This window comes from Pseudomonas paraeruginosa (assembly GCF_003025345.2).
In the GTDB taxonomy this organism is placed as follows: domain Bacteria; phylum Pseudomonadota; class Gammaproteobacteria; order Pseudomonadales; family Pseudomonadaceae; genus Pseudomonas; species Pseudomonas paraeruginosa.
The window spans coordinates 4,266,093-4,321,123 of record NZ_CP020560.1 but is presented as its reverse complement, the minus strand read 5'-3'; the positions used below and the strand labels follow the sequence as shown (position 1 = coordinate 4,321,123).

The window sequence follows — 55,031 nt, the reverse complement described above, 5'->3', positions numbered from 1 at the left end:
AGGCGGGTTTCAGCCGCCAGGGCAACATCTACGCCGGCGATACCCAGAACAACAACGGCAACGCGAACACCCAGGGACTCGCCGACGATGGCGCCGAGACCAACCGCATGTATCGCGAGAACTACGCCATCACCCACAACGGTACCTGGGAGTTCGGCACCTCCAAGTTCGTCGCCCAGTACGACTCCACCCGCAACAACCGGCTGGAGGAAGGCCTGGCCGGCTCCGTCGAAGGACAGATCGGCGCCGATCGGTCGTTCAGCACCAGCAAGCTGGAGAACTACCGGCTCAACGGCGAACTGAACCTGCCGCTGCACGCACTGTTCGAGCAGGTCCTGACCGTAGGCGCGGAGTGGAACAAGGAAACCCTCAACGATCCGTCCTCGCTCAAGCAGGGCTTCGTAGGTGGCGACAGCCTGCCGGGGACCCCGGCGGCGGGCTCGCGAAGCCCGAAAAGCAAGGCTGAAATCCGCGCGCTGTATGTCGAGGACAACATCGAACTACGTCCCGGCACCATGCTCACCCCCGGCCTGCGCCTGGACGACCACAGCGACTTCGGCCTGAACTGGAGCCCGAGCCTGAACGCCTCGCAGGCGCTCGGCGAATACTTCACGGTCAAGGCCGGCATCGCTCGCGCCTTCAAGGCACCCAACCTGTACCAGAGCAATCCCAACTATCTGCTCTATACCCGTGGCAACGGCTGCCCGATCCAGACCAGCAGCGGCGGCTGCTACCTGGTCGGCAACGAGAACCTGGATGCCGAGACCAGCGTCAACAAGGAGCTTGGCCTGGAGTTCCGGCGCGACGGCTGGGTCGCCGGGATCACCTACTTCCGCAACGACTACAAGAACAAGATCGTCGCGCCGCTGGATGTCATGGGACAGACCGGCAGCGGCAACAACATCCTGCAATGGAGCAATGCGAAGAAGGCGGTGGTCGAGGGGCTGGAGGGCAACCTGCTGGTACCGTTGCAGGCTGACCTGAGCTGGAGCACCAACCTGACCTACATGCTGCAATCCAAGGACAAGGACACCGGCAACCCACTCTCGGTGATCCCCGAGTACACCCTGAATTCGACTCTCGACTGGCAGGCCAGCGAACGCCTTTCCACGCAACTGACCAGTACCGTATACGGACGCCAGGAGCCGCCGAAGCACGCCACCAGCCGCGGCAGCCGGGCCATCTCGCGCAAGGAAGTGGGAACCTACGGCATCTGGGGAGTCAGTGCCGGCTATACCTTCAGCGAAAACCTGAGCGTACGCGGCGGGGTCAGCAACCTCTTCGACAAGCGCCTGTACCGCCAGGGCAATTCGTTCGACGCCGGTGCCGCGACCTACAACGAGCCGGGGCGCGCCTACTACGTGTCGGTGACCACCTCGTTCTGAACGGGGGCGCCATTCGAGCCTTCGCCGACAGGCGCGATGCCTGTCGGACCATTCCCGACCGTTGGTCAGTCATCGACCAGCCAACGGTCGGACGCTCCTTCGGTTACCTCCTCCCCCGCGTCGCATGCGGTTTCGGGCGCTTCTTCGGCGCAAATGACATGCATGAGCGGATATTGCGGTGCTAGGGTCAGGCAACAGTTTCCCGGTATCATGCTCAGCCTTTACCGTCAGTGCCGAACGAGTGCCTCCATGACCGTGCAGTACCCGACTATCGCCGACTGCGTCGGCAATACCCCTCTGGTGCGCCTGCAGCGCCTGCCCGGGGAAACCTCCAATACCCTGCTGGTGAAGCTCGAGGGCAACAACCCGGCGGGGTCGGTGAAGGACCGCCCGGCACTGTCGATGATCACCCGTGCCGAGCTGCGTGGCGATATCCGCCCCGGCGACACGCTGATCGAGGCCACTTCCGGCAACACCGGCATCGCCCTGGCGATGGCGGCGGCGATCAAGGGCTACAAGATGATCCTGATCATGCCGGACAACTCCACCGCCGAACGCAAGGCGGCGATGACCGCTTATGGCGCCGAGCTGATCCTGGTCAGCAAGGAAGAGGGCATGGAAGGTGCCCGCGACCTGGCCGACGCGTTGCAGCGCGAAGGCCGCGGCAAGGTCCTCGACCAGTTCGGCAACGGCGACAACCCGCAAGCCCATTACCACAGCACCGGTCCGGAAATCTGGCAGCAGACCGGCGGCAGCATCACCCATTTCGTCAGTTCCATGGGCACCACTGGCACCATCATGGGCGTGTCGCGCTATCTCAAGGAGCAGAACCCGGCGGTGCAGATCGTCGGCCTGCAGCCGATGGAGGGCTCGGCGATCCCGGGCATCCGCCGCTGGCCGCAGGAATACCTGCCGAAGATCTACGATGCCAGCCGCGTCGACCGGGTCGTCGACATGCACCAGGACGAGGCCGAGGACGTGATGCGCCGGCTGGCCCGCGAGGAAGGCATCTTCTGCGGCGTGTCGTCCGGCGGGGCGGTGGCGGCGATGCTGCGCCTGTCCCGCGAACTGGAAAACGCGGTGCTCGTCGCGATCATCTGCGACCGTGGCGACCGTTACCTGTCTTCCGGTGTCTATGCCCCGCGCTGAGCATGTCCATGGCGAGAAATAAAGGCGGCTTGCGCTTCCAGCCCAGTGGCGGCGCGCGTGGTCCCGCGATTCCAGTCGGCAAGAAGCAGCGTCTGCGGATCGAACGCCTGGCCCATGACGGGCGTGGCATAGCCCATGAGGCCGGGATGACCTGGTTCGTCAGCGGCGGCTTGCCCGGCGAAGAGCTGGAGGCCCGGGTACTCGGCGCGCGCAGCAAGGTGGTGGAGGCGCGCAGCGAACGTCTGTTCGGCAGCAGCGAACTGCGCCGCCGGGAGCCGTGCTCCGTTGCCGGGCGTTGTGGCGGTTGCACCCTGCAGCACCTTGGTCACGCGGAACAGTTGGCGCTGAAGCAGCGCACCCTGCAGGAACAGTTGCAGCGTTTCGCCGGCATCGAGCCGGAGGAGTGGGCGCCGCCGCTGGTCGGGCCCGAGTTCGGCTATCGCCGCCGCGCGCGTATCGCCGTGCGCTGGGAGCCGAAGTCGCGGCGCCTGGAGGTCGGCTTCCGGGCATCCTCCAGCCAGGAGATCGTCGCCTTCGATGAATGCCTGGTGCTGGTGCCTGCACTGCAAACGATTGCCCAGGCTCTGCCGGTGCTGCTGCGGGGCTTTCGCAAGCCGGAAGCCATCGGCCACGTCGAACTCTTCCATGGCACGGCCAGTGCACTGCTGCTGCGTCATACGGTGGCCCTCGCCGTCGAGGACCGCCGGCGCCTGGAGGATTTCTGCGCCGAGCACCAGGCCCAGCTCTGGCTGCAGGGGACGGACGAACCCAGGCCGGTGGAGCCTGCGGCCGAACTGGGCTATGCCCTGGATGACTGGAAACTGACGCTGGCCTATCGGCCGGGCGATTTCGTCCAGGTCAACGCGCCGGTCAACCGGCTGATGGTCCGCCAGGCGCTGGAATGGCTGGCGCCGGGTGCCGAGGAACGAGTTCTCGACCTGTTCTGCGGGCTGGGCAACTTCTCCCTGCCGCTGGCGCGCCAGGTGGCGCAGGTGGTCGGGGTGGAGGGCGTGGCGGCGATGGTCGGGCGGGCAAGCGCCAACGCGCTGGCCAATGGCCTGGCCAACGCGCATTTTTTCCAGGCCGATCTGTCCAAAGCGCTTGCCGAAGCGCCCTGGGCGGCGCAAGGTTTTACCGCCGTACTGCTCGATCCGCCACGCGATGGCGCGTTGGAGGCGGTACGGGGAATGAGTTCCCTGGGTGCCCGCCGGGTAGTCTATGTATCCTGCAATCCGGCGACCCTGGCGCGCGACGCTGGCGAAATGGCCAGGCAGGGCTATCGTCTGAAGCGCGCCGGAATCCTCGACATGTTCCCGCAGACGGCGCATGTCGAGGCCATGGCTTTGTTCGAGGCAGGCTAGGATGCCTGCGTAATCCGACCAGCCCGAACGAGAAGGCTGGCGCAGTCATCGGTGGGCTACGCGCACCGTGGTAAAGGGTAGGCAAGATGGTACAGGTGAGAGCGCACCAGCCGGTCAACACCGACGGCAGTATCAACCTCGAGGCCTGGCTGGACCACGTCCAGAACCTCGTCCCCGGGCTCGATCGTCAGGGCTTGCTGGAGGCTTGCGAGTTCGCTCGCGAATCCGAACAGCGAGCCATCGCCGCACAGAACTCCTGGGCGGAAGGCACCTCCAGTTTCCAGACGGGCCTGGAGATCGCCGAGATTCTCGCGGACCTCAAGCTGGACCAGGAGTCCCTGGTCGCCGCGGTCATCTACCGTGGCGTACGCGAAGGCAAGATCACCCTCGAGGCGGTCAACAAGCGCTTCGGGCCGGTGGTGGCCAAGCTGATCGAGGGCGTCCTGCGCATGGCGGCGATCAGCGCCAGCCTCAATCCGCGCCATTCCATGGTGCTGGGCACCCAGGCACAGGTGGAGAACCTGCGCAAGATGCTGGTGGCGATGGTCGACGACGTTCGCGTCGCCCTGATCAAACTGGCCGAGCGCACCTGCGCGATCCGCGCGGTGAAGAACGCCGACGAGGAGAAGCGCCACCGCGTCGCCCGTGAAGTCTTCGACATCTATGCACCGCTGGCCCACCGCCTGGGTATCGGGCATATCAAGTGGGAACTGGAAGACCTGTCCTTCCGCTACCTCGAGCCCGACCAGTACAAGCAGATCGCCAAGCTGCTGCACGAGCGCCGACTGGATCGCGAGCAATACATCGCCAACGTGATGAGCCAGCTCAAGGAGGCCCTGGCCGCCACCGGCGTGCAGGCCGACCTCAGCGGACGGGCGAAGCACATCTACTCCATCTGGCGCAAGATGCAGCGCAAGGGCCTGGATTTCAGCCAGATCTACGACGTTCGCGCCGTCCGCGTGCTGGTTCCGGAGATGCGCGACTGCTATACCGCGCTGGGCATCGTGCATACCTTGTGGCGGCACATTCCCAAGGAATTCGACGACTACATCGCCAACCCCAAGGAAAACGGCTACCGCTCGCTGCATACCGCGGTGATCGGGCCGGAGGGCAAGGTGCTGGAAGTACAGATCCGCACCCATTCCATGCACGAGGAGGCCGAGCTAGGTGTCTGCGCGCACTGGCGCTACAAGGGCACCGACGTCAAGGCCAGTTCCAACCATTACGAGGAGAAGATCTCCTGGCTGCGCCAGGTCCTCGAATGGCACGAGGAACTGGGCGATATCGGCGGGCTGGCGGAGCAACTGCGGGTCGACATCGAGCCGGACCGGGTCTACGTCTTCACCCCCGACGGACACGCCATCGACCTGCCCAAGGGCGCGACGCCTCTGGATTTCGCCTATCGGGTGCATACCGAGGTCGGGCACAACTGCCGTGGGGCGAAAATCAACGGTCGTATCGTGCCGCTGAACTACAGCCTGCAGACCGGCGAGCAGGTCGAGATCATCACCGGCAAGCACAGTGGCCCGAGCCGTGACTGGCTGAACAGCAACCTCGGCTATGTCACCACCTCGCGGGCGCGGGCGAAGATCGTCCACTGGTTCAAGCTGCAGGCCCGCGACCAGAACGTGGCGGCCGGCAAGGCGTTGATCGAGCGCGAGCTGTCGCGCCTGGCGCTGCCGCCGGTGGACTTCGACCGCCTGGCGGAGAAGGCCAATGTACGGACCGCCGAGGACATGTTCGCCGCCCTTGGCGCCGGGGACCTGCGCCTGGCGCACCTGGTCAACTACGCCCAGCAACTGGTCGAGCCGGATCGTGACAGCGAACAGCTCGAGCTGATTCCGCGCAAGCCGAGCAAGATCGGCCACGGCAAGCGTGGTGACGTGCAGATCCAGGGCGTCGGCAACCTGCTGACGCAGATGGCCGGGTGCTGCCAGCCATTGCCGGGCGATCCCATCGTCGGCTACATCACCCTCGGCCGTGGCGTCACCATCCATCGCCAGGATTGCGCCACCGCGCTGCAACTGGCGGGGCGCGAGCCGGAGCGGATGATCCAGGTCAGCTGGGGGCCGGAGCCGGTCCGCACCTATCCGGTGGATATCGCGATCCGTGCCTACGACCGTTCCGGCCTGCTGCGCGACGTCTCCCAGGTCCTGCTCAACGAGCGGATCAACGTGCTGGCGGTGAACACCCGCTCGAACAAGGAAGACAACACCGCGACCATGCAGCTGACCATCGAGATTCCCGGCCTGGACGCCTTGGGGCGCCTGCTGGCGCGTGTCTCGCAACTGCCCAACATCATCGAGGCGCGGCGCAACCGCACGCCCTGAGGCTGGGCAGCCAGGCCACGGGTGGCCGCTGGCCGCGCGTGGCCTTTGGTTTTTCGCAAAGGGCTGAATGCGCCCGTATCCTTCACTGACGATTCGAGATGCCCCATGTACCGACTCGACGACCTGCTCCACCTCATGGCGCGCCTGCGCGATCCTGAATTCGGCTGTCCGTGGGATCTCCAGCAGAGCTACGCGACCATCGTCCCGCATACCCTGGAAGAGGCCTATGAGGTGGCGGATGCCATCGAACAGGAGGATTTCCCACAATTGCGCGAGGAACTGGGCGACCTGCTGTTCCAGGTGGTCTACTACAGCCAGTTGGCGCGCGAGGAAGGTCGTTTCGCCTTCGACGAGGTGGTGGATGGCATCACCCGCAAACTGATCCGCCGGCATCCCCATGTATTCCTGGATGGCGACCTCTACGGCAAGCCCGATGCGGCGAAGCTCGCCGAAGCGGCGGTCAGGCAGCGCTGGGAAGAACTCAAGGCCGAGGAGCGCGCGGAGAAGGCCCGGGAGCCGCAGCAACTGTCGCTGCTGGATGATGTGCCGGCGGCCCTGCCGGCCCTGTCGCGGGCGGCGAAGTTGCAGAAGCGCGCGGCCCAGGTCGGCTTCGACTGGCCGGAGGCGTTGGCGGTGGTGGACAAGGTGCGGGAGGAACTGGACGAGGTGCTCGAAGCGATGGCGAATGGCGACGAGCGCGCCGCGGGCGAGGAAGTCGGGGACCTGCTGTTCGCCGCGGTCAACCTGGCCCGGCACCTGAAGGTCGACCCGGAAGCCACGCTGCGCCAGGCCAATGGCAAGTTCGAGCGGCGCTTTCGTTTCATCGAGCAGAACCTGCGCGAAGCAGGCCGCAAAGCCGAAGAGTGTTCGCTGGAAGAGCTGGACCGCCTCTGGGGCGAGGCGAAGAAAGCAGAGAAGCCGTCGGGTTGCTGAGAGGTAGTTGCCGTGGCGGCGGGGCCGCCACGGCATCGGAATCAACCGAAGATCCAGCGATAGAGCGCTACCAGCAGGATCACCGCCAGCACCGGGCGGAGGATCCTGTAGGCCTTCGGATAGGCGCGCTTGAAGCGCTTCACCTGGGCGCCGATGGCGTTGCCGACGCGAATGGCCACCGAATAGGCCTGGTTGATGCTGCCGACACGCTCGCCCTCGACGTTCTGCGGTGCGGTGGCGCGCCCGAGGATACCGCTGATCCAGCGGTTGAGGCGGGTCAGCAGGCGCGAGCGGAGAGGGCGTTCGATATCGCAGAACAGGATCACCCGGGTCTGCTCGGTTTCATTCTTCACCCAGTGAACGAAGGTCTCGTCGAACATCACGTCTTCGCCATCGCGCCAGGCATAAGGCTGGCCGTCGACGTAGATGCGGCAGTTGTCCGAGTTCGGCGTGGACAGGCCGAGGTGGTAGCGCAGCGAGCCTCCGAACGGATCACGGTGCGGGTTCAGGTGACTGCCGCCGGGAAGTAGGGTGAACATCGCCCCCTTGACGTTGGGAATGCGGCTCACCAGCTCCACGGTCTTCGGGCAGAGCTTCTGGGCGGACGGCAGCGGACCGTCGTACCAGGTCAGGTAGAAGCGCTTCCAGCCCTTCTTGAAGAACGAGCCGAAGCCGGCTTCGTTGTTGTTCAGGGCGGCGCGGATGTAACCCTCGTCGAACAGGTTGAGGGCTTCTTCGCGAATGGTCTGCCAGTTGTTCTTCAGCTCGTCCAGCTCGGGAAAGCGACTGCGATCCAGATAGGGCCTGGAGGGAACGCTGGAGAACAGGTACATCAGCGAGTTGTAGGGGGCGAACCAGGCGGAGTGGTTGACCAGTTGGCGCAGGAAGGGCAAGCGCGCGCGCCCGCGGAAGTGAACGAACAGCACGCTGGCGACGAACAGGCCTACCAGGGTGACTTTTACCAGGAGAGAAACGCTCATGCCTTGCTTTCCATGCCTTCGATGTCAGGGGCCGGGAGGAGTGCCTGCGAGTGCTCGGGACGACAAGGAGGGGAATCCGGGCATGCGTGGCAGTTTGCGAGCCGCCGAGACTTGCGTTGAGGCGGCCGAGGCTGGGAGGATTATACCCCCTGCGAGGGCCGGCTGAACCCCAGTCGGCTGGAAGATTATGCCGCACCCCACCGGGCGTGCCACGCGAGCGAGTCGTTGACGAAATGAGCATGTCATTGCGTGACCAGTTGCTGAAAGCCGGACTGGTCAATGAAAAACAGGCCAAGCAGGCCACCAAGCAGAAACAGAAACAGCAGCGCCTGGAGCACAAGAACCAGGTCGATAAGGATGACTCCCAGCGCCTGGCGGCGGAGCAGGCCAGGGCTGAGAAGCTGGCTCGCGACCAGGAGTTGAACCGCCAGCAGCAGGAGAAGGCCGAGAAGAAGGCCAAGGCCGCGCAGATCAAGCAACTGATCGAGGGCACGCGCCTGCCTCGGCTGGATGGCGACGACTACTACAATTTCGTCGATGCGAAGAAGGTCAAGCGGATCGCCGTCAACGACCTGATCCGCGACAAGCTGAGCCGTGGCAGTCTGGCTATCGTCAGCTACGACGGGCGCTACGAGATCGTGCCGCGCGATGCGGCAGTGCGCATCCAGGAGCGCGATCCACGACGGGTGGTGCTGCTCAATGTGCAGAGTCAGGAGCCGGACGAGGACGATCCGTACAAGGACTACGTGGTGCCCGACGACCTCATGTGGTAGTGGCCTGAAGCAGCGCAGGTCGTACATCAAATCGGCCAAGGCTAACTGTGAAGTGTTACCAAAATGCTATCGATGATTTCTTTTTGATTGCATAATGCCTTTTCTTAAGAAAATTCCTACAGGATTCTGCGTGCTTCTTGTGGGGCGGCATTTTTTTCGAAAAGGACGTTGGCATGCCATCCTCGCAGTTTTCAGGTCCAGAGCGCCCGGAAGTCGATCTGGTTCAGCTATTCCGACAGCTATGGAGCGCGAAGTGGCTTGTCGCGTCGATCACGGGCGCAGGACTGGCTGTCGCGGTTCTTTATTTGCTACTGGTTGTTCCCACTTATGAGGTTAGCGTCCTCCTGCGTCCGATACAGACGAAGGCGCTGGAAGCGGTCAATGCAAGGGATATCTATGCCTTGACGCCCAGGGAAGCGCTCGATCGCGTAGCCAGCGAATTGTCGGCATACTCTGGTCGGTTCGAGTATTTCCAAGCTCATCCGGAACGATTCCAGCAGTTGAACAAGGACAACGGCTTGTCGGCTGAGCAGGCGTTCTGGAAATTCAATCTGTCTGCCTTCTCCATGAAGCAGGCAGACTTGCAGAAGAATCCGCAGGCTACTCCTTTCGTGCAGATATTCATGCAGTATCCAAAGGGAATGGATGGTGCCGGTATCCTGAACGATATGGTCTCCCAGACCATCGACAGCGAGCGCCGTCAGATCCTCGAGGATCTCCAGGCTCGTGTGGATAGCCGCTTGCAGTTCCTCGCGCAGGATATCGAGGGCAAGCGCGCCAGCTACCAGGCAAGCAAACAGGGGCGGATCGCCAGGTTGCTCGAGGCGGACAACATTCGCCGCGCAGGCTTGGAAGATGAGTTGAAAGCCCTGCGCGGGCGGCTCAAGATGGTTCGTGATTCCAGGATTCAGCAGTTGAATGAAGCGATTCAGATTTCCACTCGTTTGGGAATTGTGAAGCCCACGACCCCGGGGGCATTGGGTGAGGTAGGGCTGGATGGTTCGCGTAGCGTATTTCGTACCGAGGTGAACAATCAGCAGATTCCGCTGTATTTCATGGGGGTGGATGCCCTGACTGCCGAGCGCGACACGTTGCTCAAGCGTAAGGGAGATGACTTCACCGAGCCGAGGGTGGCGGCGATCCAGCAAGAACTGAAGCAACTGGAAAACAATCGCGAAGTCCAGTATCTGCAGGCGCGGCAGGGAGAAGAGCGGTTTTTCGACGATATCGAAAAGTTGCGTGGCGAGCAGGCAAGATTGCAAACGCTGAAGGCAGGCGATCTGAAGATCGAGTTGGTGCGCGTTGATCAGAGGGCCGCGATGCCACTCCAGCCAATCAAGCCTCGCAAGGCTGTCGTTCTCGTATTGGGAGGGCTCGGGGGATTGATGCTAGGGGTTCTGGTCGCCTTGGCGCGGGCTATGTTGCGTAGTGCATTCCAGCAACGGCAGGATCATGCATTGCCTCCCGGGGTCGTCAGTCTCGAGCGAACCCTGTCGGGGACCTGATGTATACGCCCCCGGGGTAGCGGGGGGCGTTTTCTCACGCCAGCTTGTCCGACTGGCGTAGCTGTTCTTCCTTTTCCAGTCTGTGCCGGTAAGCCTGGGCGTCTTCTTCATTATGGAAGACCCCTACCAGCAACCCCTGCTGGTGCACGTCCCAGCAGCGGCGGCCAAGTGCACGCAGTTCGCGGGATTTGTGGTCGTCGTCGCGCTCGGTCACTGTCACACTCATTTTTCTACTCCAGGGTTGATCTGCATCAAGGCAGATCCAGCCTATTTCATTAGCTGGCTAATGAAATAGGTCTGGAATTGAAAAAAACCTTTTCAGTTTCCAGCACGGAACATGGCATGCCAGGGCTCTGCGTCAGGCTTCTTACCGCAGTCGTACATGCCTGAACAGCGCCCCCTCGGTGAGAGCGGTGATGGACTGCAGGCGATCGAGGCGCAACAGTCGGGTGGCGCCATCGACCTCCACTTCAAGATATTCCGCCTTGTCCCCGCCTGGCTGGTCCGCCTGGATCAGTGTGGTGCGGGCCTCGGCCTCGAAGCAGAGATCACCGTCGAGCTCCAGGCGCAGCCGGTAGCGATAGAGGCAGGCGATCTCCAGGTAATCGTGGAGATCGCAGGCGATCGGGCGATAGCCGTCCATTCGCTTTCAACAGCCTTCGAGGGGCAGGATGTAATGGCCATGGAGCCTGATGGCTTCGGCAACCTCCGTTGTCGCGATCTCGCTATGGCAATAACTGCAATGCCCCTGGCTGATATCGGCATCGTCGATGCCTTTTCCGGCGAGCCAGCGGCGAGCGAACTCGCCTGCGCGAGCGCCCATTTCCTCCGTAACCAGCACGTCGAAGTGCAGATAGCGGCCGTCGCGGGTTCGCACGTGGGTGTCGAAGACTTTCACCTCCATGGCCGGACTCCTTATTTCAGGTCGCTGAGTGCCGCGCCGAAGTTCAGGTGCAGTACCTGCCCGTCGACGACCAGGGCGGGGACCGACTTCACCCCGGCCTTTTCCGCTTCGGCAACACGCGCCGATTGCTCGGCGAGATGAACCACTTCGACCTCCACCTGCTTGCTGTCGAGCAGTGGCAGCAGGGAGCGTTCGGCTTCGACACAGATAGGGCAGCCGGCGTGATAGTAGATGGCCTTGGACATGATGATTCTCCTGTTAAGTTAGTATCGATTCGATACATGTATAGGCTAATCATCGCTCGCCCGCTTTGTCAAATATGTTTTTAGTCGATACTATGTATGCCAGGAGGTAACCCATGTCCGCTCTCGCCCTTTACGATTACCTGGAAAGACTGACCAGCCTGATGCGCGCCTGGTCGCGCGAACAGCCGTTGGTGGCGGAGCTGCAGCCGGTACAGCTGAGTGCCTTGCACTATCTGGCGCGCTGCAATCGCTATTCGGATACGCCGCTGGTGGTGACCGAGTATCTCGGCCTGACCAAGGGGACCGTGTCGCAGTCGCTCAAGGTGCTCGAAGGCAAGGGGCTGATCAGCAAGGTGCCGGACGCTCGGGATCGGCGCAGCGTGCATCTGCGTCTGACCGAGGCGGGACGCTCGCTGATCGATGCGGTGATTCCGCCGCGATTCCTGGAACAGGCCGTGGCGGCGCTGGGCGAGAAGGGCGAGCGTTTGCAGGGGTTGCTGCATGAACTGCTGGTGGTCATCCAGCGTGAGGAGGACGTGCCGGGGTTCGGCCTCTGTCGCTCCTGTCGCTTCCACGAGCAGCGTGACGGCGCGCCGTTCTGCGGCCTTACCCGGGAATCGTTGAGCCAGGCCGATGGCGAATTGATCTGCCGCGAGCACCAGGCCTGCGCCTGAACTGCGGGCAAGAAAAAGCCGGGCGATGGCCCGGCTTTTCGTAGGAGGAAGATATCAGCCCTTCTCGCCAGTGACGGTCTTGCCGTCGATGGTGCCTTCCTTGAGCATGATCTGGTATTCCTTGCCGTCGGTTTCCATCTGGTACAGGCGGACCAGCAGGTAGTCCCAGTCCTTGGCGAACCAGAGGATGGTCTTGCGATTGCTCTTGCCCGGATCGCGCACGCGCTCGACCTTGATCGCATTGATCAGGCCGGCCTGGGTGCGGACCTTCTCCTCGCCGAGTACACGGAAGTCGTAGGTATCGACATCCTCGCCCTCGATGATCTGGTAGCTCATGCTCTTCTTGCCATCGGCCACGTCATGCTGCAGGACCAACTGATAGGTGGACTTGTCCAACTGGCCGCGGTTCAGCGGTTGCCGGACCGCATCGCCGCGGTCGCTGCCGAGCACCTGCTTCTGCGACCAGTCGAAGTCCAGTTCGACCTGCTTGCCCTTGCCCAGGCCCTGACGGGCGAAGCGGTAGGATTGCGGCAGGAAGGTATCGTTCTCGACCTTGAAGGTGCTGACCTCGTTGAGGCTGGCCAGCAGCATGGAGGCTTCGAAGTCCAGCTGCCAGCGGCCGTCGCCGAGCGCCTTGAGGCTGCGGGAGGCGTTGCCGCTGATGGGCATCTGTTTCCAGTCGGCGGTATAGCTGGCGGTGAACGGCTTCAACTCGAAGGCATAGGCCGGCAAGGTCAGCAGCGTCAGCAGGAACAGCATGGCTTTACGCATTGCGAATCTCCTTGGTGCGAATCTGATGGCCGGTGGCAGGCAGGGCCTGGCCATCCAGCAGGGCGCCCTGTTCGCCCAGGCGCAAGCGGCCTTCGGCGAACCAGCGCATGGCCAGCGGATAGATCCGGTGTTCTTCCTCGTGAACCCGTCTGGCCAGGCGTTCCGGCGTATCTTGCGACTCTACCGGGATTACTGCCTGTACGACCAGTGGTCCCCCGTCGAGTTCCTCCGTCACGAAGTGCACGCTGCAGCCGTGCTCGCGGTCGCCGGCCTCGAGGGCGCGCTGGTGGGTGTGCAGGCCCTTGTGTCGTGGCAGCAGCGAGGGGTGGATGTTCAGCAGGCGGCCCTGATAGTGACGGACGAAGTCCGCGCTGAGGATGCGCATGAACCCGGCGAGGATCACCAGGTGCGGCTCATGGGCGTCGATCAGTTGCGCCAGGGCCCGGTCGAAGCTTTCGCGATCGGCGTAGGCCTTGTGCTCGAGCACCTGGGTGTCGATGCCGGCCTGGCGCGCGCGCTCCAGGCCGTAGGCATCGGCGCGATTGGAAATCACCGCACGGATCCGGGCCGGCGTGGTGCCGTCCCGGAGGCTGTCGATCAGCGCCTGCAGATTGCTGCCGGAGCCGGAGATCAGCACCACGACATTGCAGAGTGTCGACATCAGTGGCTTTTCAGGTTGTTCAGGACCACGCGCTCGGCATCCGCGCCGCAGGTTTCGATACGGCCGATCTGCCACGGCTGCTCGCCGGCGGCGCGCAGGATTTCCAGGGCCTTCCCGGCGTCGGCCTGGGCCACGCAGATGACCATGCCGACCCCGCAGTTCAACACGCGGTGCATCTCGGTCTCGTCGACGTTGCCGTGCTCCTGCAGCCAGTCGAACACCGCCGGGCGCTTCCAGCTGGCGACGTCGATGACAGCCTGGGCGTTGTCGGGCAGGACCCGGGGGATATTGTCCAGCAGGCCGCCGCCGGTGATGTGGGCCATGGCCTTGACCGCGCCGGTCTGCCTGATCAGTTGCAGCAGCGGCTTGACGTAGATGCGGGTCGGCGCCATCAGCAGGTCGGCCAGCGGCTTGCCGTCGAGCCGGACCTGCTCGATGTCGGCGCCGGAAACCTCGATGATCTTGCGGATCAGCGAATAGCCGTTGGAGTGCGGGCCGGAGGAGGGCAGGGCGATCAGTGCATCACCGGCCTGGACACGGGAGCCGTCGATGATTTCGGCCTTCTCCACGACACCGACGCAGAAGCCGGCCAGGTCGTAGTCCTCGCCTTCGTACATGCCGGGCATCTCGGCGGTTTCGCCGCCCACCAGCGAGCACCCGGCCAGTTCGCAGCCGGCCCCGATGCCGGTGACCACGGTAGCCGCGACGTCGACGTTGAGCTTGCCGGTGGCGTAGTAGTCGAGGAAGAACAGCGGCTCGGCGCCGCAGACCACCAGGTCGTTGACGCACATCGCCACCAGGTCCTGGCCGATGCTGTCGTGCTTGTTCAGGTTGAGCGCCAGGCGCAGCTTGGTACCGACCCCGTCGGTGCCGGAGACCAGCACCGGCTGTTTGTAGCCAGCCGGGATTTCGCAGAGGGCGCCGAAGCCACCGAGGCCGCCCATCACTTCCGGGCGTGCGGTGCGCTTGGCCACGCCTTTGATGCGTTCCACCAGGGCTTCGCCGGCGTCGATGTCCACACCAGCGTCCTTGTAGCTCAACGAGGGTTGCTTGCTGCTCATAAATCCAGGCCTATAGGGGTAATTCGGAGATCGGCCGGCCGCCCAGGCGTGCAACGCTGTTTGCCGGTTTTGAAGGCGCGCGATTTTATCAGGCTTGCCACGCAGCGGCCATCTCGGTTGCCGCTGGGCGGGCTGCTGTTTAAGGTATAGGTCCACTTGCGCGGCCTTCACAGCTCGTCGCCGCCGTTCCCATCCGTTCGTCGAGAGCCTTTCATGCGCATAGCCCGACTCTTCCTTCTCTGCCTCTCCCTGCTTGGCTTGCCCGTCTTCGCGGCAACGGTGCCCAATCTGTACCAGGTGCGCGAGCCTGTTTCCTCGCAGCAACCCGGCGAGCGCGACGCCGGCCTGGTGCGGGCGCTGCAGACCCTGCTGGTGCGTCTCACCGGAAATCCGCAGGCGCCGCAGGAGCCGGGGCTCGCGGGCTACCTGAAGGACCCGCAGCAACTGATCAGCCAGTACGCCTTCGAGAACGGCCCGCCGCTGGCGTTGGTGGTCGATTTCGATCCTGCTGCCACCAGCAACGCACTGCGCGCCGCCGGCCTGCCGAGCTGGGGCGCCAACCGGCCGGCGGTGCTGGCCTGGTGGCTGAACGAGAGCAGCGAGGGCAGCAACCTGGTCGGCGACAACCAGGCGTCGGCCGAGCCGCTCAAGCGTGCCGCACAGAATCGCGGCCTGCCGCTGCGCCTGCCGCTGGCGGATCTCGATGAGCAGATCGTCGGTACGCCGGAGAATCTCACCGCTGCCCAGCCCGATGCCCTGCGCGGCGCGTCCGAACGCTATGGCGCCGATGCGCTGCTGGCGGTGGATGCCAAGGAGGTCGACGGCAAGTGGCAGGCGCAATGGCGGCTGTGGATGGGCGATTCGCGGGAACAGGGCCAGGCCGAGGGCGCGACCCCCGACGCGCTGGCCGACAGCGTGATGCTGGCCGCCGCCAACCGTCTGTCCAGCCGTTTCGTCGCCACGCCGGGAGCGGCCACCGGACTGACCCTGCAGGTCCAGGGGGCGACGCTGGCGCGCTATGCCGAACTGCAACGCCTGCTCGATCCGTTCGGCGCGCGCCTGGTCGGGGTCCAGGGGGATCGCCTCGACTACAGCGTGAAGGCCAGTCCGGAGCAATTGCGCGCCCAGTTGGGCCTGGCGCAGTTGCAGGAGGTCCCGGCCGCCAGCGCGCCTGTAGATGCTTCCGCACCGCCCTCGGCGCCCGGCGCGGCGGCGGTGCCCAACCAGTTGATCTTCCGCTGGCGGTGAGTTGCGGCGCCGGCCTGCTCCAGAATGATGCGGCAGGTCGGCGCCAGGTGGCCGCGGCCACCGGCAAACCTTTGATTTTGCTTGCCTAGTTGCTCATTGTGCGGCCCTGCCGAGGCGTATAAACTTTGCAGCCTTTACGGTGACTCCTGCGGCGTTTTCGGACTGTCCGCCCAGCCTGGCATGAAACCTATTCAGCTTCCCCTCAGTGTGCGTCTGCGCGACGACGCCACCTTCGCCAACTACTATCCCGGTGCCAATGCCGCGGCACTGGGATATGTCGAGCGTCTGTGCGAAGCCGAGGCCGGATGGGCGGAAAGCCTGATCTATCTCTGGGGACACGACGGCGTCGGCCGCAGCCACCTGCTGCAGGCGGCCTGCCTGCGTTTCGAGCAGTTCGAGGAGCGTACCATCTACCTGCCGATGGCGGACCTGGTGCAGTACGGGCCGGAGATCTTCGACGATCTCGAGCAGTGCGAGCTGGTGTGCATCGACGACCTGGACGTGCTGGTCGGCAAGCGCAACTGGGAAGAGGGTCTGTTCCACCTGTTCAACCGGCTGCGTGATACCGGGCGACGCCTGCTGCTGGCAGCGTCGAAGTCGCCACGGGAGCTGCAGGTCAAGCTGCCCGACCTGAAGTCGCGCCTGACCATGGCGCTGATCTTCCAGTTGCACGGTCTTTCCGACGAAGACAAGCTCCGCGCCCTGCAGCTTCGCGCTTCGCGCCGTGGCTTGCACCTCACCGACGAGGTCGGACGCTTCATCCTCAACCGTGGGTCGCGCAGCATGAACTCGCTGTTCGACCTGCTGGAGCAACTGGATCGCGCCTCGCTCCAGGCCCAGCGCAAGCTGACCATTCCCTTCCTCAAGGAAACCCTCGGCTGGTGAGAAGCGGCTGCTTGCCGGCGAATTCCCCGTCGTGCTCCACCGGGGTGGGCCCCGGGTGGGGCGTGTCCCCCTCTCTCCAGCTTTCGTGCATAGCCCCGGCAATGCCGGGGCATGGTCTGTCGGCAATGTCTCAGCGGATGGTCAGGACGCAGTCGCTCCGGGGCGGATGCTGGAAGTGTCCGAGGAGCGCCCATCGCCCGGCGCATTCGACTGGGCGATAGCCTCGAAGAGCCCCGGAGCGGCATTTTTCAGTGCCGCTCCTGCCGGCGCATCAGCGTTCTCCGGCTATCCGCCTGTCGTATTGGAAGCGCCAGCGCGTATAGAGCAGCGCCGCGCAGAACAGGCTTACGCTGAGCAGCACTTCGGCCCAGCCGAACAGGCGTTGGCCGGGGTCGAAGGCGGCGAGTACGCCAAGGATGAAGTACAGGTTGACCACGTAACAGGTCCAGGCGTGGCCGCGGGCGCTGCCCATGAGCAGGCCGGGGGCCACCACCAGCAGCGGCAGCAGCTTGAAGCCGAGGACCAGCCAGGGCACCCAGCTCGCCGCGCCATGGGCGTCGGCGTAGATCAGGTCGCGGATGAGGATCAGCAGTACCAGGCCGACGAAGCTGCCCAGGCTGATGGCGCGGGTGATCGACAGGCGTGGCTGCAGCCACGCCAGCTCGGGCAGCGGTTTGTTCTTGCGGGCCATTTCAGTTCCCCAGCTTGCCGGCGGTTTCCGCCAGGCGCTTGCCCAGGGCGCGGCACAGCGTCAGTTCGTGTTCGTCGAGACTGCGCTTGCCGTCGGCGCCGGCGAAGTGGCTGGCGCCATACGGTGTACCGCCGCCACGGGTTTCCAGCAGGGCGGGCTCGCTGTAGGGAATCCCCAGCACCAGCATGCCGTGGTGCAGCAGGGGCAACAGCATCGACAACTGGGTGGTTTCCTGGCCGCCGTGCAGGCTGGCGGTGGAGGTGAATACCGCTGCCGGCTTGCCGACCAGTCCGCCGGTCAGCCACAGGCTGCTGGTGCCGTCGAGGAAGTACTTCAGCGGCGAGGCCATGTTGCCGAAGCGGGTTGGGCTGCCCAGGGCCAGGCCGGCGCAGTTCTTCAGGTCGTCGAGGGTGGCGTAGAGAGCGCCTTCGGCGGGGATGTCGGGAGCCACCGCTTCGCACTCGGTGGAGACCGCGGGAACCGTGCGTACCCGTGCTTCGAAGCCGGCCTGCTCGATGCCGCGGGCGATCTGCCGGGCCATTTCCGCGGTAGCGCCATGGCGGCTGTAGTACAGCACCAGGATGTAGGGGGTGTTCAAGCGAGGATCTCCAGGACTTTCTCCGGCGGCCGGCCAATGACCGCCCTGTCGCCCGCCACCAGCACCGGGCGTTCGATCAGCCTGGGATGCGCTGCCATCGCCTGGATGAGGGCCTCTTCGCCAAGGCTGGCATCGTCCAGGCCGAGCGCCTTGTACTCCTCCTCTCCGGTGCGCAGCAACTGGCGGGCGGGAAGGCCCAGCTTGGCCAGGATGGCCTTCAGCTCGGTGGCGCTCGGCGGGGTTTCCAGGTAGCGCACTACCTGGGGTTGCAGACCGCGGGCTTCGAGCAGCTCGAGTGCGGCGCGGGATTTCGAGCAGCGGGGATTGTGCAGCAGGATCAGTTCGCTCATGTCAGGGGTCGCATGGCTGGGGAGGTGACGGCTATTCTAACCGCCTCGTCGACCAGGACTGAACCCGTCGGCGCGAAGTACCGCCCCAGGAGGCGAAGAACCGGCGCGACTTCAAGGAGAGGGCATGCGCGAACACTTTAACGACGGGATCGAATTCGCTCGCTTCCTCGCCCATCGCTTCGTCACCGACAAGGCCCCCAACAGCGCGGCGGCGCTGACCTACACCACGCTGTTCGCGGTGGTGCCGATGATGACGGTGATGTTTTCCATGCTCTCGCTGATCCCGGCTTTCCATGGCATGGGGGAGTCGATCCAGACTTTCATCTTCCGTAATTTCGTGCCTTCCGCCGGAGAGGCGGTGGAGACCTACCTGAAGAGTTTCACCACCCAGGCGCGCCATCTCACCTGGGTCGGCGTGGTGTTCCTGGCGGTCACCGCCTTCACCATGCTGGTGACCATCGAGAAAGCCTTCAACGAGATCTGGCGGGTACGCCAGCCGCGCCGCGGCGTCGGACGCTTCCTGCTCTACTGGGCGATCCTCAGCCTGGGTCCCTTGCTGCTGGGGGCCGGCTTCGCCGTGACCACCTATATCACTTCGCTGTCGCTGCTCCACGGGCCGGATGCCCTGCCGGGCGCGGAAACGCTGCTGGGGCTGATGCCGCTGGCGTTCAGCGTGGCGGCCTTCACCCTGCTCTACTCGGCGGTGCCCAACGCCCGGGTTCCCGTGCGCCATGCGTTGATGGGTGGAATGTTCACCGCCGTGCTGTTCGAGGCCGCCAAGACCCTGTTCGGCCTCTATGTCAGCCTGTTTCCCGGTTACCAGTTGATCTACGGGGCCTTTGCCACCGTGCCGATCTTCCTGCTGTGGATCTATCTCTCCTGGATGATCGTCCTGTTCGGCGCCGTACTGGTCTGCAATCTGTCTTCCTCGCGTCTCTGGCGACGCCGCTCGCTACCCAAGCCGATCGTCATGCTCGGCGTGCTGAGAGTCTTCCATCAGCGCCAGCAACTCGGCCAGTCGATGCGCCTCGTCCACCTGCACCGTGCCGGATGGCTATTGCCTGAGGACGAATGGGAGGAGTTGCTGGATTTCCTCGAGAAGGAACAGTTCGTTTGCCGGGTAGGCGGAGGCGAATGGGTGTTGTGCCGGGATCTTGGCAGTTACAGCCTGCACCGCCTGCTCAATCGCTGTCCATGGCCGATGCCGAGCCGGGAACGCATGCCGGCGCAACTGGACGAGGCGTGGTATCCGACGTTCCAGCAGGCGATGGAGCGCTTGCAGGCGGAGCAGGAAAGGCTGTTCGGGGAAAGCCTGGCGCACTGGCTGGCGGAGGTGAATGCCTCGGCGAAGGTGACGTAAAGTGTCAGTTTGCGGCGAACGTCGGGCGCAAGGAGGTGAGTTCGGTCAGGGGAAGCCCGGCGAAAGTCGGGTTTTGGCGGTTGGCACGCTTCTGGCAAACCCCTGTGTGACAGTCGTTTTTCTCCGTAGTTCCATCGAGGTTCCCGTTCATGCCACCAGTCTCGAACAAGGTCGTCCATTTGCATCACAAGGATGAGCAGGCAGCGCTTGAGCGTTTGAACCGCATTACCGGGCTGCAATTCAGCAGTTGGCCGGAATCGCTGGTGCCGGCGGCGCCCGCCAGCGAACCGCCGTCCGAACAGTCGCCAGCCGAACCATTGTTCGAGCAGGTGCGCCAGGGCTGAGTTGCCCTGGCTCAGGCCTCCGACAGCTGCTGGGCCTGGCCTTCCTGCTCCACCGCCTGTACGAAGAGTTCTTCGACGACGAGGCGGGACAGCGCCGTGGCTGATTTCAGTCGGATCTGCATGTCCTCCACTTTCTGTCGTACCGGCAGGCGGGCGATACCGGATAGCAGGATGCGTTGCTGGCGGTCTATTCGTCCGTGATCCACCGCGACCTCGCGTTGCCGTCCGCCATCCAGGTATCTGACCACCAGCGACACCAGCAGGTCGCAGGCGTCTGGAAGATGCAGCCAGGCGGCGATGTTGTAATCCGCGACCAGTCCTTCGTGGGCTGTCAGGGTCGGGCGGGCGGCGTCCACCAGGTGTGCGGGGACGCTTCCGATCAGATGGTCTTTCATAAGCAGCAGTGTGTCCGTTTCAAAAGGGCGTCGGACTCGTCGCTCTCGACTTCTCCCCAAGTCGATCCGGTCGCTGCCGGGCGGCGTGCGGCCGATTGAGTCGTCGCGTCGTGTGTGGCACGCGGATTATAGGGGTGGACCTTTGCGTCAAACTGTGCGGTTCGGCGAGGGTCGCCGTGACCCTTCTCGCACTTTGTGGCTTGTAGGAAGAATCCAGGCTCTTCCTTCTCCTGTTCGTTACCGCGCGCTTTTGCAGGGGAGCGCCGCTTTCCAGTAAGGTCTCGCGGTATTGCCATATCGGGCCGCCCTGGTCCGGTGGTTGTCTTCCCGACTCGAGAGGTTCGTGACATGAGGAATTGGCTACGCCCGCTGGGGGCGGTGGTGGTTCTGCTTCTGGCAGGTTGTTCGGCGGATTACGGGGTCGACCAGGACGGGCGCCCGGTGCCGGCCGAGCAATTGGACGGACGCTGGCTGGTGATCAACTACTGGGCCGACTGGTGTGCGCCGTGTCGAACCGAAATCCCGGAAATGAATCGCCTGGCGCAAGTGCTCGAAGGGCAGGGCGGACGGGTGGTCGGGGTGAACTTCGACGGCCTGCGCGACGCCGATCTGAAGAAGTCGGCCGATGGCATGGGAATCCGCTTCACCGTGCTCGCCGAGGATCCGGCTCCACGCTTCAAGCTGCCGCGCAGCGAAGCCCTGCCTGTCACCTATATCGTCGATGCTCGGGGAGAAATGCGTCAGCGCCTGCTGGGCGAGCAGACGGCCGACGGCATCCTGAAGCAACTCGAGGCCCTGCGGGGGGAGCGGTGATGGCAAGGATCTGCTTGCACGCTATGTTGGCGGCTGGGTGCAGGGCGTCGGTTTCCGCCAGTCGACCCGGGACGAGGCCGAACGCCTGGGGCTCGACGGCTGGGTGCGCAACCTGGAGGACGGTCGCGTCGAAGTCCTGTGGGAAGGCGAGGAGGAACAGGTGAAGGCCCTGCAACGTTGGCTGGAGCGGGGGCCGCGGCGCGCGCGAGTCGCGGGGGTGGAGGTCGAGGCGCTGCCGTTGCAGGGGATCGCCGGCTTCATCGTGCGTCGCTGAAGCGACGCATTCATCGTTCAGGGTGTTTCGCCGGGATCGGCTGCCAGGCGCCCGGCATCCCGCAGCAGGGCATGCATGAATTGCTGCTGCAGTTCGGGATCGTTGCGGGTGAGTTCGATCAGGCTCTGCTCGAGCTCGCTGGCTTCTTCCTCCAGGCCCAGTTCCGACAGGCGCTTCACCCGGTGCACCCAATGATGGACGTCATCGCCTTCCAGGTCGTCGTAGATCAGCGCGTGAGCCTCCAGCAGCTTGCCGCGCAGGCTGCGGCTGACCCGTAGGCTGGCGTCGGCGCGGGTGCCGTCCTGCGGATCGCTCACCGACAGGTGGATCTGCGAGATGCGGCTGATGTCCTGTTCGGCGAAGGGGCTGTCGAGCAGGTTCAGGCGCAGAACGCCGTGGCGATCGGTGAGCAGTTCGTTGAGTTCCTTGCCAGAGCTGACCATCACCGGGCGCTCGGCCCAGGGCAGGCTGGAGTATTCCAGGCGCTTGTCGCGCTGCTTTTCGTCGATGCTGGCGAGGTTCTGTTCGGCGCGGCCATTGGATTCGACGTTCATGAACGGGTTGACCCCGGCCAGGCCGTAGCTGATCCAGCCGTGGGTGATGTTGTCCGGCACGCTGCCGAAGGTCAGCACGTTGACGACATTGGCCCCCACGCCCGCCACCAGCGCCACCGCCCCCAGCGGGATCTCGTAGATCTCCCGCCAGGGCTGGTACGGCGTGTAGCGATCGTAACGACGGGTCACTTCGAACTCGGTGACCTCGAAGGACTTCTGGTCGTTGATCCGGACCCGGCGCTGCGGCAGTTCGAGCACATCGGGCTGGCCGATATCGACTTGCAGGGTGTGTTCGAGCAGCTTTCGCTCGACACGCTCCTCGTGTTCGCTACGCTGCGGCAACTGGTTGGCGCAGCCGCTCAGCAGAAGGCTGCCGCACAGGACGGCAGCGGAGAGGCGCAGGGGACTTCCGGTGGGCATCGTTACGCTCAGCGGCTGAGTTTTTCGGTGATGAACGACATCAGTTCGCCGATCGGCAGATTCTGCGACTCGCTGTCACGGCGCCCCTTGTATTCCAGGACGCCTTCGTTGAGGCCGCGATCGCTGACCACGATGCGATGGGGAATGCCGAGCAGCTCCATGTCGGCGAACTTCACGCCGGGGCTGGTCTTCTTGTCGCGATCGTCCAGCAGCACCTCGAAGCCGGCCGCGGTCAGTTCGGCATACAGCCTGTCGGTGGCCTGCCTGACGCTTTCGGTTTCGTATTTCAGCGGCACCAGGGCGATCTGGAACGGAGCCAGGGCGCTGGGCCAGAGAATCCCGCGCTCGTCGTGGTTCTGCTCGATGGCGGCGGCGACCACGCGGGATACGCCGATACCGTAGCAGCCCATGATCAGGTTCACCGGCTTGCCTTGTTCGCTCAGGACGCTCAGCTTCATCGCTTCGCTGTACTTGGTGCCGAGCTGGAAGATATGACCGACCTCGATGCCGCGCTTGATCACCAGGGTGCCCTTGCCGTCCGGGCTGGGGTCGCCCTCGACGACGTTGCGCAGGTCGGCGACTTCGGGCAGCGGCAGGTCGCGCTCCCAGTTCACGCCGAAGTAGTGCTTGTCCTCGATGTTGGCGCCTGCGGCGAAATCGCTCATCAGGGCGACCGAGCGGTCGACGATGCAGGCGATCGGCAGGTTGACCGGACCCAGCGAGCCGGGGCCGGCGCCGATGGCGGCGCGGATCTCGGCCTCCGAGGCGAAGACCAGCGGGCTGGCGACCAGGGGCTGGTTGGCTGCCTTGATCTCGTTCAGTTCATGATCGCCACGGACGATCAGGGCGACCAGGGTGCCTTCTTCCGCGCCGTGCACCACCAGGGTCTTGATGGTTTTCTCGATCGGCAGCCCGAAGCCGTCCACCAGGGCCGCGATGGTCTTGGTGTCAGGCGTGTCGACCAGACGCATGTCTTCGCTGGCGGCGCCACGGGCGCTCTCGCGCGGCACGGCTTCGGCCTTCTCGATGTTGGCGGCGTAGTCGGAGCTGTCGCTGAAGACGATGTCGTCCTCGCCCGAGTTGGCCAGGACGTGGAACTCATGGGAGCCGCTACCGCCGATGGAGCCGTTGTCGGCCTGCACGGGGCGGAAGTCCAGGCCGAGGCGGGTGAAGATCTTGCTGTAGGCCTGGTACATCCCGTCGTAGGTCGCCTGCAGCGATTCCTGGTTCAGGTGGAAGGAGTAGGCGTCCTTCATGATGAATTCGCGACCGCGCATCAGGCCGAAGCGAGGACGGATCTCGTCGCGGAACTTGGTCTGGATCTGGTAGAAGTTGATCGGCAGCTGCTTGTAGCTGTTCAGCTCGTTGCGCGCCAGGTCGGTGATCACTTCCTCGTGGGTCGGGCCGACGCAGAACTCGCGCTCATGGCGGTCCTTCAGGCGCAGCAGTTCGGGGCCGTACTGCTCCCAGCGGCCGGACTCCTGCCATAGTTCGGCCGGTTGCACGGCCGGCATCAGTACCTCGAGAGCGCCGGCGGCGTTCATTTCCTCGCGGACGACGGTCTCGACCTTGCGCAGTACCCGCAGGCCCATCGGCAGCCAGGTGTAGAGACCCGAGGCCAGGCGGCGGATCATGCCGGCGCGAAGCAGCAGTTGATGGCTGATCACCACCGCGTCGGCGGGGGTTTCTTTGAGCGTGGAAAGCAGATACTGACTGGTACGCATCTTTGGCCGTTATGTCGGTTGTATCGGGGAGAATGGCTGGGCATTGTACGGTGCCGGTCTGGCCGCGTACAGGGCGCCGGCCACCGATGATGAGGAGTCGGCAGACAATGAACGCGGCGCAGGTACAGGCGTTGATCCGCATGGGGTTGCCCATGGCCGAAGACATCGATCTGCGCGTCGAGCGCCTCGATGAGCGACATGCGCTGGCGCGCATTCCTTTCCACGACAGGCTGGTGCGTCCGGGCGGCACCTTGTCCGGCCCGACCATCATGGCGCTGGCGGATGCGGCGATGTACGCGGTCATCCTCGGTCGCCTGGGGGCGGTGGAAATGGCCGTGACCTCGAACCTGAACATCAACTTTCTCAGCAAGCCCCGTCCCGAGGACCTGTTGGCCGAGGCGAGCATCCTCAAGCTGGGGCGGCGCCAGGTGGTCTGCGAGGTCGGGGTGTACTCACGGAGCCGCGAGGATGAGCTGGTGGCCCATGTGACCGGTACCTACGCCCTTCCTTTATAGAGGCGATCCGGCGTTCGAAAAAAAGCCCGGCGTTGCCGGGCTTCCTTTCTGACTGCCGGGTCGATTACAGGATCGACAGCGGATAGTCGACGATCAGGCGGAACTCGTCCTGGTCGCCTTCGCCCTGGTCGGCGTTGGCGCGGTGCCAGGCCTGGCGGATGCGGAACGACAGGTCCTTGGCGGGGCCGGACTGGACCACGTACTTGGCTTCGAAGTTGGTCTCGTGGTGCTTGCCGTCTGCTCCGTACAGTGGGGAGCCGTCTTCCTTCACATACGCGCTGTTGGCGCTGACCTTGGTGCCGTCGATGTCCTTGCCGTTGATGTAGCGGACCATGAAGGTCAGGCCGGGTACGCCGTACGAAGCCATGTTCAGGTCGTAGCGGGCCTGCCAGGATTTCTCGCCGGGGCCGTTGAAGTCGGAGTACTGGATGGAGTTGGCGAGGAAGATCGAGTCACCGCCACCGCCGGAATTGTTCTCGCCGAAGCCGATGTAATCGAACGGCTCGTCGCCATGGACCTGCTGGTAGGCCAGGGTGAAGGTGTGTGCGTCCAGGGTGTACGCGCCGGCCAGGGACCAGGTGGTGTTGCTGATGTCGCCGGCCTTGGACTTGCCTTCGTCGGTAGTGCGGTAGATGTTGAAGTCGAAGCCCAGCGACTGATCTTCCGCCAGCGGAATGGTGTAGTTGGTGTTCAGGTAGTACTGGCGATAGATGTCTTTCAGTTCGGCGCCATACAGGGAGGCGCTGAGGTTGTCGGTGATCGCGTAGCGGCCGCCGGCGAAGTCCGCGCTCTTGGCGGTCTGGCCTGCATAGGTCGCGTAGAGTTCGCCGCGCGACTTGGTGGTGGTGCCCTGCTTGCCTTCGGTGAAATGGCCCGCTTCGAGGTCGAGGCCTTCGAATTCGCTGCTCTGCAACTGGAAGCCGGTCGCGGTCTGCGGGAACAGGCGGCTGCCGCCGGCGGCGAAGACCGGTGCGGTCGGCTGCATCTCGCCCCATTTCAGCATGGTCTTGGAGATGCGCACCTTCAGGGCGCCGCCTGCGCGGCTGTAGTCATCGCGCGGCTTGCCGTCGTTCATCACCGGCAGGTTGCCGGCGCCGGTCTTGTCGGAGGTACCGTCGAGCTTCAGGCCGAGGTAGCCGAACGCATCCACGCCGAAGCCGACGGTGCCTTGGGTGAAGCCGGATTCGTAAGTGGTGAGGAAGCCCTGGGTCCAGTCGACACGGTCCCGGCTGCCGCTCTTGCCGTCGCGGTTGAAATAGTAGTTGCGGAGCAGCAGGTCGAGGCTGCTGTCTTCGATGAACCCCTTCGCTTCGGCCTGATCGCTGACGAAGGCGTCGGCCACGGCGAATTGAGTGCTACCCGCGGAAACCGCCAGTGCAATGGCGCTCCACTTCATCACTTTCATTGTGATTGCTCCTTTGGTTTTGAATTATCTCTGCCGTCACAGTGCGCAGTGACGGCTAGTTCTTCTTGTCGGCGCTAACTTATAGCACGCAGTGTTTCTTGGCGATAGTTGCGGTTCCGGAGCGACGGAATCTTTACGGCGCTGTCGCAAAATTGCATGACGTATGTCGCATCTGCGTAGGTGTCTGGTTGAAAAAGTGACGTAGGACGTGGGTTTGGTCACTCTTGTTGAGGCTGATTCTCACATCGATTTTCCTCGTCCGGGGTGGTTTGTAATAAAATCGTCATGTTTCGATGCGCCGCTCTTACTATGCAGAGTGACGCTTAAGCAAACTCCGTGCACAACTGAAAGCCCTCATCGCTCATGTATTCGAGTTGGGCGTCTGTATTGTCTTTGAAAGCAAGCTAATTACCCGCTGAAACCTGTTTGTAATCCCTCTGTTTCAAGGGTTGGTTGCAGGTGAGTTGTCTCGGCAGGGGCGCTTGTATGCATCCTGTGTCGTATGTGGGGCGCAGCCCTGTATTCATTCTTCCGGCAACTTATGGGGCGCTCGCCGTTATCCGCGCGCCAAGCTGGGGCGGATGCATCGCACTTGCTTTGGCCGGGGGGCGCAGTATCCTGCGCGGCAAACGCGGCGCAGCCCATCCGGGAGGAGGGGCTAAGCTGTCCATGAATGACCGTCGAACAGGAGAGGCCAGTATGTTCGCTTTGGATCCCCGGCTGGCGCAGGACACCCTGCCGATCGGTGACTTCCCGCTCAGTCGTCTGCTGCTGATGAACGATGCCCGCTATCCCTGGTTCATCCTGGTGCCGAGACGGGAGGACGTCATCGAGCTGTTCCAGCTCGATGAGGGAGACCGGCAGGCTTTGTGGCGCGAGACGACCGTGCTGGCGGAGGTGCTCAAGGATACTTTTCGGGCGGACAAGATGAATGTCGCTAACCTGGGCAACGTGGTCAGCCAGCTGCACATGCATGTGATCGTGCGTCGCCGCGGCGACGATGCCTGGCCGGGGCCCGTGTGGGGGCGACATGCGTCCCGGCCCTATGCGGTCGAAGAGGTCGAGGCGATCCGCGGCAAGCTGCGGATGGTGCTAACCGATGGCTTCCGTTTTGACGAGGGTGCATAGATGGAGCTGGAGTCGCGGATGGACGATCTGGAATGCCGCCAGGCTTTTCAGGATGACACCCTGCAGGCGCTGAACGAGGTGGTGGTGGAGCAGCAGCGCAGCATCGAGCGCTTGCAGCTGCAGGTGGCCGCGCTGATCAAGCGCCTGGAGGATGTCCAGGGGCTGGTCGGTGGGGTGGAGGAAGACGAGGCTCCGCCGCCGCATTATTGAGTCGCAGAAAAAACCCGCCAGTCGGCGGGTTTTTTGTTTCCCGGGGCGGTCAGCGGCGCGAGGCGATCACGTCCTCCGCCTGCAGGCCCTTGTCGCGCTGTACCACCGAGAACTCCACGCGCTGACCCTCGATGAGAATGCGGTGGCCTTCGCCACGAATCGCGCGGAAGTGGACGAAGATATCTTCTCCCGAGTCCCGCGAAATGAAGCCGAAGCCCTTGGATGTGTTGAACCACTTCACGGTGCCCGTTTCGCGATTGCCCGCATCCTGGTTGCCGGTGGCCGGTACGGGGACGCTGCCGCGAGCCGGGGTGCGGCCGGGCTTGAGGCTGCCTGCCAACTGCAGGGCCGTCGCCAGTGCCAGGCTGAGCAGCGGGAGGATGACGGCGGGCTGGTCGGCGATGGTGGGCAGCGGCGCGAGCAGGATCAGCGCCTGCAGGACGACGCCAAGCACCAGCAGTGCCGCGGCTCCGGCCTGAAGCGGGCGGGTGGGTTGGGTTGCGTGCAGCGTGGGGGCGAACAGCAGGTTGGTCAGGCCGAGGATGGCCAGGTAGATGGCATCGGGGTGTTGCAGGAAGGGTGTGGCTTCGGTTCTTAGGCTGGGAATGAAGGAAAGCAATAGGGCGGCGACGCCCGTGACCAGAAGGACGATTTTCAACATGTCAATGAGTTCACCTTGATGGGGTAACGATCAAGTAGCCGGACAGCGCTTCGCTGCATGAAACGAAGGGGGCGGAAGGACGGCCGGCCTATGCGCGTAACGCACGGCGGCTATTTAACAGGAAAGCGGGAGGCTACTCAAATCAGTCGCTTGAAGGTGACGGCAGGGTCCGCAGCGGACCCTGCCTGACATCTGCGGGGCGGTCAGCTGGCCAGCAGGCTGCGCAGCATCCAGGCGGTCTTTTCGTGGACCTGCATGCGCTGGGTGAGCAGGTCGGCGGTGGGTTCGTCGCTGACCTTGTCCAGTAGCGGGAAGATGCTGCGGGCTGTGCGCACCACGGCTTCCTGACCCTGGACCAGTTGCCGGATCATTTCCTCGGCTTCCGGAACGCCTTCCTCTTCCTTGATCGAAGACAGGCGCGCGTAGGCCGCGTAGGTGCCGGGGGCCGGGAAGCCGAGGGCGCGGATGCGCTCGGCGATGTCGTCCACCGCGACGGCCAGTTCGGTGTACTGCCCCTCGAACATCAGGTGCAGGGTATTGAACATCGGACCGGTGACGTTCCAGTGGAAATTGTGGGTTTTCAGGTAAAGGGTGTAGGTGTCGGCCAGCAGCCGGGACAGACCCTCGGCGATGGCTGCGCGGTCCTGTTCGCCGATTCCGATATTGATTTCCATGGCGTTCTCCTTTCAGTCGGCCTGTGAATGGGGCATTCCGAAATAGTTGGGTTCAGGCTAACACAGGGTTTTTCCCGGCGCTCTTGGTCTATGTCAAAGACGGCGATAGGGAGAAACTATTCCGACTGCGAGGTTGAAAGAATGGTTCGCAGGGTCAGGCGAATCGTTCCCGCGCCGCAGCGATGCCGCCTGGCTCGCGGCTGCCGGGCTGGCTGCAAGCCATGGATTTTTCAGGCTATAATCCCCGTCTTCAATGCGAAGTGAACCCGGATCGGGTGCTTCGCCGTTGCCGTTCACCGGGCAGCGCGGGGGATGCCCTTCCGGGGCGTGCCGAGGGTTCCGGTGCTCGGTCAGGGCCGGAGAGTCCGGCAATGGTCGCCAGGCAGCCGGCGGCTCCACAGAATCCAAGACTTACGAGAAGCGAACCACACCATGATGCGCAGCCACTATTGCGGCCAACTGAACGAGAGCCTGGACGGCCAGGAAGTCACCCTTTGCGGCTGGGTTCATCGCCGTCGCGACCATGGTGGAGTGATCTTCCTCGATGTGCGCGATCGCGAAGGGCTGGCCCAGGTGGTGTTCGACCCGGATCGCGCGGAGACCTTCGCCAAGGCCGACCGGGTACGCAGCGAATTCGTGGTGAAGATCACCGGCAGGGTACGCCTGCGTCCGGAAGGTGCGCGCAACCCGAACATGGCTTCCGGCTCCATCGAAGTGCTGGGCTATGAGCTGGAGGTACTGAACCAGGCCGAGACCCCGCCGTTCCCGTTGGACGAATATTCCGACGTGGGTGAGGAAACCCGCCTGCGTTACCGCTTCATCGACCTGCGTCGCCCGGAAATGGCCGCCAAGCTGAAACTGCGCGCGCGCATCACCAGCAGCATCCGCCGCTACCTGGACGACAACGGCTTCCTCGATGTCGAGACGCCGATCCTCGGCCGTCCGACCCCCGAAGGCGCGCGCGATTACCTGGTGCCGAGCCGCACCTACCCGGGCCATTTCTTCGCCCTTCCGCAGTCGCCCCAGCTGTTCAAGCAACTACTGATGGTCGCCGGCTTCGATCGCTACTACCAGATCGCCAAGTGCTTCCGCGACGAGGACCTGCGCGCCGACCGCCAGCCGGAATTCACCCAGATCGACATCGAGACCAGCTTCCTCGACGAGAGCGACATCATCGCCATCACCGAGAAGATGGTGCGCCAGCTGTTCAAGGAAGTCCTGGGCGTCGAGTTCGACGAGTTCCCGCACATGCCGTTCGAAGAGGCCATGCGCCGCTACGGTTCGGACAAGCCCGATCTGCGCATCCCGCTGGAGCTGGTCGACGTCGCCGACCAGTTGCAGGAAGTCGAATTCAAGGTCTTCTCCGGTCCGGCCAACGATCCGAAGGGCCGTGTCGCCGCGCTGCGCGTGCCGGGTGCCGCTTCCATGCCGCGCAGCCAGATCGACGACTACACCAAGTTCGTCGGCATCTATGGCGCCAAGGGCCTGGCCTATATCAAGGTCAACGAGCGCGCCAAGGGCGTGGAAGGGCTGCAGTCGCCGATCGTCAAGTTCATTCCCGAGGCCAACCTGAACGTGATCCTCGATCGCGTCGGCGCGGTGGATGGCGACATCGTCTTCTTTGGCGCCGACAAGGCCAGGATCGTCTGCGACGCCCTGGGCGCACTGCGGATCAAGGTCGGTCATGACCTCAAGCTGCTGACCAAGGAGTGGGCGCCGATGTGGGTCGTGGACTTCCCGATGTTCGAGGAGAACGACGACGGTTCGCTGTCCGCCCTGCACCACCCGTTCACCTCGCCCAAGTGCACTCCGGCCGAGCTGGAAGCCAATCCGGGCGCGGCATTGTCCCGCGCCTACGACATGGTGCTCAACGGCACCGAGCTGGGCGGCGGTTCCATCCGTATCCACGACAAGGCCATGCAGCAGGCGGTGTTCCGCGTGCTGGGCATCGACGAGGCGGAACAGGAAGAGAAGTTCGGCTTCCTGCTCGACGCGCTCAAGTACGGCGCGCCTCCGCACGGCGGCCTGGCCTTCGGCCTGGATCGCCTGGTCATGTTGATGACCGGCGCGTCCTCGATCCGCGAAGTGATCGCCTTCCCGAAAACCCAGAGCGCCGGCGACGTCATGACCCAGGCTCCGGGCTCGGTGGACGGCAAGGCCCTGCGCGAACTGCACATCCGCCTGCGCGAGCAGCCGAAGGCCGAGTGATTCGAATCAACCTGCGATGGCGTCGCACGCGGCGCCTTCCGCCGAAAGAGCAATACGGAGTGAGTTATGGCTGGTCATTCTAAATGGGCCAACATCAAGCACCGCAAAGAGCGGCAAGATGCCAAGAAAGGCAAGATCTTCACCAAGCTGATCCGTGAGCTGACCGTCGCTGCGAAGCAGGGCGGCGGCGTTCCGGCGGACAACCCGCGTCTGCGCCTGGCCGTGGACAAGGCGCTGACCGCCAACATGACCCGCGACACCATCGACCGCGCCATCGCCCGCGGCGTCGGCTCGAACGACGCCGACAACATGGTCGAGCTGTCCTATGAAGGCTATGCGCCGAGCGGCGTGGCGATCATCGTCGAGGCGATGACCGACAACCGCAACCGTACCGCCGCCGAAGTGCGGCATGCCTTCAGCAAGTGCGGCGGCAACCTGGGTACCGACGGCTCGGTGGCCTACATGTTCGAGCGCAAGGGGCAGATCAGCTTCGCCCCCGGCGTGGACGAGGAGGCTCTGATGGATGCCGCCCTGGAGGCCGGCGCCGACGACGTGGTGGTGAACGACGATGGCTCGATCGACGTCTTCACCACCTTCGCCGACTTCATCTCGGTGAACGAGGCGCTGACCGCCGCCGGTTTCAAGGGCGATGAAGCCGAAGTCACGATGATCCCGTCGACCACCGCGACCCTGGACCTGGAAACCGCGCAGAAGGTGCTCAAGCTGATCGACATGCTCGAGGACCTGGACGACGTGCAGAACGTCTATTCCAATGCCGATATCCCGGACGACGTAATGGCGCAACTCGGCTGAGCCGAGCGGAGCGATAACGCGAAGCCGGAAGTGGGGTACGCTTGACGCGTTCGATCCCCGCTTCCGGCTTTTAGTATCCAGCTTATGACTTTGATTCTAGGGATTGACCCCGGTTCGCGTATCACCGGCTTCGGCGTGGTGCGGGAAACGGCGCGCGGCTGCGAGTACGTGGCGTCGGGATGCATCCGGACCGGCAATGGCCCCTTGCACGAGCGTCTGCAGGTGGTGTTCCGCAGCGTCCGCGAGGTGATCCGCACCCACGGCCCGACGGCCCTGAGCATCGAGCAGGTGTTCATGGCGCGCAATGCCGACTCGGCCCTGAAACTCGGCCAGGCGCGCGGCGCGGCTATCGTCGCGGCGATGGAGGAGGGGCTGAGCGTGGCGGAATACACCGCGTCACAGGTCAAGCAGGCCGTGGTCGGCACTGGTGGCGCGGACAAGCAGCAGGTGCAGATGATGGTCATGCACCTGCTGAAACTGACCCAGAAACCGCAGATCGATGCCTCGGACGCCCTGGCCATCGCCCTGTGTCATGCCCATACCCAGCAGAGCCTGGTCCCCCATGGCCTGGTGGGCGCGCGCCGTCGCGGCGGGCGCCTGCGTCTTTGAATAAGGAAAGCTCGTCGTGATCGGACGCTTGCGTGGCACCCTGGCGGAGAAACAGCCGCCGCACCTGATCCTGGATGTGAATGGCGTCGGCTATGAGGTGGAGGTGCCGATGACGACCCTCTATCGGCTCCCTTCGGTGGGCGAGCCGGTGACCTTGCATACGCATCTGGTTGTGCGTGAGGATGCGCACTTGCTCTATGGTTTCGCCGAAAAGCGCGAGCGAGAGCTGTTCCGCGAACTGATCCGGCTCAATGGGGTGGGGCCGAAGCTGGCCCTGGCGCTGATGTCGGGCCTGGAAGTGGACGAGCTGGTGCGTTGCGTGCAGGCGCAGGATACTTCCACCCTGGTGAAGATTCCCGGCGTCGGCAAGAAAACGGCCGAGCGCCTGCTGGTCGAATTGAAGGACCGTTTCAAGGCCTGGGAAAACATGCCCACCATTGCGCCGCTGGTGATGGAACCCCGCGCCAGCGCTACAGTCTCAAGCGCGGAGGCCGATGCGGTCAGCGCGCTGATCGCCCTGGGCTTCAAGCCACAGGAAGCCAGCCGTGCCGTCGCAGCCGTACCGGGAGAGGATTTGTCCAGCGAAGAAATGATCCGCCAGGCCCTCAAGGGCATGGTCTAGGTAGCGCCCGATGATCGAGCCTGATCGCCTCATATCCGCCGTTTCCGGACGCGAACGCGAAGAGCAGCTGGACCGCGCCATCCGCCCGCTGAAACTGGCCGACTACATCGGCCAGCCCAGCGTGCGCGAGCAGATGGAGTTGTTCATCCATGCCGCCCGTGGCCGCCAGGAGGCGCTCGACCATACGCTGATCTTCGGTCCGCCGGGACTGGGCAAGACGACCCTGGCGAATATCATCGCCCAAGAAATGGGTGTTTCGATCAAGAGCACCTCCGGGCCGGTGCTGGAGCGTCCCGGCGATCTCGCCGCACTGCTGACCAACCTGGAGGCCGGCGATGTCCTGTTCGTCGACGAGATCCACCGTCTTTCGCCCATCGTCGAGGAAGTGCTGTATCCGGCCATGGAAGATTTCCAGCTGGACATCATGATCGGCGAAGGCCCCGCAGCCCGCTCGATCAAGCTGGACCTGCCGCCGTTCACCCTGGTCGGCGCGACCACGCGCGCCGGCATGCTGACCAACCCGTTGCGCGATCGCTTCGGCATCGTACAACGCCTGGAGTTCTACAACGTCGAGGACCTGGCGACCATCGTCAGTCGCTCGGCGGGCATACTCGGCCTGCAGATCGAAACGCAGGGCGCCGCGGAAATCGCCAAGCGCGCCCGTGGCACGCCGCGTATCGCCAACCGCCTGCTGCGGCGGGTGCGGGATTTCGCCGAAGTCCGCGGGCAAGGCGACATCACCCGGGTGATCGCCGACAAGGCGCTGAACCTGCTCGATGTCGACGAGCGTGGCTTCGACCACCTCGACCGGCGTCTGTTGCTGACCATGATCGACAAGTTCGATGGCGGGCCGGTGGGGATCGACAACCTCGCCGCGGCGTTGAGCGAGGAGCGGCACACTATCGAGGATGTACTGGAGCCCTATCTGATCCAGCAGGGCTACATCATGCGGACGCCACGGGGACGTGTGGTGACCCGCCACGCCTACCTGCATTTTGGCCTGAATATTCCGAAAAGGTTGGGTCCGGGGGTAACGTCGGATCTGTTCACGTCTGAAGATGGTAATTAATTGCATTTGTGGGCGATTGCCGATTGGCAAAGCCGGGACTTGGTTCTAGAGTATGCGCGCGCAACACGGGGGAAAGCCGTTCCAGCAGCGTTTCCGGGTCTATTACGAGGACACGGATGCCGGCGGCATCGTCTATTACGTCAACTACCTCAAGTTCATGGAACGGGCTCGGACCGAGCGGCTGCGGGCTTTGGGGTTCGCCCAATCGCAACTGGTCGGTGACAACCTGCTGTTCGTCGTCCACTCCGCCGAGGCGCGCTACCACGCGCCAGCGAAGCTCGACGATGAGCTGCTGGTCAGTGCCGAGGTCGAGGAGTTGAACCGGGCGAGCCTGAAGTTTCGTCAACAGGTTCGTCGAGCGTCGGACTTCGTCCTGCTCTGCGAGGGGCGGTTCCTGGTGGCGTGCGTGCGAGCGGACACCCTGAAGCCACGTGCTATCCCCGAAGCGTTGCGTGCGGCTTTTGCCGGAAGCCCGGATTCTTTTTCAGCAGGAGATTAAAGTGGAACCGAACGTCGTCGACCATACCTCCATGTGGAGCCTGATCAGCAACGCCAGTATCGTGGTGCAGCTGGTCATGCTGACCCTCGTGGCCGCCTCGGTCACATCCTGGATCATGATCTTCCAGCGTGGCAACGCCATGCGCGCCGCGAAGAAGGCGCTGGATGCCTTCGAGGAACGCTTCTGGTCGGGCATCGACCTGTCCAAGCTGTATCGCCAGGCCGGTAGCAACCCGGACCCGGACTCGGGCGTCGAGCAGATCTTCCGTGCCGGCTTCAAGGAGTTCTCCCGCCTGCGCCAGCAGCCCGGCGTCGATCCCGACGCGGTGATGGAAGGCGTGGCGCGCGCCATGCGCGTGGCGATTTCCCGTGAGGAAGAGAAGCTCGAAGCCAGCCTGCCCTTCCTGGCAACCGTCGGCTCCACCAGCCCGTACGTCGGCCTGTTCGGTACCGTCTGGGGTATCATGAACTCCTTCCGTGGCCTGGCCACCGTGCAGCAGGCTACCCTGGCCACCGTCGCCCCGGGTATCGCCGAGGCGCTGATCGCCACCGCCATCGGCCTGTTCGCCGCGATTCCGGCGGTCATCGCCTACAACCGTTTCTCCGCGCGTTCTGAGATGCTGATCGGTCGCTACTACACCTTCGCCGACGAGTTCCAGGCCATCCTGCACCGCAAGGTGCACACCAGCGACGACTAAGACGACTGAGAGGTAAGCCGATATGGCAAGGGTTCGTCACAAGCGCAAGCCGGTCGCGGAAATGAACGTGGTGCCTTACATCGACGTGATGCTGGTACTGCTGGTGATTTTCATGGTGACCGCACCGATGCTCAACCAGGGGGTCAAGGTCGACCTGCCGAAGGTGTCCAGCGAGGCTCTGCCCCAGGACAACAACAAGCAGGTCCTGACCCTTTCGGTGAAGGCCGACGGTTCCTATTACTGGAACGTCGGCAGTGAAGTGGATACTGAAAAACAGACCGATAGCGCCGTGTCGTTGGAACAGATGACCGATGCAGTCACCAAGATCATGAGTGCCCGTCCGGACACCCAGGTATTCATCCGCGGCGACAAGGCGGTGAACTATGGTGCGGTGGTTGGCGCCATGGGTGCCTTGCAGCAGGCCGGTGTGCCCAATGTCGGGTTGATTACCGAGGCTCCCTGATCTTGAAGCAACAGTTCGAGCGCTCGCCTTCCGAGAGTTATTTCTGGCCCGTCGTCCTGGCGGTGGTCCTGCACGTTCTGATCTTCGCCATGCTGTTCGTCAGCTGGGCGTTTGCCCCGGAGCTTCCTCCCTCCAAGCCGATCGTGCAGGCCACGCTCTACCAGCTCAAGTCGAAGAGCCAGGCGACCACCCAGACCAACCAGAAGATCGCCGGCGAGGCGAAGAAGACCGCCTCCAGGCAATATGAAGTCGAGCAGCTCGAGCAGAAGAAGCTCGAACAGCAGAAACTCGAGCAGCAGAAGCTGGAACAGCAGCAGGTAGCCGCCGCGAAGGCGGCGGAACAAAAGAAGGCTGACGAGGCTCGAAAGGCGGAGGCCGAGAAAGTCGCCGCGGCGAAGAAGGCCGATGAAGCCAAGAAGGCTGCCGAGGCCAAGGCCGCCGAACAGAAGAAGCAAGCCGACATAGCCAGGAAGCGCGCCGAAGAGGAGGCCAAGAAGAAGGCCGCCGACCAGGCGAAGAAAGCCGAGGACGCGAAGAAGAAAGCGGCCGAGGAAGCCAAGAAGAAAGCGGCAGCCGAGGCGGCGAAGAAGAAGGCCGCCGTCGAGGCCGCCAAGAAGAAGGCGGCGGCTGCCGCCGCGGCAGCCCGCAAGGCCGCCGAGGACAAGAAGGCCCAGGCCCTGGCCGAGCTGCTCTCTGATACCACCGAGCGCCAGCAGGCCCTGGCAGACGAGGTGGGCAGCGAGGTCACCGGCAGCCTTGACGACCTGATCGTCAACCTGGTCAGCCAGCAGTGGCGGCGTCCTCCATCGGCGCGTAATGGAATGAGCGTAGAAGTACTGATCGAAATGCTGCCGGACGGTACCATCACCAACGCCAGCGTCAGCCGTTCGAGCGGTGACAAGCCGTTCGACAGTTCGGCGGTGGCGGCTGTACGCAACGTCGGCCGCATTCCCGAGATGCAGCAACTGCCGCGGGCGACCTTCGACAGTCTGTACCGTCAGCGCCGCATCATCTTTAAACCGGAGGATTTGAGTCTGTGAGTACCCTGATTCGCATTGCGCTGTTTGCCCTGGCCCTGGTGGCGGGTGCTGCGCAGGCTGCCGACCCGCTGGTGATCTCCAGCGGCAACGACCGTGCCATTCCCATCGCCGTGGTGCCGTTCGGCTTCCAGGGCGGCAACGTGTTGCCGGAAGACATGTCCAACATCATCGGCAATGACCTGCGCAACTCGGGTTACTTCGAGCCGCTGCCCCGGCAGAACATGATCAGCCAGCCGGCCCAGGCCAGCGAAGTGATCTTCCGCGACTGGAAGGCGGTGGGCGTGAACTACGTGATGGTGGGCAACATCGTGCCCGCCGGCGGCCGTCTGCAGGTGCAGTACGCGCTGTTCGACGTGGGTACCGAGCAGCAGGTGCTGACCGGCAGCGTGACCGGCAGCACCGACCAGTTGCGCGACATGTCGCACTACATCGCCGACCAGTCGTTCGAGAAGCTGACCGGCATCAAGGGCGCGTTCTCCACCAAGATGCTCTACGTCACCGCCGAGCGTTTCTCGGTCGACAACACCCGCTACACCCTGCAGCGTTCCGACTACGACGGCGCGCGCCCGGTGACCCTGCTGCAGTCGCGCGAGCCGATCGTGTCGCCGCGCTTCTCGCCGGACGGCCGCCGCATCGCCTATGTGTCCTTCGAGCAGAAGCGTCCGCGTATCTTCATCCAGTATGTCGATACCGGCCGCCGCGAGCAGATCACCAACTTCGAAGGCCTGAACGGCGCTCCGGCGTTCTCCCCGGACGGCAATCGCCTGGCCTTCGTCCTGTCGCGCGACGGTAACCCGGAGATCTACGTAATGGATCTCGGCAGCCGCTCCCTGCGCCGCCTGACCAACAACCTGGCGATCGACACCGAGCCTTTCTGGGGCAAGGACGGTTCCACCCTGTACTTCACCTCCGACCGTGGCGGCAAGCCGCAGATCTACAAGATGAACGTGAACAGCGGCGCCGTGGACCGGGTGACCTTCATCGGCAACTACAACGCCAACCCGAAACTCTCGGCCGACGAGAAGACCCTGGTGATGGTTCACCGCCAGCAGGGCTACACCAACTTCCAGATCGCCGCCCAGGACCTCCAGCGCGGCAATCTGCGGGTGCTGTCGAACACTACCCTGGACGACTCGCCCACTGTCGCGCCCAATGGCACCATGCTAATCTACGCCACCCGCCAGCAGGACCGGGGCGTGCTGATGCTCGTATCCATCAACGGACGCGTACGGATACCTCTCCCTACCGCTCAGGGCGATGTGCGCGAGCCTTCCTGGTCCCCTTACCTGAACTGACGGTCGCCAACGGTTACAAACTTATACACTGGGGTTCATTAGGAGTTACATGATGGAAATGCTGAAATTCGGCAAATTTGCTGCGCTGGCTCTGGCCATGGCTGTAGCTGTGGGTTGCTCCTCCAAGGGCGGCGACGCTTCCGGTGAAGGTGCCAATGGCGGCGTCGACCCGAACGCAGGCTATGGCGCCAACAGCGGTGCCGTTGACGGCAGCCTGAGCGACGAAGCCGCTCTGCGTGCGATCACCACCTTCTACTTCGAGTACGACAGCTCCGACCTGAAGCCGGAAGCCATGCGTGCTCTGGACGTACATGCGAAAGACCTGAAAGGCAGCGGTCAGCGCGTAGTCCTGGAAGGCCACACCGACGAACGTGGTACCCGCGAGTACAACATGGCCCTGGGCGAGCGTCGTGCCAAGGCCGTTCAGCGTTACCTGGTACTGCAGGGCGTGTCCCCGGCTCAGCTGGAACTGGTTTCCTACGGTAAGGAGCGTCCGGTTGCCACTGGCCACGACGAGCAGTCCTGGGCCCAGAACCGTCGCGTCGAGCTGCGGAAGTAAGAAGACGTCATGCCCAAGCACCTGCGTGTCCTGACCTTCCTCGCGCTCAGCATGCCGTTCGCGGCCTGGGCGGAAGTTCCTGTGTATGACGGCGTTGCCGCCAACAACGGCGGCAACGTTCCTCCTTCAGGGTATGGCACGGCAGGTGCCGGTGGCGCCTTTGCCGGAGGTGGGGTGACAACTCCCACCTCCGTGCAGGGGGAACTGTTCATGCAGCTGCAGCAGATGCAGGACGAGCTGGCTCGCCTGCGTGGCACGCTGGAAGAACAGCAGAACCAGATCCAGCAACTCAAGCAGGAAGGCCTGGAGCGTTACCAGGAACTCGACCGCCGGATTTCCGGTGGTGGCGCGCCTGCCGCACAGAATTCCGCACCGGCTGGCGCGATCAACGCCAACGGCGCGCCTGCGGCTCCCGCAGGCAACAACGCCCCGGCGCCGAGCGGCGAGCCGGGCGACCCGGCGAAGGAAAAGCTCTATTACGACGCGGCCTTCGACCTGATCAAGAGCAAGGATTTCGACAAGGCCAGCCAGGCGTTCACTGCCTTCCTGCGCAAGTATCCGAACAGCCAGTATTCCGGCAATGCCCAATACTGGCTCGGCGAGGTGAACCTGGCCAAGGGCGACCTGCAGGGCGCCGGCCAGGCTTTCGCGCGGGTCAGCCAGAGCTACCCGAGCAGCCAGAAAGTGCCCGATTCGCTGTACAAGCTGGCGGATGTCGAGCGCCGCCTGGGCAACAACGACAAGGCCAAGGGCATCCTCCAGCAGGTCATTTCCCAGTACCCGGGAACCTCCGCGGCACAACTGTCGCAGCGCGACCTGAAGAACCTTCGCTGATCCCGTCTCGATGAACAAACCCGCGCCAGTCGCGGGTTTTTTCGTTAGAATCGGCGCCCCGCGGAATTACACGGTTTCAGCTCGGCTGATGCCCGTGTTTCCCGCCAGGAGACTTCCGCGGATGTGGGCGCTCCCGAGGCGCTTCTCCTATTTACCGCAACGGAGGCGGACGACCTGTTCAGTCGTCACGCCCGTGGCTGATATGCAACAGACCCTGCGCATTACCGAGATCTTCTACTCGTTGCAGGGGGAGACACGTACCGCCGGCTTGCCGACGGTCTTCGTGCGCCTGACCGGCTGCCCCCTGCGTTGTCATTACTGCGATACCGCCTATGCCTTCAGCGGCGGCGAAATCGTCAGCCTGGATGCCATCCTCGAGCGGGTGGCTGCCTACAAGCCTCGCTATATCTGCGTAACTGGCGGCGAGCCGCTGGCCCAGCCGAATTGCATTCCGCTGTTGGAACGACTCTGCGACGCCGGTTACGAGGTATCCCTGGAAACCAGCGGGGCTCTCGACGTGTCGCGGGTCGATCCCCGCGTGAGCAAGGTCCTCGACCTGAAGACGCCGGGATCCGGCGAGGTCGGGCGCAACCGTTACGAAAACATCCCGTTGCTGACTGCCAACGACCAGGTGAAATTCGTCGTCTGCTCGCGGGAGGACTACGACTGGGCGGTATCCAAGCTGATCGAGTATCGCCTCGAACAGCGCACCGGCGAAGTCCTGTTCTCGCCCAGCCACCGGCAGGTGGATGCGCGCGAGCTGGCCGACTGGATCGTTGCCGACAACCTGCCGGTACGCCTGCAACTGCAATTGCACAAGATTCTCTGGAACGACGAGCCGGGCCATTGAGACGAGGAAACTCACCATGAACCAGAAGAAAGCGGTCATCCTGCTCTCCGGCGGCCTCGACTCCGCCACCGTTGTCGCCATGGCCAAGGCCGATGGCTATGCCTGCTACACCATGAGCTTCGACTACGGCCAGCGCCATCGCGCCGAGTTGCAGGCCGCTGAGCGCGTGGCGCGGCAGCTGGGGGCGATCGAGCACAAGGTGATAGGGCTGGATCTCAACGGGATGGGCGGCTCGGCATTGACCGACGACAGCATCGCCGTACCCGAGGCGCCCAGCCAGGGAATACCGGTGACCTATGTGCCGGCGCGCAATACCGTGTTCCTGTCGCTTGCCCTGGGCTGGGCCGAAGTGCTCGAGGCCCGAGACATCTTCATTGGCGTGAACGCGGTGGACTATTCCGGGTATCCGGATTGCCGTCCCGAGTTCGTCGAGGCGTTCGAGCGGATGGCCAACCTGGCCACCAAGGCCGGCGTGGAAGGCAATGGGTTCCGGATCCAGGCACCGCTGCAGTACCTGTCCAAGGCACAGATCATCCAGGCGGGCGTTGCGCGCGGCGTGGACTACGGGCTGACGGTGTCCTGCTACCAGGCCGATGATCAGGGGCGGGCATGTGGCAAATGCGATAGCTGCCGGCTACGCGCGGATGGCTTCGCGGCGGCCGGTATTCCTGATCCGACGCCATATTTCTGAAAAAAATTCGCGAGGGGTGTTGTTTTTGCGTTAGAAATCAGTATTATACGCCTCGCGTTGGGTCGTTAGCTCAGTCGGTAGAGCAGTTGGCTTTTAACCAATTGGTCGTAGGTTCGAATCCTACACGACCCACCATTTTCGAGGGGCGAGTTGCACAGACCTAGGGAAGGGTGTTTCACCTTTTACTTGTCCAGCAGCCGTCTGGGCCGAACATTAGGCCCGCATTGACGTGATGTCAATATGGAATAGCCCACCTATCTAGGTGGGCTTTTCTGTTTCTAAGGCCCTGAAACCATTCTGCAGGCGTAGCAATGCGCCCCCGACGTAATCAGCGATTACAGAGGGTACTGCGGTGTTGGCCTTGAAATTGCGCGGCTCTGCCAGCATGCCGGCGCTGGAGTCGAGGCGCATTCGGTAATTGCGGATTTTGCCTACAGGCCTAGCGATCTGCTGGGAGGCGCGGCTACCTTTCGTCCGGTAGCCGGCCCCTCAGTACCGGTATCGCTAGGCGAGACTGCTTCGGGCGGTAGATCCCCATCCACCAGATCCGCTTGTTGCAGCGGGAGACGCGGATGCCGAGGCGGCACGGTTCGATAAGTGTTGAGCCATCAGAGTGAACAGCACGCTTTGCTCGAAGGTGTCAGGTGGCTGTGGTAGCGCTTCTTCCCACACGGTTGGACCTCCCTGAATGCCTGTCCCTGGAAATGGGGTAGAACCCGTGGCTCTCGAGAATCTCGTAGACCGGAATCCAATACACCCCGGTCGACTCCATCGCCACCGTGGTGACTCCCAGCTCGACCAGCCAATCGGCCATGCGCTCCAGGTCGGCGGTACGCCTTGAAGGTTTGCACCGGCTCTTCGGCGAGATCGACGGGCACTGCCACCACATGGAAGCGCGAACCGATGTCGATGCCGGCCGCTCGTTCGTGAATCACTGGCAGCCCCTGCCGCTGCGAACTGGACGTTTTCATGAGAACCCTCCACTCACTGGATGTGCTGGACGGGGACTCGGAACAGATCACATTCCTAAACGGGGTCACGAAACGCGCCACCACTAACGGGTCCGCAGCTTCCCCTGGGTCAGGTTTTTTGACGGGGACTGAGCCTCCAAAAAACAGGCGACCACTGTCCAGCGCTGTCAGCGTAGTGACCGTGTTTCTAACCCAATGGGGCGCGGTTTTTTAATATCGCTTTCTCCCGCTCCAGCCGGTTGATCCGAGCCTCCAGCTCCTGGAGCTTCTGCTGTTCGGGGGTGAGCGCCTTGCTCTCCGGGGTTACGCCATCGCGCTCCTGCTGGAGCTGTTTCACCCAACGGCGCAAGGCCGAATCCACCACCTCCAGCGAACGGCAGGCGTCGATATGGCTGTAGTCTTGGTCCAACACCAGGGCCGCGGCCTCTCGTTTGAACTCGGCGGAAAACGTACGTCGTTGCTTGCTTATCAGACACCTCTCTCACGGCGAGGATTTTCGCCTAAATCGGTGTCCGGGATCAGTAGACCACTACAAGTAAGCCAACGATTAGCGTTTGTGGCCGCCAGCCAGGGGGAGAGTGATGAAGAGGCATGGGTCTGTACCGGTTCGAGGAAGGTACAGACAGCAGACAGGATCGCTTCCGATGGGGCAGCAGGAAATCATCATTACGTAAGCGGTGTATTTTTGACCCGCGATTCAGGGCTGTTGTTTACAACAGCAGGGGGGCCTCATGTCTTGGATGTACACCAGTAGGCGCTCCAAAAGCGGCGACGTTTCCTTGCCGGAATGCACCAGAACGAGGTCTAGTGCTGAGTGATCCACTGATGTAAGCCTACGAATGGTTATGCTCTTGGGTAACATGTTGCAGAAATGATAGGGCACTAGGCTGCAAAGCCCCGTTGCCGCCACCATGGAAAAGATACTCAACATTCCATCGGCCTCGAGCGGTTCAACGACCGCATTGCCGTTTTGGTGGAGAAATTCGTCGATGGTGGATCGGAGAGCAGGTGCCGCCGAGGCGCTAATCGCTACTAGGCGCTCCTTGCAGAGGTCTGACGGAGAAATTTTCCTTTTGTGCAATAAGCGATGCCCGCGCGGAAGAATGGCCATAAGGGTTTCCTTTCGAACGACCTGACTTGCCCATCCAGGAGGCACATCGCCGCGCCGAATGAATGCGGCATTGATGCTGCGCAGCTCCAGAGCTCTGATCAGCTCGAGAGGTAGCTTGCTTTGAACGTCAACCCCAATACAGCGTGTTTCAGAAGCCAGCGCCGCCGAGACTAATCCCATCAATTCATCTTCCGTGCCAGGAATCATGCCCAGCACTAGGCGGCATACCTGTTTTCCGCTGTCTTGCGTGCGTTTCAGGGCTGCATCGAACTGGGTGACAGCCAGCAGGGCCTCCTTTCGAAGAACCTCCCCCGCTTCAGTCAGGTGTACACCTTGCCACGTGCGAACAAAAAGCGTGCAACCGACATGTGCTTCAAGCGCTTGGATCTGGCGCGTCAACGAAGGTTGGGCAACCCGTAACCGCTGAGCTCCGGCGGTGAAGCTGCCGGCATCGGCAATCGCGAGAAAATAACGTAGATGGCGGATATCCATCCCATGATCATACCTGCAAGCTATAGGTAGGACTTAACAAAGTATTTGAACTGCTCTTCATCTATTTCCTAACTTAACGCCAGTCGAATCGATAGATCGGGTAAGAACCGCAGGCTCATAGGCATGAAGGCTTGATTTGGATGGCTCGGGAACGAGGGCCTATAGGCAAAGACAAGCATCAAGAGCATCCAATGATACTTGTGTCAATGTTGTGACTCTTCCACAGAGTGAGGAACTAGTAATGAGCAATTCAATCACGAAAGTTGCAGTGGTCGGTACTGGGGTCATAGGTGCGAGCTGGAGCGCTTTATTTTTAGCTAGGGGGCTCAAGGTAACGGCAACCGACCCAGCACCGGGGGCTGAGACTATTCTGCGTGAATACATAGCGAATGCTTGGCCGGCCTTGGAAGAGTTAGGGCTGGCGGTTCCGGCAGCTTCGCCATCAAATCTAACTTTTACTAAAGACCTCGCCGAAATTGCTGGTGTTGATTTCGTACAAGAGAATGGCCCTGAGCGACTGGCCTTTAAGCAGAGCCTGTATCAACAACTGGATGAGCTTCTGGCGCCTGAGGTGTTGATTGCTACCAGCTCGTCGGGGCTGATGATGACGGAAATCCAGAAGGGCTGCGCCCTTCATCCGGAGCGATGCTTAGTCGGCCACCCTTTCAATCCTCCGCATCTCATTCCTCTGGTTGAGTTAGTGGCTGGAGAGAGGACTTCACCGGATTCAATCAAACGAGCGGACGCTTTTTACACCGCTCTTGGCAAGCGAACGATCCGGTTGAATAAAGAGGTGCCGGGACATGTAGCCAATCGGCTACAAGGTGTGCTGATTCGTGAGGTGATGTCGCTTGTCAATGAGGGCGTCGTGACAGTGGCCGATGCTGATACCGCGTGTTCGTGGGGGCCGGGTCTGCGCTGGGGGGTGATGGGGCCCGTGCTGCTCAACCATCTTGGTGGCGGATCGGGGGGCATTGAGCACTTTTATCAGCAGTTCGCCGGACCACTGGTCACATGGTGGACACCCTTGGGGGAGGTGCAGCTAAACCCCGAGATGCAGAAAAAAATAGTCGACGGCCTGTATGCGGAAGTAGATGGACGAAACATTGAGGAATTGGCCTGCGAGCGTGATCGTTTATTGATGATCCTTCTCAAAGCGCGCTTGGCAGCCGAGACCGTTGATAAATCCCGGTAACAGCAGGTCGATATGCAGTATTCGATGAATTCAGAACAGTATATATGGTCAATGGCCTAGCTTAGGTTAGTGGTCTAAATGGTACTGTCGAATTAATCGTTGAAACCTAACATCCTTCTTGACTTGATCAAGCCTCCCGAGGTGACTACTAATAGTCTAGTTAACTGGTAGCCTAAGTTATTCTGTAATCGAATTTTGAATTATATATGTTCAAACGGTTATATGCTTTCGAGCAACCATTTGCTTTTTACTTAAACAGCCTAGGAGAAATACCATGTCCAGAGAGATGACGCGACGGAACTTTGTTGGTACCTACCTGAGCACAGGCACAGCCCTAATAGCTGCCTCGATGGCGCCATCTGTTTTTGCAAACACCTCAAAGCCCATTCCGATCGAGCAAGGCTCCATCGCCACACCAAATGGTCTGCGAATAGCCTATGAACGGCAGCGCAATGGTGGACATCCAGTCTTGCTTATTCCCGGCACCATGTGTGATCGAGGGATCTGGCGGCCAGTACAGGAAGCTTTCCAGCGCTTCGACACCATTTTACTCGACAATAGAGACTCAGGACAGAGTAGTTTGAGCCCGAGCAACTACACCTTGCGCGATATGGCTGAGGACGCTCTGGCACTTCTCGACGAGTTGAGAATTGAGCGTGTTCATCTGGTAGGACACTCGATGGGGGGACAGATAGCGCAGGAGCTTGCTTTGATGGCACCGGCTCGCGTCAGCCGAATGCTGCTGGCCAATACCTGGGCTCGCACTGACGACAAGATGAATGCCATGTTCGATAGTTGGGAGGTCCTTCGTAATTATCAAAGCGATGAGGCTTTTGCCAAGTCTATGACAATTTATGGAAATGGTTCCAGCACTCTATCAAGGCGGACTGTTGATGAACTACTTGAAGCGTCTGCGAAGATACTTGCACCACAAGAGCCAGCGGCTTTTCTTCGTAATGTAGAAGCTGATAGAAAGGCTGACACCCTAAGTCGGCTCGGAGAGATTAAAGCTCGTACTTTAGTGCTCTGGAGCGAGGAAGATCGCTGTTTGCTGCCTCCTCATGCCAAGCAGTTGGAGAAAGGTATACCCGGTGCCAAGTCCGTGCGCATAAGGAACTGTGGGCATAATAGCATGGGGGAGAGAAGCAATGTTTTTATGAAGATTGCTGAAGATTTTCTTATCTGATTTTGTAAATTTAAATTTCTTATAAGGATCGGGCTTGCCATCGTCTGATGGCAAGCCTTTTAAGATAAATAGTTTAAAGGGATTCATTTCCTATGGTTTTTCTCAATGGTTAGGAAGGCCAGTTGCTGTCTTCCAGTTGAAGGGTCCTTTCAATGGTTAAATTAAGTTCGCAAACTGCTTCCAGGACTCCATCCCCGGAGCCGTTGCTTTTGAAGTTATAGATTTCACATTGTGATTTTCTAAACTTGAGCCAGTTGCGTTGGGCTATTTTCCAGGCTGGAGGATTCACTCTGCTTGAAAGTGTTTCTTTGTAGGCCTTGTTTAACTTTTGGTCCCAAATTTTATGTTCCTCTTCTATGCAGGAGTATTGTTCTACTGTGTTTGTGCTGTTGTTTATGCATTTTCTGTAAGTTTCAGTGTATGGGTGGGTTATAGGTTCAGAGTTTGCTGGGTTGCTAGCTGTTAGTAGAAAGAATATTGCGGAGGAAGTGATTGAGGAAAGGAGTCCTTTTGAAGTTCTAGTGATTTTCATGCTGGCTACTCCTGTGGTTTGTGGTGATTATCACTTGACTGGTAAAGTTTATTTTTAAAAAAACTTCTGGCAAGGTGTATGATGCTTTATTAAAACTTTAACGCTACAGTGTCAAGACTTACCGCCTGCTTTGGCTGGGTTTGGTGACGTCTGTCTAGAACACTAAGCGATGTGGGCGTAGGTACGTCAGGCAGGGAAACTCTCCAGTCTAAAAAATACTGAATTATTGATTGCATGGAGTTATTCAGAAGTAAGGTTATTGAGGCGGTTTCAATCTTTCAGGTTTCCACAATGCTTGGAGTCGGAGAATAGTTTCCTTGTGGGAAGCGAAGACTTCGTCGAAAACGGCAGCCTCACATGCTGCCACTGCGATGTGTTCTTGAGCACAGTCAAGAGCATCTTGGAATTGTTGCAGCACCAACGTCTCAATATTCCGGCCGCCACTCTGCATCCTGGGTTCGATAGGCAATCGAAAAAGAAGCAGCTTTCCTTGTCAGATTGGCTGAAATGAAGAATTTTTTGTCCGTTCTATCCAATGACGCAACTTTTTCTTGAGAATATGATAAGCATTCTCATTTGTATTCCAGATCGCATCGATATGCTGGAGCCGACCATGAATATCGACACAACTGAGTATCCCTTCGTACGTATGGAAAACTCCCCCGCCCGCGCCAGACCTATCGAGGAGGTGCTGGAGTGCATCTCGGAACTGTTGGCCCGCGGCCGCCCTTTCGTATTCGTCAGCCAGGATGCCCCCGACGACGCCGAAGACCATATCGATACCCGACGCAAGATCGTCACCTGGATGAAGGCCCACCGGACCGAGATTCGGCGTCTGATCAAAGGCCACCTGCAGATCGTCCCGGAGCCGGACCAGCGCGCCGAGATGCAGGGGTTCTCGATGGTCTTTGCCAAGTTCTGGGGCTACCCCATGTTCGTTGTCGCCAGTGCCGAGGCCGCTCGCGCCAAGGCCGAGTCGCTGCTGGCCGGTGCCTGAACGAGCTCGTGAGGAATCGTCCGATGCCCATCGCCGGAAACGAATCGAACTATCCCGATCTCATCGACCGCCCGGTGGTGGTACTCGGACTGGAAATGCCAACCGCCAGTTGGGAGATACCGTTCCACAACCACCGTAAGGCGCAGCTCATATTCGCCGACAGCGGGCTGATCACTTTGGAGGCCGATGCCGGCATCTGGGTGGTGCCGCCGCAAGGAGCAGTCTGGATTCCCAGCGGCATGCCGCACCGCGCCAGCAGTTGCGGAAACGCCGAGGGCTTTGCGGTGTTCGTCGAAGCGGATGCTGCGGCAGAGCTACCCAGCAGTTGCTGCACGATCTCCGTTTCGCCGTTCCTGCGCGCGTTGTTGGCACGCACCGCGGCCCTTCCCGCGCACTATGGCTTGGACGGCCCACAGGCGCGCCTGATGCAGGTGTTGCTCGATGAACTGATCGCCGCGCCGCAGGAGAGCCTGCACCTGCCCATGCCTGTCGACCCACGCCTTCGCAAACTCGCCGATGCGATGCTGGCTGCCCCGGCAGAGCATGCCACGCTCGATCTCTGGGCCAGCCGCATCGGCATGAGCGAGCGCAACATGTCGAGGCTGTTCGTTGCCGAAACCGGCTTGAGTGTGAGCAGATGGCGCCGCCGGATGCACATCATCAGGGCCTTGCCGCTGCTCGCCCAGGGCCATCTCATCCAGGCCATCGCCGACGACCTGGGCTACGACAGCCCCGGAGCCTTCGTGACTATGTTCCGCAAGGCCGTCGGAGTGCCTCCGCGACGTTTCCTGGCGCAGCGCACGGCCCGGCTCGACGCCCCCCTACACATTCCTGCCGGGAGTCTCCATGAGCGCCCTTGAAGCCAACGACACGCCGGCCAACGAGCCTGCGCCGCTGGGCCAGATCCTGCGCCCGATCCGTAGCCGCCTGATCTGCGCCGCCACCCTGGCAGGCCTGGGTGCGGCGCTGACGCTGGTGCCGCTGGCCGGCATCGCCCATATCGCACAGATTGCGCTCGGCGCTGTCGCCATCCATGCCACCGAAGCCACGGCCCACGGCGAACTCTGGCGGACGGTGGCCCTCAGCATCGCCAGCCTGTTCGGCGGCCTGCTACTGATCCTGCTGGCCGAAGCCACGGCGCACGCGGCCGACAACCGCCTGACCCACCACCTGCGGCTAGCCGCGGTGCGTCGGCTGGCGAAGGTGCCGCTGGGCTGGTTCGGCTCGCGCTCGTCGGGCGAGATCAAGCACGCCATGCAGGACGACATCGGCACCCTGCACGACCTGACCGCACATTTCTACACCACCCTGGGGCGCACGCTCGGTGCCATCCTGACCTCGCTGGTCTATCTGTTCGCGCTGGATTGGCGCCTGGCACTGGTAGCGCTCCTGCCCTACGTAGGCGGGTTGCTGCTGATCGGTTCGGCTATGAACTTCAGCGAACGTCAGATGCAGGCCTTCGGCGCAGGACAAGCGCGCGTGGACAATGCGGTAGTCGAGTTCGTCAACGGCGTTCCGGTCATCAAGACCTTCGGCGCCGGCGGCAGGGCTCACGGCAACTATCGGACCGCGGTGGACGGTTTCCTAGAAGTATTTCTCCAGTTGCTACAGCCGACGCTCGGCTCCATGAGCATCGCCAACGCACTGATGGCGCCGGTCGCGGTGTTGGGCGTGGTGCTTGCGGCAGGCACACTGTTCGTGCACCTCGACTGGATGACCCCGGCGGCAGTTCTGCCCTTTGTCCTGATGGCTCCCGGGGTGTCTGCTCCGCTGATGCTGCTGATCTTCATTGCGCACGGACTGGACCCCGCGAAGGGAGCGGCTCGGCGTGTGCAGGACCTGTTGCGTACCGCAGTGCTGGAACAACCTGCGGCAGCATTGCGGCAGACGCCCACCGGCAGCGAGATTCGCATTGAGCAGGTAGGCTACACCTACGACGCGGACGCGCAGCACAAAGTGCTCGCGAACCTGAATCTCACACTTGAACCCGGCACAGTTACCGCATTGGTCGGTCCTTCCGGCGCTGGCAAGTCCACCCTGGCGCGACTGCTGCTGCGTTTCTTCGATCCGAGCCAAGGGCGCATAACGTTAGGTGGTGCAGACCTGCGGAACCTCGAAAGTACCGAGTTGTACCGGCACATTGGTTTCGTCCTGCAGGACGTGCGGCTGATCCATGCCAGCGTGCATGACAACATCGCGCTGGGCCGTCCCTCGGCGGCCCGGTCGGAAATCGAGAACGCCGCGCGCGCAGCCAATATCCACGAACGCATCCTGAGCCTGCCACGCGGCTACGACTCGGTAATCGGCGAGGACGCGCATCTCTCCGGCGGCGAACAACAACGCGTGAGCATCGCTCGCGCGATTCTGCTGGACCCGCCGGTGTTGGTACTGGATGAAGCCACCGCCGCCGCCGACGCCGAAAACGAAGTGGCCATCCAGGAAGCGCTTTCGCGCTTCGCCCACGGGCGCACGCTCCTAGTCATCGCACATCGGCTCGATACCGTAATGCACGCAGACCGCATTGTCGTGATCGACAATGGCACCGTCATAGAGCAAGGGCGCCACGAGGAGTTGCTGGCGCGCAACGGGCACTACGCTCGCCTGTGGGAACTGGGCGGCTATAGCGATGCGCAGGCCGCGCAAGAATCGGAGGCCAGGTGACGCAATGATGTTCAAGACCTTTTCCCGCCTGCTGGGCGACGATGCGCGCATCTTCCACCGCTATGCCTGGATGGCCGTCGTTCTGGGCCTGCTCAATGGCCTGATCATCACCGCCCTGGTGCCGATCCTGAGTCACCTGCTGGCCGGCGACGTCCACAGCGCCGGCCTCTGGCTCCTCGCCTTGGGTATAGGGCTCGTGGCCTGCTGGGCCTGGCGCCGCCAGGTCGAGGAGGCCAGCGTGGCGGTGCGTGTCGCCGTACTCCGCGACTGCCGCCAACGCATCGGCGATCACATCGCCGGCCTGCCGGTCGGATGGTTCACGCCACAGAACACCGTACGCCTCAATCATGTCATGACTCACGGCATGTTCGAGCTGTCCGAGTTGCCAGGCCACCTGTTCACTCCGATCCTCAGTGGCGTGGTGACACCGCTGGTCTTCGTCGTCGCACTGACAACGCTGCATTGGCCACTGGGCCTGATCGCACTGCTAGCGTTGCCAATCCTGGCCGGGATATTCGTGTTCAGCGCACGCCTGGGCCAACAGGCCGACGAGGCGTTCCACAGCAGTGCCGCCCGTACCAGCCAGCGCATCGTCGAGTTCGCCCAGGCACAGTCGGTGCTCCGCGCCTTCAGCGCTCGCAGCGGCAGCATGGATTTCCTGAAACGTGCCATCGATCGGCAGCACGCGGCCGGCTCGCGATTGCTCTATGTTTCGATTGCCTCGGTCGTGCTCAATGCCTGGGCAGTACAACTGGCGTTCGCCGCCCTGCTGATCGCCGCCGCGCTCTGGCTGGGCAGCCAACTGGGGGGGGAATCACAGGCCGACACGGCCATCGCCGTGGTCGCCTCGCTGCTGCTGGTGAACCGCTTCATCGACCCGTTGCTTGACATCGCCGGCTATGGAGAGGTGCTGCGCAGTGCGCGCGGCCAACTCGACGCGGTAGCTGAAGTGCTGAACGAGAAACCGCTGGCCGAACCGCTCGAGCCGAAGCTGCCGATCGATGGCTCGGTGGATCTGCGTGACGTGAGATTCCGCTATGCGCCCAGCGCGCCCGAGGTACTGCGCGGAGTAAACCTGCATATCGCCGAGGGCAGCATGCTGGCGCTGGTGGGCGCCTCCGGCTCGGGCAAGAGCACGCTGGCGGCCCTAATCGCACGCTTCTTCGATGTGACGGCCGGCAGCGTGCTCGTCGGGGGCGTCGACGTGCGGCAAATGGGCAGCGAGCAGTTGGCTGGGCAGATCAGCCAGATCTTCCAGAACACTTACCTGTTCCAGGGCAGCATCGCCGACAACATTCGCATCGGCAAACCCGATGCCAGCGATGACGAAATATTGCAGGCGGCCCGACTGGCCGGCGTGACGGAGATCATCGAGCGCCTGCCGCAGGGCCTGGACACGCCGGTAGGCGAGGGCGGCATGCGCCTGTCGGGCGGCGAGCGCCAGCGTATCTCGATTGCCCGCGCCCTGCTCAAAGACGCCCCCATCCTGCTGGTGGACGAAGCCACCGCCGCGCTGGACGCGGAAAACCAGGCGGCCATTGCCGAAGCGCTCGCGCGCCTGCGCGGCCGCCGGACCCTGATCGTCATTGCCCACCAACTATCGACGGTTGCAATGGCGGATCGGATCGCCGTGCTGGAGGACGGTCGGGTGGTCGAGTCCGGCACTCACGCGCAATTGCAAGCGCAGCAAGGGCGCTATGCGCACTTCCTGGCGCAACGGCAGATGGCCAAGGGCTGGCGCATCGCCTGAAGCAACACCCCATTTCTATGATGCTCGCGCCGCCGCGCCTATCGGCACGGCGGCTTCGGGCAGGTTTTGCCCCATTTCCAGGAATCGATCCAATGACCCACCCTTACCGCCGCAGGCCCCTTATCCTCCCCCACAAGCCCCTGCTCCATGCCGCCTGTCTGTGTACCTTGGTCGCACACGTCCTGGTTCCGGCCAATGCACAAACCCGGCAAGCGCTGCCCCACTCCGACATGCTCGAGCAGACCACAGACGAAGAGGCGGCCCTGGCACTGCCTGCCGACACCGTCACCGGCAGCTCGGAAGACCTTTCGACCGAGGGCTCGGGCTCCTACACGGCAGCAAAGAGTCGCTCGGGAACCGGCCTCGCCTTGACGCCACGGGAAACGCCTCAGTCTCTCACCGTAATCACCCGCCAACGCATGGACGACCAGCAGTTGGACTCTCTCCGTGACGTGCTGGAGAACACCACCGGGGTCTCGTCGACTATGTTGGACAGCGAGAGGGTCAACTACTTTGCCCGCGGTTTTAGCATCGACAGCTTCATGTACGACGGAATTCCTACGACTGCCAACGCTATGGCACCAGGGGAAGGCATGCTGGACACGGCGTTCTACGACCGCGTCGAATTGGTGCGTGGCGCGACCGGCCTGCTGCAAGGCATCGGCGAACCCTCCGCGTCGGTCAACCTGGTCCGCAAGCGTCCGCTGAAGACGTTTTCCGCCTCGGCGAACATGGGGCTGGGACGCTGGGACAACCAGCGCGGCACGTTCGACCTTTCCTCGCCGCTCAGTACGGATGAAAGGGTACGCGGGCGTATCGTCGGTACCTACCTGGACCGCGACTCCTTCCAGGACCACTACCGGCAAAAGCGCCAGGCCTTCTACGGCGTGCTCGACGTTGACCTCACCGCGGGCACCACCCTGACTCTGGGTCATGAGTACCAGAACAACGACCCCAAGGGCGTCACCTGGGGCGGCATGCCGCTGTTCTTCTCAGATGGCACGCGCACCGACTGGTCGCGTTCGAAGAATCCGGCCGCACGCTGGAACCGCTGGGAAAGCAGGCTGAACACCACGTTTGCCAGGGTCGAGCAATCCTTCGACAATGGCTGGACCTTGCGCGTCAACGCCGACCACAAGGAAAGCGACGTCAATAGCGACCTGCTGTCGATGAACGGTTACCCGGACCGCGCAACCGGCCTGGGCTGGATGCCTGCGGCCCTGAACGGCGGCGTCGAAACACGCCAGGACAGCCTCGACCTGCTGGTCAGCGGCCCGTTCCAACTGCTGGGCCGCGAGCACGAACTGGTCCTCGGCGGCAGCGGCTCACGCTCCAGGTCCCATAGCGATTATGGCCTCAACTTCGTGTCCAGCTCCGATGTCAGCAGTATCTATACCTGGAACGGCCGCTTCCCGCGCCAAGCGTTCCAGCCGGGCCCGACGATCAATACCACTATCAAGCAGAGCGGGATCTTCGGCGCGCTGCGCCTTTCCCTGGCAGACCCGTTCAAGCTCATCATCGGCGCGCGCAGCAGCAACTACGAGATCGATGAGAGTAATGACAACCATTACAAAAAAACTGGGCAGGTCTCCCCGTATGTCGGCGTGATCTATGATCTGGACGATACCTACTCGGTCTACGCGAGCTATACAGAAATCTTCAAGCCACAGTCGGCCTACCGCGACAGCAGTAACAGGGTACTGGGACCCGCAGAGGGAAAGAACAAGGAAATCGGGATCAAGGGGGAATACTTCGGCGGTCTGCTCAACGCTTCGCTCGCGGTGTTCGAGACCCGCCTGGATGGCGTCGCGCAACTCGACGCCGGGCAGGTGCTGCCGGACGGCACCCAGGCCTACCGTGCGGCAAACGGTACGGTATCGCGCGGTTTCGACGTCGAAGTGCAGGGCGAACCCCTCCTCGATTGGAACCTCTACGCAGGGCTCTCGCACTTCACCGCCGAGGATGGCGACGGCTATCGCCTGAACTCTCAGATTCCCCGCAGCACCGCGCGCCTGTTCACGACCTACCGCCTGCAGGGCGATTGGAACCGGCTGACGGTCGGCGGCGGGGTCAACTGGCAGAGCCGCTTCTACCAAGAGGCCACCAATCCCCAGCGGCAGAGCGTTAAGGTCGGGCAATCGTCCTATGCCTTGACGTCGCTCATGGCCCGTTATGAACTCTCCGATACCACCAGCCTATCGGCCAATATAAGCAACCTGTTCGATAGGAAGTACTACACTACTGTGGGATTCCAGAACGGCTACCTCTATGGTGAACCACGCAATTTCATGGTCAGTCTGCACTTTAGAATCAAATGATTAATATGGTTGATGGTAATGTGTCTATTGACGTTGGGGATGATCACCTTGGTTGGGATTAACCCAGAAGTTCTTTCGGTTCAGGCAATAAGCATCGTGTAGGTTGAACTCCCAGTAGGCACTCTACGGTTTTGGCGCAGCGGCGAGGGAGCGCCCGGCACAGGGAGGTGCCATCCGGGCTCATTCGGGATTCGGCGGGCAGTGGTGGCAGGGATGAGCGCGGCTCGGTCGGCCAACGAAGTCATCCGGTTGATGCTGACATTGATAGCGCTCGGCGTGTTCGTTCTTCATGGGTGTGCTGGAAGGCTGCGCAGCTTTGTCCTGGTGCGGGTCAGCGAGCGTTTTGACAGCCAGTTGCACGGTCGGGTCTACGCCGCCGCCGTCCGAAAAAGGGACAGCTTTATTTGCTAGTGCACTGTCCGCAATTTACCGGCAACTGTCTTTTCATCTACGTCCGTTTCTGGGAATTGCAGAATGAACCCTGCATCGCTTGAAGATTGGCTGTCCTAGGCGCGAGCAAAGCAGACTGTCGAGATTGCGAACTGCTGTCGGAGGACGCGAATAGGTGACGGGTATGCGACTGGCTGT

55 protein-coding genes, 1 tRNA gene and 5 pseudogenes (1 of these 61 only partly in view) are annotated in these 55,031 nt (G+C 62.4%); 39 read left to right on the top strand and 22 right to left on the bottom strand.

Going from position 1 to position 55,031, the window contains the following annotated elements; translation table 11 throughout:
- The 5 genes from pirA to mazG form a co-directional block, all read left to right on the top strand.
- Positions 1–1,385, top strand: the 3' portion of a protein-coding gene (gene pirA, locus B7D75_RS20520; RefSeq protein ID WP_012076915.1) for a TonB-dependent siderophore receptor PirA. Its footprint begins 844 nt before the window's first position; the window shows 1,385 of its 2,229 coding nt (coding positions 845–2,229); its start codon lies beyond the left edge, outside the window; the stop codon is at positions 1,383–1,385.
- A 249-nt stretch (positions 1,386–1,634) separates the two neighbouring features.
- Positions 1,635–2,534 carry a cysteine synthase B gene (gene cysM / locus B7D75_RS20515; RefSeq protein ID WP_034080150.1) on the top strand — a complete coding sequence of 300 codons (900 nt, stop codon included), beginning with the start codon at positions 1,635–1,637 and terminating at the stop codon, positions 2,532–2,534.
- A gap of 8 nt (positions 2,535–2,542) precedes the next feature.
- Positions 2,543–3,895, top strand: coding sequence for a 23S rRNA (uracil(1939)-C(5))-methyltransferase RlmD (rlmD, locus tag B7D75_RS20510; RefSeq protein ID WP_058129123.1), 1,353 nt, complete (start codon positions 2,543–2,545; stop codon positions 3,893–3,895).
- Positions 3,896–3,981: 86 nt separating this feature from the next.
- Complete coding sequence (relA, locus tag B7D75_RS20505; protein ID WP_034080147.1) at positions 3,982–6,225, top strand: GTP diphosphokinase; 2,244 nt, start codon at positions 3,982–3,984, stop codon at positions 6,223–6,225.
- 105 nt (positions 6,226–6,330) lie between these two features.
- Entirely contained in the window at positions 6,331–7,158 is an 828-nt protein-coding gene (mazG, locus tag B7D75_RS20500; protein WP_043102868.1) for a nucleoside triphosphate pyrophosphohydrolase, read from the top strand.
- 41 nt (positions 7,159–7,199) lie between these two features.
- Here mazG and lpxO2 read toward each other — a convergent pair whose 3' ends face one another.
- Entirely contained in the window at positions 7,200–8,138 is a 939-nt protein-coding gene (gene lpxO2 / locus B7D75_RS20495) for a lipid A hydroxylase LpxO2 (RefSeq protein ID WP_012076910.1), read from the bottom strand.
- A gap of 233 nt (positions 8,139–8,371) precedes the next feature.
- On the opposite strand from lpxO2, the gene B7D75_RS20490 reads away from it, so the two are divergent.
- Entirely contained in the window at positions 8,372–8,911 is a 540-nt protein-coding gene (locus tag B7D75_RS20490; protein ID WP_034080144.1) for a DUF2058 domain-containing protein, read from the top strand.
- A 173-nt stretch (positions 8,912–9,084) separates the two neighbouring features.
- Complete coding sequence (locus tag B7D75_RS20485) at positions 9,085–10,416, top strand: Wzz/FepE/Etk N-terminal domain-containing protein (protein ID WP_107114367.1); 1,332 nt, start codon at positions 9,085–9,087, stop codon at positions 10,414–10,416.
- Positions 10,417–10,450: 34 nt separating this feature from the next.
- Here B7D75_RS20485 and B7D75_RS20480 read toward each other — a convergent pair whose 3' ends face one another.
- The 4 genes and pseudogenes from B7D75_RS20480 to B7D75_RS20465 all read right to left on the bottom strand — a co-directional run bounded on the left by B7D75_RS20480 (position 10,451) and on the right by B7D75_RS20465 (position 11,565).
- Positions 10,451–10,642 carry a hypothetical protein gene (locus tag B7D75_RS20480; RefSeq protein ID WP_003155954.1) on the bottom strand — a complete coding sequence of 64 codons (192 nt, stop codon included), beginning with the start codon at positions 10,640–10,642 and terminating at the stop codon, positions 10,451–10,453.
- 49 nt (positions 10,643–10,691) lie between these two features.
- A pseudogene (locus tag B7D75_RS20475) lies at positions 10,692–11,059 on the bottom strand (Rho-binding antiterminator).
- Between the two features lie 6 nt (positions 11,060–11,065).
- Complete coding sequence (locus B7D75_RS20470) at positions 11,066–11,320, bottom strand: DUF2024 family protein (RefSeq protein ID WP_012076906.1); 255 nt, start codon at positions 11,318–11,320, stop codon at positions 11,066–11,068.
- An 11-nt stretch (positions 11,321–11,331) separates the two neighbouring features.
- Positions 11,332–11,565 (bottom strand): glutaredoxin family protein, encoded by a 234-nt coding sequence (locus tag B7D75_RS20465; protein WP_003155957.1) that lies wholly within the window; start codon positions 11,563–11,565, stop codon positions 11,332–11,334.
- Positions 11,566–11,678: 113 nt separating this feature from the next.
- Here B7D75_RS20465 and B7D75_RS20460 point away from each other — a divergent pair, with 113 nt between their 5' ends.
- On the top strand, positions 11,679–12,239 hold the full coding sequence (locus B7D75_RS20460; RefSeq protein WP_034080142.1) for a MarR family winged helix-turn-helix transcriptional regulator: 561 nt from the start codon (positions 11,679–11,681) through the stop codon (positions 12,237–12,239).
- A 54-nt stretch (positions 12,240–12,293) separates the two neighbouring features.
- Here B7D75_RS20460 and B7D75_RS20455 read toward each other — a convergent pair whose 3' ends face one another.
- From B7D75_RS20455 to purM, 3 genes are read right to left on the bottom strand one after another with little or no spacing between them, the layout of a single operon-like run.
- Positions 12,294–13,010, bottom strand: coding sequence for a DUF3108 domain-containing protein (locus tag B7D75_RS20455; RefSeq protein WP_107114366.1), 717 nt, complete (start codon positions 13,008–13,010; stop codon positions 12,294–12,296).
- Positions 13,003–13,671, bottom strand: a complete 669-nt coding sequence (purN, locus tag B7D75_RS20450; protein ID WP_003155959.1) for a phosphoribosylglycinamide formyltransferase — start codon at positions 13,669–13,671, stop codon at positions 13,003–13,005. Before purN ends, B7D75_RS20455 begins: the two co-directional genes overlap by 8 nt.
- Positions 13,671–14,732, bottom strand: a complete 1,062-nt coding sequence (purM, locus tag B7D75_RS20445) for a phosphoribosylformylglycinamidine cyclo-ligase (protein WP_003155960.1) — start codon at positions 14,730–14,732, stop codon at positions 13,671–13,673. The genes purN and purM overlap by 1 nt, the downstream gene beginning before the upstream one ends.
- 213 nt (positions 14,733–14,945) lie before the next feature.
- Here purM and B7D75_RS20435 point away from each other — a divergent pair, with 213 nt between their 5' ends.
- Entirely contained in the window at positions 14,946–15,980 is a 1,035-nt protein-coding gene (locus tag B7D75_RS20435; protein ID WP_107114365.1) for a DUF2066 domain-containing protein, read from the top strand.
- 180 nt (positions 15,981–16,160) lie between these two features.
- Positions 16,161–16,865, top strand: coding sequence for a DnaA regulatory inactivator Hda (gene hda / locus B7D75_RS20430; RefSeq protein ID WP_003155962.1), 705 nt, complete (start codon positions 16,161–16,163; stop codon positions 16,863–16,865).
- Between the two features lie 271 nt (positions 16,866–17,136).
- Here hda and B7D75_RS20425 read toward each other — a convergent pair whose 3' ends face one another.
- Genes B7D75_RS20425 through arsC form a run of 3 tightly spaced genes read right to left on the bottom strand, consistent with a single transcriptional unit; the run spans position 17,137 to position 18,504 of the window.
- Positions 17,137–17,556, bottom strand: a complete 420-nt coding sequence (locus B7D75_RS20425; protein WP_003155963.1) for a DUF2069 domain-containing protein — start codon at positions 17,554–17,556, stop codon at positions 17,137–17,139.
- Position 17,557: 1 nt separating this feature from the next.
- Positions 17,558–18,154, bottom strand: coding sequence for an NAD(P)H:quinone oxidoreductase (wrbA, locus tag B7D75_RS20420; protein ID WP_012076902.1), 597 nt, complete (start codon positions 18,152–18,154; stop codon positions 17,558–17,560).
- Positions 18,151–18,504, bottom strand: coding sequence for an arsenate reductase (glutaredoxin) (arsC, locus tag B7D75_RS20415; protein ID WP_003155965.1), 354 nt, complete (start codon positions 18,502–18,504; stop codon positions 18,151–18,153). Before arsC ends, wrbA begins: the two co-directional genes overlap by 4 nt.
- 124 nt (positions 18,505–18,628) lie before the next feature.
- Here arsC and B7D75_RS20410 point away from each other — a divergent pair, with 124 nt between their 5' ends.
- Both B7D75_RS20410 and B7D75_RS20405 read left to right on the top strand, forming a co-directional pair.
- The gene (locus tag B7D75_RS20410) at positions 18,629–19,864 is read left to right on the top strand and encodes a YihY family inner membrane protein (RefSeq protein ID WP_107114364.1); all 1,236 of its coding nucleotides are present in this window, start codon (positions 18,629–18,631) and stop codon (positions 19,862–19,864) included.
- Positions 19,865–20,013: 149 nt separating this feature from the next.
- Positions 20,014–20,208 (top strand): hypothetical protein, encoded by a 195-nt coding sequence (locus B7D75_RS20405; RefSeq protein WP_034080138.1) that lies wholly within the window; start codon positions 20,014–20,016, stop codon positions 20,206–20,208.
- 11 nt (positions 20,209–20,219) lie between these two features.
- Here the strand turns inward: B7D75_RS20405 and B7D75_RS20400 are convergent, their stop codons facing one another.
- The gene (locus B7D75_RS20400; RefSeq protein ID WP_012076899.1) at positions 20,220–20,603 is read right to left on the bottom strand and encodes a hypothetical protein; all 384 of its coding nucleotides are present in this window, start codon (positions 20,601–20,603) and stop codon (positions 20,220–20,222) included.
- 348 nt (positions 20,604–20,951) lie between these two features.
- Here B7D75_RS20400 and B7D75_RS20395 point away from each other — a divergent pair, with 348 nt between their 5' ends.
- Together B7D75_RS20395 and B7D75_RS20390 are read left to right on the top strand one after the other, a co-directional pair.
- Positions 20,952–21,416, top strand: a complete 465-nt coding sequence (locus B7D75_RS20395; protein WP_003155967.1) for a TlpA disulfide reductase family protein — start codon at positions 20,952–20,954, stop codon at positions 21,414–21,416.
- Positions 21,416–21,690: pseudogene (locus B7D75_RS20390) on the top strand (acylphosphatase). The gene B7D75_RS20395 and the pseudogene B7D75_RS20390 overlap by 1 nt, the downstream one beginning before the upstream one ends.
- 17 nt (positions 21,691–21,707) lie before the next feature.
- Here B7D75_RS20390 and B7D75_RS20385 read toward each other — a convergent pair.
- Positions 21,708–22,664: a lipoprotein gene (locus tag B7D75_RS20385; RefSeq protein WP_034000444.1), complete on the bottom strand. Its 957-nt coding sequence runs from the start codon at positions 22,662–22,664 to the stop codon at positions 21,708–21,710.
- 8 nt (positions 22,665–22,672) lie between these two features.
- The gene (locus tag B7D75_RS20380) at positions 22,673–24,388 is read right to left on the bottom strand and encodes a proline--tRNA ligase (protein WP_003155969.1); all 1,716 of its coding nucleotides are present in this window, start codon (positions 24,386–24,388) and stop codon (positions 22,673–22,675) included.
- A 107-nt stretch (positions 24,389–24,495) separates the two neighbouring features.
- Between B7D75_RS20380 and B7D75_RS20375 the strand changes: the two genes are divergently transcribed.
- The gene (locus B7D75_RS20375; protein WP_003155971.1) at positions 24,496–24,903 is read left to right on the top strand and encodes a PaaI family thioesterase; all 408 of its coding nucleotides are present in this window, start codon (positions 24,496–24,498) and stop codon (positions 24,901–24,903) included.
- 64 nt (positions 24,904–24,967) lie between these two features.
- On the opposite strand, the gene B7D75_RS20370 is transcribed toward B7D75_RS20375, so the two are convergent.
- Positions 24,968–26,308, bottom strand: a complete 1,341-nt coding sequence (locus tag B7D75_RS20370; RefSeq protein ID WP_053814387.1) for an OprD family porin — start codon at positions 26,306–26,308, stop codon at positions 24,968–24,970.
- A 699-nt stretch (positions 26,309–27,007) separates the two neighbouring features.
- Between B7D75_RS20370 and B7D75_RS20365 the strand changes: the two genes are divergently transcribed.
- Entirely contained in the window at positions 27,008–27,436 is a 429-nt protein-coding gene (locus B7D75_RS20365) for an HIT family protein (protein WP_003155973.1), read from the top strand.
- The gene (locus tag B7D75_RS20360) at positions 27,437–27,646 is read left to right on the top strand and encodes a SlyX family protein (protein WP_003155974.1); all 210 of its coding nucleotides are present in this window, start codon (positions 27,437–27,439) and stop codon (positions 27,644–27,646) included.
- Between the two features lie 49 nt (positions 27,647–27,695).
- Here the strand turns inward: B7D75_RS20360 and B7D75_RS30040 are convergent, their stop codons facing one another.
- Positions 27,696–28,307, bottom strand: a complete 612-nt coding sequence (locus B7D75_RS30040) for a cold-shock protein (RefSeq protein ID WP_053814386.1) — start codon at positions 28,305–28,307, stop codon at positions 27,696–27,698.
- A gap of 203 nt (positions 28,308–28,510) precedes the next feature.
- Positions 28,511–28,981, bottom strand: coding sequence for a Dps family protein (locus tag B7D75_RS20350; protein ID WP_003086103.1), 471 nt, complete (start codon positions 28,979–28,981; stop codon positions 28,511–28,513).
- A 432-nt stretch (positions 28,982–29,413) separates the two neighbouring features.
- Here B7D75_RS20350 and aspS point away from each other — a divergent pair, with 432 nt between their 5' ends.
- The 15 genes from aspS (at position 29,414) to B7D75_RS20275 (ending at position 41,365) form a co-directional block, all read left to right on the top strand.
- Positions 29,414–31,189 (top strand): aspartate--tRNA ligase, encoded by a 1,776-nt coding sequence (aspS, locus tag B7D75_RS20345; RefSeq protein WP_034000382.1) that lies wholly within the window; start codon positions 29,414–29,416, stop codon positions 31,187–31,189.
- Positions 31,190–31,255: 66 nt separating this feature from the next.
- Positions 31,256–32,002, top strand: coding sequence for a YebC/PmpR family DNA-binding transcriptional regulator (locus tag B7D75_RS20340; protein ID WP_003155979.1), 747 nt, complete (start codon positions 31,256–31,258; stop codon positions 32,000–32,002).
- Between the two features lie 84 nt (positions 32,003–32,086).
- Positions 32,087–32,611 carry a crossover junction endodeoxyribonuclease RuvC gene (gene ruvC, locus B7D75_RS20335; protein ID WP_034080802.1) on the top strand — a complete coding sequence of 175 codons (525 nt, stop codon included), beginning with the start codon at positions 32,087–32,089 and terminating at the stop codon, positions 32,609–32,611.
- Positions 32,612–32,627: 16 nt separating this feature from the next.
- Positions 32,628–33,233, top strand: coding sequence for a Holliday junction branch migration protein RuvA (gene ruvA / locus B7D75_RS20330; RefSeq protein WP_003086122.1), 606 nt, complete (start codon positions 32,628–32,630; stop codon positions 33,231–33,233).
- Between the two features lie 10 nt (positions 33,234–33,243).
- A complete protein-coding gene (ruvB, locus tag B7D75_RS20325) occupies positions 33,244–34,302 on the top strand; it encodes a Holliday junction branch migration DNA helicase RuvB (protein ID WP_012076893.1) in 1,059 nt (352 codons plus the stop codon).
- 52 nt (positions 34,303–34,354) lie between these two features.
- Positions 34,355–34,801 carry a tol-pal system-associated acyl-CoA thioesterase gene (gene ybgC, locus B7D75_RS20320; protein WP_043102669.1) on the top strand — a complete coding sequence of 149 codons (447 nt, stop codon included), beginning with the start codon at positions 34,355–34,357 and terminating at the stop codon, positions 34,799–34,801.
- Position 34,802: 1 nt separating this feature from the next.
- The gene (tolQ, locus tag B7D75_RS20315; RefSeq protein WP_003086125.1) at positions 34,803–35,498 is read left to right on the top strand and encodes a protein TolQ; all 696 of its coding nucleotides are present in this window, start codon (positions 34,803–34,805) and stop codon (positions 35,496–35,498) included.
- A gap of 22 nt (positions 35,499–35,520) precedes the next feature.
- Entirely contained in the window at positions 35,521–35,961 is a 441-nt protein-coding gene (gene tolR / locus B7D75_RS20310) for a protein TolR (RefSeq protein ID WP_003086126.1), read from the top strand.
- Positions 35,962–35,963: 2 nt separating this feature from the next.
- Positions 35,964–37,001, top strand: coding sequence for a cell envelope integrity protein TolA (gene tolA, locus B7D75_RS20305; RefSeq protein WP_034080803.1), 1,038 nt, complete (start codon positions 35,964–35,966; stop codon positions 36,999–37,001).
- Entirely contained in the window at positions 36,998–38,296 is a 1,299-nt protein-coding gene (gene tolB, locus B7D75_RS20300) for a Tol-Pal system beta propeller repeat protein TolB (protein WP_034080804.1), read from the top strand. The genes tolA and tolB overlap by 4 nt, the downstream gene beginning before the upstream one ends.
- Before the next feature lie 52 nt (positions 38,297–38,348).
- Positions 38,349–38,855: a peptidoglycan-associated lipoprotein Pal gene (gene pal, locus B7D75_RS20295; RefSeq protein ID WP_003155994.1), complete on the top strand. Its 507-nt coding sequence runs from the start codon at positions 38,349–38,351 to the stop codon at positions 38,853–38,855.
- A 9-nt stretch (positions 38,856–38,864) separates the two neighbouring features.
- Positions 38,865–39,689, top strand: a complete 825-nt coding sequence (gene ybgF, locus B7D75_RS20290) for a tol-pal system protein YbgF (RefSeq protein WP_003155995.1) — start codon at positions 38,865–38,867, stop codon at positions 39,687–39,689.
- Between the two features lie 202 nt (positions 39,690–39,891).
- Positions 39,892–40,539, top strand: coding sequence for a 7-carboxy-7-deazaguanine synthase QueE (queE, locus tag B7D75_RS20285; protein WP_003155997.1), 648 nt, complete (start codon positions 39,892–39,894; stop codon positions 40,537–40,539).
- A 16-nt stretch (positions 40,540–40,555) separates the two neighbouring features.
- Complete coding sequence (gene queC / locus B7D75_RS20280) at positions 40,556–41,230, top strand: 7-cyano-7-deazaguanine synthase QueC (protein ID WP_012076888.1); 675 nt, start codon at positions 40,556–40,558, stop codon at positions 41,228–41,230.
- 59 nt (positions 41,231–41,289) lie between these two features.
- A tRNA-Lys gene (locus tag B7D75_RS20275) sits at positions 41,290–41,365 on the top strand.
- A 369-nt stretch (positions 41,366–41,734) separates the two neighbouring features.
- Here B7D75_RS20275 and B7D75_RS29825 read toward each other — a convergent pair.
- The 4 genes and pseudogenes from B7D75_RS29825 to B7D75_RS20250 form a co-directional block, all read right to left on the bottom strand.
- Positions 41,735–41,932: pseudogene (locus tag B7D75_RS29825) on the bottom strand (site-specific integrase); the annotation flags it as partial.
- 13 nt (positions 41,933–41,945) lie between these two features.
- Positions 41,946–42,201, bottom strand: a pseudogene (locus B7D75_RS29820) (IS110 family transposase); the annotation flags it as partial.
- Between the two features lie 208 nt (positions 42,202–42,409).
- Positions 42,410–42,670 (bottom strand): annotated as a pseudogene (locus B7D75_RS20260) (transposase); the annotation flags it as partial.
- A 228-nt stretch (positions 42,671–42,898) separates the two neighbouring features.
- Positions 42,899–43,804 carry a LysR family transcriptional regulator gene (locus tag B7D75_RS20250; RefSeq protein WP_052178084.1) on the bottom strand — a complete coding sequence of 302 codons (906 nt, stop codon included), beginning with the start codon at positions 43,802–43,804 and terminating at the stop codon, positions 42,899–42,901.
- Between the two features lie 241 nt (positions 43,805–44,045).
- Between B7D75_RS20250 and B7D75_RS20245 the strand changes: the two genes are divergently transcribed.
- On the top strand, positions 44,046–44,999 hold the full coding sequence (locus B7D75_RS20245) for a 3-hydroxyacyl-CoA dehydrogenase NAD-binding domain-containing protein (protein ID WP_107114362.1): 954 nt from the start codon (positions 44,046–44,048) through the stop codon (positions 44,997–44,999).
- A 274-nt stretch (positions 45,000–45,273) separates the two neighbouring features.
- A complete protein-coding gene (locus B7D75_RS20240; protein WP_181263705.1) occupies positions 45,274–46,185 on the top strand; it encodes an alpha/beta fold hydrolase in 912 nt (303 codons plus the stop codon).
- A 109-nt stretch (positions 46,186–46,294) separates the two neighbouring features.
- On the opposite strand, the gene B7D75_RS20235 is transcribed toward B7D75_RS20240, so the two are convergent.
- The gene (locus B7D75_RS20235) at positions 46,295–46,717 is read right to left on the bottom strand and encodes a lysozyme inhibitor LprI family protein (RefSeq protein WP_071537294.1); all 423 of its coding nucleotides are present in this window, start codon (positions 46,715–46,717) and stop codon (positions 46,295–46,297) included.
- A 613-nt stretch (positions 46,718–47,330) separates the two neighbouring features.
- Here B7D75_RS20235 and B7D75_RS20230 point away from each other — a divergent pair.
- The 5 genes from B7D75_RS20230 to B7D75_RS20210 all read left to right on the top strand — a co-directional run bounded on the left by B7D75_RS20230 (position 47,331) and on the right by B7D75_RS20210 (position 54,443).
- Entirely contained in the window at positions 47,331–47,714 is a 384-nt protein-coding gene (locus B7D75_RS20230) for a hypothetical protein (protein WP_034081827.1), read from the top strand.
- Positions 47,715–47,809: 95 nt separating this feature from the next.
- Positions 47,810–48,574 (top strand): AraC family transcriptional regulator, encoded by a 765-nt coding sequence (locus tag B7D75_RS20225; RefSeq protein WP_374954555.1) that lies wholly within the window; start codon positions 47,810–47,812, stop codon positions 48,572–48,574.
- The gene (locus B7D75_RS20220) at positions 48,561–50,375 is read left to right on the top strand and encodes an ABC transporter ATP-binding protein (protein ID WP_107114361.1); all 1,815 of its coding nucleotides are present in this window, start codon (positions 48,561–48,563) and stop codon (positions 50,373–50,375) included. Before B7D75_RS20225 ends, B7D75_RS20220 begins: the two co-directional genes overlap by 14 nt.
- A 7-nt stretch (positions 50,376–50,382) precedes the next feature.
- Positions 50,383–52,125, top strand: coding sequence for an ABC transporter ATP-binding protein (locus B7D75_RS20215; RefSeq protein WP_107114682.1), 1,743 nt, complete (start codon positions 50,383–50,385; stop codon positions 52,123–52,125).
- A gap of 92 nt (positions 52,126–52,217) precedes the next feature.
- Entirely contained in the window at positions 52,218–54,443 is a 2,226-nt protein-coding gene (locus tag B7D75_RS20210) for a TonB-dependent siderophore receptor (RefSeq protein WP_234600069.1), read from the top strand.
- The last annotated feature ends 588 nt before the right edge of the window (positions 54,444–55,031 follow it).

Coding starts and splice junctions, on each gene's coding strand:
- cysM (WP_034080150.1), top strand. CDS start 1,635: ATGACCGTGCAGTACCCGACTATCGCCGACTGCGTCGGCAATACCCCT.
- rlmD (WP_058129123.1), top strand. CDS start 2,543: ATGGCGAGAAATAAAGGCGGCTTGCGCTTCCAGCCCAGTGGCGGCGCG.
- relA (WP_034080147.1), top strand. CDS start 3,982: ATGGTACAGGTGAGAGCGCACCAGCCGGTCAACACCGACGGCAGTATC.
- mazG (WP_043102868.1), top strand. CDS start 6,331: ATGTACCGACTCGACGACCTGCTCCACCTCATGGCGCGCCTGCGCGAT.
- lpxO2 (WP_012076910.1), bottom strand. CDS start 8,138: ATGAGCGTTTCTCTCCTGGTAAAAGTCACCCTGGTAGGCCTGTTCGTC.
- B7D75_RS20490 (WP_034080144.1), top strand. CDS start 8,372: ATGAGCATGTCATTGCGTGACCAGTTGCTGAAAGCCGGACTGGTCAAT.
- B7D75_RS20485 (WP_107114367.1), top strand. CDS start 9,085: ATGCCATCCTCGCAGTTTTCAGGTCCAGAGCGCCCGGAAGTCGATCTG.
- B7D75_RS20480 (WP_003155954.1), bottom strand. CDS start 10,642: ATGAGTGTGACAGTGACCGAGCGCGACGACGACCACAAATCCCGCGAA.
- B7D75_RS20470 (WP_012076906.1), bottom strand. CDS start 11,320: ATGGAGGTGAAAGTCTTCGACACCCACGTGCGAACCCGCGACGGCCGC.
- B7D75_RS20465 (WP_003155957.1), bottom strand. CDS start 11,565: ATGTCCAAGGCCATCTACTATCACGCCGGCTGCCCTATCTGTGTCGAA.
- B7D75_RS20460 (WP_034080142.1), top strand. CDS start 11,679: ATGTCCGCTCTCGCCCTTTACGATTACCTGGAAAGACTGACCAGCCTG.
- B7D75_RS20455 (WP_107114366.1), bottom strand. CDS start 13,010: ATGCGTAAAGCCATGCTGTTCCTGCTGACGCTGCTGACCTTGCCGGCC.
- purN (WP_003155959.1), bottom strand. CDS start 13,671: ATGTCGACACTCTGCAATGTCGTGGTGCTGATCTCCGGCTCCGGCAGC.
- purM (WP_003155960.1), bottom strand. CDS start 14,732: ATGAGCAGCAAGCAACCCTCGTTGAGCTACAAGGACGCTGGTGTGGAC.
- B7D75_RS20435 (WP_107114365.1), top strand. CDS start 14,946: ATGCGCATAGCCCGACTCTTCCTTCTCTGCCTCTCCCTGCTTGGCTTG.
- hda (WP_003155962.1), top strand. CDS start 16,161: ATGAAACCTATTCAGCTTCCCCTCAGTGTGCGTCTGCGCGACGACGCC.
- B7D75_RS20425 (WP_003155963.1), bottom strand. CDS start 17,556: ATGGCCCGCAAGAACAAACCGCTGCCCGAGCTGGCGTGGCTGCAGCCA.
- arsC (WP_003155965.1), bottom strand. CDS start 18,504: ATGAGCGAACTGATCCTGCTGCACAATCCCCGCTGCTCGAAATCCCGC.
- B7D75_RS20410 (WP_107114364.1), top strand. CDS start 18,629: ATGCGCGAACACTTTAACGACGGGATCGAATTCGCTCGCTTCCTCGCC.
- B7D75_RS20405 (WP_034080138.1), top strand. CDS start 20,014: ATGCCACCAGTCTCGAACAAGGTCGTCCATTTGCATCACAAGGATGAG.
- B7D75_RS20400 (WP_012076899.1), bottom strand. CDS start 20,603: ATGAAAGACCATCTGATCGGAAGCGTCCCCGCACACCTGGTGGACGCC.
- B7D75_RS20395 (WP_003155967.1), top strand. CDS start 20,952: ATGAGGAATTGGCTACGCCCGCTGGGGGCGGTGGTGGTTCTGCTTCTG.
- B7D75_RS20385 (WP_034000444.1), bottom strand. CDS start 22,664: ATGCCCACCGGAAGTCCCCTGCGCCTCTCCGCTGCCGTCCTGTGCGGC.
- B7D75_RS20380 (WP_003155969.1), bottom strand. CDS start 24,388: ATGCGTACCAGTCAGTATCTGCTTTCCACGCTCAAAGAAACCCCCGCC.
- B7D75_RS20375 (WP_003155971.1), top strand. CDS start 24,496: ATGAACGCGGCGCAGGTACAGGCGTTGATCCGCATGGGGTTGCCCATG.
- B7D75_RS20370 (WP_053814387.1), bottom strand. CDS start 26,308: ATGAAAGTGATGAAGTGGAGCGCCATTGCACTGGCGGTTTCCGCGGGT.
- B7D75_RS20365 (WP_003155973.1), top strand. CDS start 27,008: ATGTTCGCTTTGGATCCCCGGCTGGCGCAGGACACCCTGCCGATCGGT.
- B7D75_RS20360 (WP_003155974.1), top strand. CDS start 27,437: ATGGAGCTGGAGTCGCGGATGGACGATCTGGAATGCCGCCAGGCTTTT.
- B7D75_RS30040 (WP_053814386.1), bottom strand. CDS start 28,307: ATGTTGAAAATCGTCCTTCTGGTCACGGGCGTCGCCGCCCTATTGCTT.
- B7D75_RS20350 (WP_003086103.1), bottom strand. CDS start 28,981: ATGGAAATCAATATCGGAATCGGCGAACAGGACCGCGCAGCCATCGCC.
- aspS (WP_034000382.1), top strand. CDS start 29,414: ATGATGCGCAGCCACTATTGCGGCCAACTGAACGAGAGCCTGGACGGC.
- B7D75_RS20340 (WP_003155979.1), top strand. CDS start 31,256: ATGGCTGGTCATTCTAAATGGGCCAACATCAAGCACCGCAAAGAGCGG.
- ruvC (WP_034080802.1), top strand. CDS start 32,087: ATGACTTTGATTCTAGGGATTGACCCCGGTTCGCGTATCACCGGCTTC.
- ruvB (WP_012076893.1), top strand. CDS start 33,244: ATGATCGAGCCTGATCGCCTCATATCCGCCGTTTCCGGACGCGAACGC.
- ybgC (WP_043102669.1), top strand. CDS start 34,355: ATGCGCGCGCAACACGGGGGAAAGCCGTTCCAGCAGCGTTTCCGGGTC.
- tolR (WP_003086126.1), top strand. CDS start 35,521: ATGGCAAGGGTTCGTCACAAGCGCAAGCCGGTCGCGGAAATGAACGTG.
- pal (WP_003155994.1), top strand. CDS start 38,349: ATGGAAATGCTGAAATTCGGCAAATTTGCTGCGCTGGCTCTGGCCATG.
- ybgF (WP_003155995.1), top strand. CDS start 38,865: ATGCCCAAGCACCTGCGTGTCCTGACCTTCCTCGCGCTCAGCATGCCG.
- queE (WP_003155997.1), top strand. CDS start 39,892: ATGCAACAGACCCTGCGCATTACCGAGATCTTCTACTCGTTGCAGGGG.
- queC (WP_012076888.1), top strand. CDS start 40,556: ATGAACCAGAAGAAAGCGGTCATCCTGCTCTCCGGCGGCCTCGACTCC.
- B7D75_RS20250 (WP_052178084.1), bottom strand. CDS start 43,804: ATGGATATCCGCCATCTACGTTATTTTCTCGCGATTGCCGATGCCGGC.
- B7D75_RS20245 (WP_107114362.1), top strand. CDS start 44,046: ATGAGCAATTCAATCACGAAAGTTGCAGTGGTCGGTACTGGGGTCATA.
- B7D75_RS20240 (WP_181263705.1), top strand. CDS start 45,274: ATGTCCAGAGAGATGACGCGACGGAACTTTGTTGGTACCTACCTGAGC.
- B7D75_RS20235 (WP_071537294.1), bottom strand. CDS start 46,717: ATGAAAATCACTAGAACTTCAAAAGGACTCCTTTCCTCAATCACTTCC.
- B7D75_RS20230 (WP_034081827.1), top strand. CDS start 47,331: ATGAATATCGACACAACTGAGTATCCCTTCGTACGTATGGAAAACTCC.
- B7D75_RS20225 (WP_374954555.1), top strand. CDS start 47,810: ATGCCAACCGCCAGTTGGGAGATACCGTTCCACAACCACCGTAAGGCG.
- B7D75_RS20220 (WP_107114361.1), top strand. CDS start 48,561: ATGAGCGCCCTTGAAGCCAACGACACGCCGGCCAACGAGCCTGCGCCG.
- B7D75_RS20215 (WP_107114682.1), top strand. CDS start 50,383: ATGTTCAAGACCTTTTCCCGCCTGCTGGGCGACGATGCGCGCATCTTC.
- B7D75_RS20210 (WP_234600069.1), top strand. CDS start 52,218: ATGACCCACCCTTACCGCCGCAGGCCCCTTATCCTCCCCCACAAGCCC.